The sequence below is a fragment of the Candidatus Paracaedibacteraceae bacterium genome, assembly GCA_019636055.1.
GTDB lineage: Bacteria > Pseudomonadota > Alphaproteobacteria > Paracaedibacterales > Paracaedibacteraceae > Paracaedibacter.
Genome location: JAHBYH010000003.1, coordinates 77501 through 135171, shown reverse-complemented (window position 1 = coordinate 135171; position 57671 = coordinate 77501). Strand labels below are relative to the sequence as shown.

Genomic DNA, 57671 nt, shown 5'->3' with positions numbered 1-57671 from the left:
AACCATGAATTATAACTTATTTACCGATACAGTCAGAACAACTGTTTGGGGGGACGGGACATCCTCATCCCAGCTCAATAATGGCACCGGATCAGGCACAAACCAAACATTAACCGTTTATGGAAGACTACCAGGCTCACAGACACCAACAAGCGGGACATATACAGATACAGTCACGGCAACAGTTACTTATTAGGGGGGTTAAAATGAGATGGACCATCTTAGTTTTCTTAATTAAACAGGCAACAACCTTTGCAGCAACGACGATTAGCCCTGTCCTATTAAAAATTACGCCTAATAATAAAATAACATCTTTCGAAATAAGAAATTCCAATACCACAAACATCAGCTTCCAGATTGATATTTGTGATTGGGATAATTGTCATATCGACAAAATAGGCAGTATTGATCCCAATTGGATCATATCCCCAAAAATTATAAGTATTCCACCAAATGGTAAACAAATAATCCGTTTAACTCAACGCAACATATCATCTCAGGCTACAGAACAAAAAAAGCGCCTCCTTGTGCGTGAAATTGAGACAACACCAAATCAAAAGGGCATAAAAATAAAAAGCAACTATAGCATTCCGCTATTTGCGCGCAATACAAAACCTCAGATTGATAAAAAACCTTATATAAAAGCAAATGGTGACATCCTAGTTATCACGAATGAATCGAATACATTCATTACCTTAGGAAGATTGTATAACAGAGAGAATTCACTTGTTATCGGTGGTTACGTCCCAGCTCATGAATCAAAGACTGTGAAATTACCATTCAGTATTGTGCACGGATCTTATAAACTGGATTATCAAATTGATGATACGAGCAAGACTCTTTCTTTTTAACGCCATTAATTTTATGATCAGCATTCAGGTCCATGCTGAAGAACTATTAGTAATAGCAACCATCAATAATAAACCATGCCAAGAGATTATCCCTGTAACTCGGGCAAATGACAAAATCATTCTGAATCCACATGCCATCGCAAAATGCCAGATTGAAACACCCGAACAATTCTTATCTATAGAGAAATCAAAGTATTCGCTGAACGAAAACAACCTTGATTTAAAAATAACTCTTGATGATCATCAAGTTTCCCCAACTATTTATAGTTCAGTCACAAATGTTAATACGACTGAAAAAACATACGCTTTTGGCCTTAACTATGATGCCGTTCAATCAAACTCAAACCACTACACAAACACATCAGCACTTCCCGAAGTCCTTCTTTTTACACCAAGCGGTATTTTTCGCAACTCAAACCTAATATCACAAACGAATCACACTCATAAGTCAATAAGACTTGAAACAAACTATATTACCGAGTTTCCATCCAGCGCAACGCGATTAAGAGTTGGAGATGGTATTACACGATCCAATACATGGGCAACCACCAATCGGGTTACCGGTGTACAGCTTGGGACTAATTTTAGTAATCAACAGAATTTTATCTACTACCCTATTCCATCCATCAAGGGTAATTCAGCCTTACTAACCCCCATAGATGTCTTTGTCAATTCATCTAAAGTTTATTCCAGTACAATCAATCAAGGCCCCTATGAAATTCAAAATATCCCGGTAATTACAGGAGCAGGTGACATAGCCGTTGAAACCACCGATCTTTTAGGCCAAAAAATCTATGTTGATGCCCCATATTACGTTTCACCGGATCTCTTAAAAACAGGGCTCCATGACTATACCCTCGAAGTCGGCAAAGTCAGAAATAACTATGGCATTAAAAGTAATTCGTACGGCCAAGCGGTCGGTCTTGTTACGCATAGATATGGTTTTTCGGATAATTTCACCCTAGAGAATAATGTTCAGGCCTCATCCAATACGAAAATCTATGGCATCACACCTACTGTACTTTTGGGGAATGTCGCAGTCCTTAGCGCAACCGGCGCCATAAGTCGAACGCATCAAGATACAGGCAAACTTGGTCAAATCTCCCTACAAAGAACATCTAAAACAGTAAGTTTTGGTGTGAATATATTACGGCAAACAAATAAATTCAGAGATATAGGTTCAATTAACAGCCAACATCCTTTAAAACTGAATATCCAAAGCTATGTTAGTTATACTCATGAATCTTTTGGGTCTGTTTCAGTCAGCTATACCAGTCAACATCGCTTTTATTCAAAGAAAACCCGTATTATAACAGCTTCCTATCAAAAAAACTTTGGTAATGGCTATCAAGTTTTCATTAATGGCAATGGTCAGATTGGTGGAAAAGGTAAAACAATCATGATCGGCATAACGAAATCTTTTGATCATGGATTCAGCGCACAGGCAACAACGAGCCGAACAGGGAACGAGCAGCGAGCCAGAATTAGTGCACAAAAAAATAGCACATCTATTTATGGCGCCACTTATGGTGGGAGTATTTCTCGTGAGAACAAGACAATGACAGGTGATGCAAGCCTCGCCTATCGTAGCCCATACGGAGATATATCATTACGAGGAAATAAATATAAAAACTCCCATTTAACACAAGCTGGGGCATCCGGGAGCCTAATCTGGTCATCGGGCGGAATATCACCCCACCAAAAAATCACATCAAGCATTGCTATCGTTAAAGCAGCAAACACACCAGATATTCCCATTAAACTCAATAATCAAATCATAGGCAAAACAGGGCAATCAGGCGCATACGTTTTACCTAATGTGACGACCTATTCAACAAACACGGTCAATTTAGATACTCAAGAAATCCCAATTCAGCTGACTATTCCTGAAGATCGAACAAGTTTCTTTACCGATGCGCAAGGCGCCTATCTTATCAGTTTTGGATTACAATCCCCGCAAAGCCACCTCACACAAGTAATTAAGTCCGATAGCAATGAACCACCCGAACCCGGCACACAAATTGCTTGGTCAACTGGCGACGTTACGTTAGTCGGTTTTAACGGTGAATGCGAAATACCTGATTCAGTACTTATGTCCACAGGAACCATAACATCTAACAACAAAACCTGCATTATTTCACCCATAGGAGAATATCAAAGTGGTCATATTACTACTACTGTTCTGTGTCACCCCTAGTTGGGGATTACAAGCCACCTGTTCAGCATCAACAAGTGGGATTAATTTCGGAATATATGATAATACATCTGCTTTACCAACCAATACGAGCGGAACAGTTTCTGTAACCTGTCAAGCACCAATTGCCGGACTATTGATAAGCTACAGCGTCTCATTTAGTGCTGGAAACGGCACAATCCCTCAACGAAAACTCAATAATGCGTCAAGTCAATTAAACTATAATTTATATAGAGATTCAGGATATAGCGTAATATTAGGCAATACTTCAGGACAGTTAATTACAGGGGGAATGCTGTTAACACTCCTCAATATCCCCGTGACTAACAACCATACATATTATGCACGATTACAACCCAGCCAACCTGCAATACCGGGTACTTATTCAGATACCATCACCATGACAGTCACATTTTGAAACTGGATTTTTACTATCTAATCAGATACTCTCAACAATATGTTTTCATTCCAAAAGATAATATAATACCATGACTGTCATTACTCGTTTTGCTCCCTCTCCGACTGGTTACTTGCACATAGGCGGAGCGCGTACAGCTTTATTTAACTATCTATTCGCCAAACATCATGGCGGAAAATTCATGTTACGCATCGAAGATACAGACCGAGCACGCTCAACCCCAGAAGCGGTTGACGCCATTCTTGACAGTATGAAATGGCTAGCACTTGATTGGGATGATGAAACGGTTTATCAGTTCTCACGCGCAGACCGTCATGCTGCTGTTGCAAAACAGTTACTTGCAGAAGGAAAAGCTTATTATTGCTATTGTTCACCCGAAGAACTAGAAAAAATGCGCGAACACGCCAAGGCAAATAATCTGCCGCCACGATACAACGGATTATGGCGCGATCGCGATCCATCCGAAGCCCCTGCAGGCGTTGCCCCTGTTATCCGATTCAAAGCACCACAAGACGGAGAAACCGTAATTGACGACCTGGTTCAAGGAACAGTTCGCATTCAAAATACACAGCTTGATGATATGGTTCTCTTACGTGCCGACGGCACACCAACATACATGCTATCTGTCGTCGTTGATGACCATGATATGAATATCACGCATATTATCAGGGGCGACGATCACCTAACAAATGCATTCCGCCAATATCATTTATATAAAGCCTGCGGATGGGATGTTCCAACTTTCGCTCATATTCCGTTAATTCATGGCGCGGATGGAGCGAAATTATCAAAACGTCACGGAGCACTGGGCGCAGAAAACTATCGTGATATGGGGTTTCTCCCCGAAGCCATGTGCAACTACTTACTCCGCCTTGGCTGGAGTCACGGTGATGATGAAGTTATCACACGAACCCAAGCGATTGAATGGTTTGATACAGATTCTATTGGAAAGTCCCCGGCCCGATTTGACATGGCAAAACTGACGAATCTTAACGCTCATTATATACGTGAGGCAGATAATACCAGACTTATGGATTTGTGTAAGCCTTTGATTGAAAACACGCTCCAGCTCAAGTTGGCGACCGAACAGTATGACCGCATCTTACGGGGCATGACCGGCCTTAAGCAGCGTGCAAAAACAATCCTTGAATTAGCAGAGAATTCATTGATTTATGTACGCCTAGCAGAACATGATGAAAAGGCGCTGAAATTTGTCACACCTGCATCAAAAGCGTTGGTTACAGAAGTAATCGCTGATCTAGAGAATTTTGATGATTTCACAGAACAAGGCCTAGATGCACTGATTAGAACAACGGCTGAACGCCTAGGTGAAAAGCTTGGCAACTTAGCCCAACCGTTACGCGTCGCCTTAACAGGAAGCACCGTCTCACCGAGTGTCTTTGAAGTTATGGCGGTCTTGGGCAAACATGAAAGTTTGACGAGATTAAGAGCTTTTATCAATACTGTTGCCACATGAGGGAGAGATGATGATGCGGTCTCCCCTTTTCTTTTTCGGATATGGTTATGTGGCACAATACATGGCCAAATTACTTCCTGAATTCCCTCATATGGGAACAACTCGTCAGAATTTCCCTGACTTAACGCCTGAAATTCTTGACCAATTTGATCACTTTTTGATTTCTATTCCGCCCAACGAACATGGTGATGTTGTCCTACAAACCTATAAAGACTACTTCAAATCACGCACAAAACCTATTCGATGGATTGGATACTTATCCACGACGGGGGTTTATGGTGACCATAGCGGAGGCTGGATCAATGAAACAACCCCAGCAACCCCATTAACTAACCGATCAAAATGCCGACTTTTAGCCGAACAGCAATGGCAAGGTACAGGCCTTCCTGTCAAAATATATCGTTTATCAGGGATATACGGTCCTGGACGTTCAACTCTAGATCGAATCATAACAAGTGACATACAGATTATTGAAAAACCAGGTCATTACTTTAATCGAATTCATGTTGATGATATTTGTCGGATCCTCATTGCAAGCGTCGATTCTCATCACAATTTATTTAATTTAGCAGATAACCTACCCTCTGAACTAAGTGATGTATATCGATATGCCTATCAGTTATTAAATAAAACTGCTCCCGATAGCATCCCCTTTGACCAAGCAGCACTGTCCCCCATGATGAGAGAATTCTATTCAGAAAACAAACGGATAGATAATCGTCTTATTAGGGAAATTTTAACACAAGATCTGTTATACCCAACATATAAAGAAGGGTTGCAGCAATGTCTAAATCACCAAAGAAAATCAACTTAGCCTTACAGGGAGGCGGCGCACATGGGGCTTTCACGTGGGGTGTTCTTGACCGACTTTTAGAAGAAGACGATCTTGAAATAGAAGGCATCAGTGGCACCAGTGCAGGCGCAATGAATGCCGTTGTGCTTGCCGAAGGAATGATAGATGGCGGTCGCGAGGGTGCAAAATCTGCATTACAGTCATTTTGGTGGGAAATCAGCTTATTAGGCAGCGTTTTTAATCCAATCAAAAAAACACCGAGCGAGAAAATAGAAGATCCGTGGAATTTAGACTGGTCTTTAAGCTACACCTATCACGAGTTGATGAGTCGCATCCTATCTCCGTATCAAAGCAATCCTTTAAATATAAACCCGTTAAAATGGGTCTTAGAAAAAAAACTAAACTTCAAAAAACTCTGTGATAGCCCGATCAAACTCTTTATTGCAGCAACATCTGTCACAACAGGGCGTGCCCGGATATTTAAACATGACGAAGTTACATTAGATAGTTTACTTGCATCAGCCTGCATCCCTTTTATATTTCAAGCAATAAAAATTGACGATGATTATTATTGGGACGGGGGATACATGGGAAACCCAGTGCTATGGCCATTAATTTACAAATGCTCTAGTGAAGATATCCTGCTTATCCAAATCAACCCCATAATTCGCAAAGAAATTCCCTATACATCAAACGACATTATTAATCGAATAAATGAAATAACATTTAATTCGAGTTTAATCGCCGAAATGCGCGCCATTAATTTTGTTAGCCGCCTGATTGAAAAAGGTAAACTCAGTCAAGATGAGTATAAAGACGTAAAAATACACGTTATCAAGCAAGATACCACTCATTCCGACCTCAACGCATCATCTAAGCTAAATACAAACTGGTCCTTTTTTCAACACCTTAAAAATATGGGGCGTCATACCACCGAGACTTGGCTTAATGAAAATAAAAAATTTATTTCAGAAAAATCCTCAATCAATATTTTTGATACTTTCCTTAAATAATTCTTGTCTTGAATTAAGGTCTTTTTAACTTTGACAGACCTATAATAACTTACAGCCAAAAATATCAGGAGGGGCTTATGAAAATTACGCAGATGTCGTGGGATAGTTCTGCGGGTTGGAAACATATTTATGGCGATACAACTATAACACCACAACTTATCCTCTGTTTTGGCTCACGGTCAGTCCTTACTGACGAAAGCCACTATTACTACTTGCATAAAAACTATCCCAATTGCACGATCGTATGCTCTTCAAGTGGCGGCGAAATCTTAAATGATGAAGTTCACGATAACACAATTATTGCAACATTAATTGAATTTGAAAAAACAACAATTAAAGCAATGGTTCTTGATATCATATCAACAGAAATGAGTTTTGACATAGGTCAAAAAATTGCTCAGGAGTTAAATAAACCTGACCTTGCCGGCATATTTTTAATAACCGATGGATTATCCGTTAATGGCAGTCAGATTGTTAGTGGATTAAGCTCATTATTACACAACAAAATCCCCGTGACTGGGGGAATGGCAAGTGATGGTGAAAATTTTGAAAAAACTCTCGTGGGACTAAATGCACCAGCGTCATCAAACAAAGTGGTGGCCATCGGCTTTTATGGAAAAAACGTGAAAATTGGCCATGGTAGTATGGGCGGATGGGTGCCATTCGGACCAGAAAGAGAAATAACAAAGTCAAAGGGGAATATACTTTACGAGTTATCAGGTCGCCCGGCTCTTACCTTATACAAAAAATATCTAGGCGATTCAGCCGATAAACTACCAAGTGAAGCTCTGCTTTATCCCTTATCGATAAAATCAACGATTGATTCAAATGATGAAACTGTACGTACGGTTCTAGCTGTTGATGAAGAAGCCCAATCTTTAACTTTCGCGGGTGATATCCCCGAGGGAAGTGTTGCGCAGCTAATGTATGGAAACTTTGACAATCTTATCGAAGGTGCTGAAAATGCAGCTGAACAAGCAACAATTAATACAGGATCAACAGAACAGCTGGCCATTCTCATCAGCTGTATTGGGCGCCGAATGTTAATGGGGCAGAATATTAATGATGAGCTTGAAGCTATCTATTCCTATTGGAATAAAAAAATCCCCTTAACTGGTTTTTATTCTTATGGCGAGATATCACCCCATCAAAAAACAGGTGAATGTAGTCTTCATAATCAAACAATGACAATCACAACGATCGGAGAGTCATAAAATGATTAGTTTTATTCCACAAACCAATTTATTGAAAAGACAATTATCAAAATCAACTCAACCTGATGGAAATATTAACATCCAACTTCTTCTGGAACTTGTGGATCGGGCTTACCTAGAAAACATAAAAGAACGTCGACTTGCAGAAACGAATCTAAAAATTATGTCAACAGAGCTTCTTGAATCAAATCGTGAATTGAGGATCCAAACAAACGAGTTAAAGGAAAGCAAAGATCGCCTAGTAGAAGCAACAAACCAAGCATCAAAAGCTGCGCGTGTTTCTGGAATGGCTGAGGTTGCCACAAATGTAATCCATAATATTGGGAATACACTCAATAGCGTTAATACAACAGCAAGTATATTAACAGAACGTTTTAAGACGACTAAATTCAGTAATTTTGGAAAACTCGCAGCTTTATTAAATGAACACAAAGATAATTTAAATGAATTCTTTATTAATGACCCCAAGGGAAGATTGGTACCACAATATATCCTTGAGTTATCAGAGCACTGGAAAACAGAAGTTCCCCATTTAGCAAATGATCTCTATGAACTTAATAAAAACATTGATCATATCAAAGACTGTATCGCCCTTCAGCAATCTATGGCTAAGAACGCCGGAATGCTTGAGCCGACAAATCTGTCAAAAATCATTGATTCAATTATTGAATTACAATTGAAAGAAATCAGATCAAGCGCGATACAAATAGAAACACAATATGCAACACTACCCTCGTTAATGCTAGATCGAATAAAGATTTATCAGATTTTCGTTAATCTACTGCAAAATGCACGCCAATCCATCATTATAAATAAGTCTGAAAACCGCGAAATAAAAGTCTCTATTCACTCAGATAACAGCAGTTTTGTCACTGTTTCAATCACAGACACAGGGGGTGGCATTAGTCCGGACAACTTAAAAAAAATCTTTTCTCATGGGTTTACCACGAAAAAAGATGGTCATGGTTTCGGACTTCACTACTGCGCCAATGCCGCTAATGAAATGGGCGGAAAAATTTCAGTTGATAGCCCCGGCGAAGGATTAGGAGCAACATTTACATTAACCCTCCCTTATCAGCAGGTAGATACTTATGGAGACCCAAATGCAGCCTAGTCAGAAATATAGAATTCTTATTATTGATGATAACCCTGCAATTCATGAAGATATTCGTCGTGTCCTGAAAGAAACAAAACAGAATATATCCGAAACTGAAACAGAACTCTTTGGGACCCCAAGACAACTCCCCAATGTGAATGGCCCAAAACTTGAGATTGATTCAGCCTACAATGGTGTGGATGGCTATAAAATGGTCATTGACGCATATGAAGCAAAAAATCCATACGCTCTTGCTTTTGTTGATGTTCGGATGCCCCCTGGTTGGGATGGCATAAAAACCATCAAAGAATTTTGGGATAAGGATCCGGATATTCAAGTTGTTATATGCTCAGCCTATTCCGATTATTCTTGGACTGATATTATGAATGTTCTTGGTTTATCAGACAGATTGCTTATCTTAAAGAAACCATTTGAATACAGCGAAGTAAAACAACTTGTCAGCACGCTAACCCATAAGTGGTTTATTTCAAAAGAACTTGCTAAGAATCTTAAATTTCTCGAAGATACCGTTGAAAGTCGCACATATGAATTACAGAACGCACTGTCAATTGCTACAGCGACATTAGAGTCGTCTCAAGATGGCCTACTCGTTCTTGATAAAGATGGAAAAATACTAAATTATAATCAACGATTTGTACGCATGTGGCGTGTTCCGGGATCGATAATAAAAAGGATGTGTCAATTTGCGTTAAATGATCACTTGAAATCAATAGCCCATACAAATTTTCTAGAATATGACTATCCTTTTTCTAAGGTTGGTCAAAGCATCGAAGTTACTTGGGATGAAGGAAGGACATTTAGCGTTAACTTCTTTGCCTATATGGTCAATGATACCCCTCAAGGGATTCTTATTTCAACAAAAGATGAAACGCAACGCAAACTCTTTGAAAAGGAGCTCACGTATGAAGCAACACACGATTATCTAACAGGTCTACCCAATCGATTTTTACTTGTTGATCGCCTTAAGCAAGCTCTTACATTAGCTCAACGTAATTCTCGAGGTGTTGGTGTTATCTACTTTGATCTTGACCGCTTTAAATATGTTAATGACACCTTGGGACATGCCGTTGGTGACGGATTACTACAAGGAATTGCAGCGAATGTCCGAAGTATAATGCGTGAAAGTGATACATTGTGCCGTCTGGGCGGCGATGAATTTGTCGTGGTGGTCAATGATGTTGAAAATAAAGAAGACCTAACCAATTTTGTTTATAGACTCCAGCAAAGTCTTGAGAATGTCTTTATCGTTGATGATTATGATATCAGAATCGGATGCAGTATCGGCGTATCGTGCTACCCCGAACATGGTACAGATCCGGATATTCTTTTAACCAACGCCGATTCTGCTTTGTATCATGCAAAAGAAAATGGCCGAGGTTCATTTTGTATCTATAGTGCGGGTATGAGCGATAAGAATACAGCAAGCATTGAAATTGAACGACAACTGAAATATGCCTTAGACGCAGATGAGTTTCAATTATTATATCAACCAATTTTTGATGCTGAGACTGAAAAAATCGTTGGCGTAGAAACACTTTTGCGCTGGGATAATCCTGTTTTAGGGGCAGTTTCACCATCAGAATTTATTCCGATCGCTGAAAAAAGCGGTAAAATCGTTGCTATTGGGGAATGGATTATTGAGAATGTACAAAAAGAGATTACCCGATGGAAAGAACACAATTTAGATATATACGCGGCTATTAATATTTCCGGAATACAGCTCAAATCCACGGATTTCCTAAAAATATTTCATAATCTATCTAAAAACAAACAGTTCGATCTGTCGAAATTAGAAATCGAGTTAACGGAATCAATCCTGTTAGAACAAAGTGCTAACATTCTAGATAGCCTTAACGCCCTTAGATCCATGGGGATGAAAATATCACTTGATGATTTTGGAACTGGGTATTCAAGTCTGACCTACCTAAGACGGTTCCCTGTCGACAAAATAAAAATTGAACGAGCTTTTATCACTAATATTCAGAATGAGCGAGATTCCCAAGCTATCGTTTCTGCCATTATTGCCATGGCACATAAACTCGATTTAAAAATAGTTGCAGAAGGTATTGAATACCCTGAAACAATTTCAATTCTAAAAGAAATGTCATGCAATTATCTTCAGGGCTATTTATACTGCAAACCCATCACAAGCGATGAATTATTGGAAAAATATGCAATAACAAGTTATCCTACCCTGTCGAAAAATGCTATCGAATCAAGAGAAGGATTCAAATTATAAAATTAATTTTATTTAAAATTACATTATATTTTGGCAGAATATCTGTAAGTAAAATTAATTGGAATTCCTCATGCGTCGATTTCTTATCCTTGTATATATATTGTCAAGCACTCAACTGCATGCAAAACAGACAACTGCCGGAACCATTGCTGACATTGGACAGATATTAAATCCGGCAATCGGATTCGCCTTGACTGTGATGAAAGAAGACGAACCGGGCATGTATCAGTGGCTATATTCAACAGTGACCAATGCACTTTTAACAGCGGGCATTAAAGGAGCCACGAATAAGATTCACGGCGGGCGAGACAAAATGAATAAACGCCCCAATGGAAAACCCCACAATTTCCCAAGTGGACACACCTCATCAGCCTCAGTCGGTGCAAATTTTATTGCCATGCGATATGGTTTTACTTACGCAATTGTCCCCTATATTATCCTTGGGTTCACTGCTGCCGGTCGTGTCCAAGTTGACAAACATACCGAAGCTGGCGTTGTCGCCGGTGCTATGGTTGGGCTGCTATCTGCATTTATTTTTACCAAGAAATTTGTTGAGAAAAACCAATCATTGACTATAGCACCCGTTACGAGCAAGGAGTTCACGGGGCTACATGTTGTCTGGCGGTTCTAATTGTTAAATGCAGCAATGATTTTAGATGAAATATCAGTTGCCATGGCATCGACTTTAGCATCGTTAATGCCATAAGATGTGTCATGATGGGCAAAAATCCAATCTTTGAATCTAGCCGCTAATAATTTTCGTTGAAAGTAATCAGACCAAACGAATTCATCCGTTGGCAAACCTGATACAATGCCCAACTGACCTTGGCGTCGCTCAAAAGTACGCATAGGATTAGCTTCTATAAAAGCAGTTGGATAAATCCGATTCATCCATTGGTCGCGCCATATTGTACGTTGTTCCACATCAGACATATCTTTTGCAACAACCAAACTTGTTAAGATCGTTAGCCATTCACGATCAAAAATCAAAACACCTTTTTGATATGATGAATTTAATAACTCTTGCTCAAAACTTGTAATTCGCTGCTCAACTAACTGTTTGTGTTTATTGAACACTTCACGAGCCTCGCTTAGGGATGATGTTAATTTTCCATATCCCCCTTTTTCCTGTTCATAAATCTTATTCATTTCCTGAAATGGTGCAAAAACCTGAACATATAACCCTGCATTCTTAAGTTTCTCAACAAGTTTTGTCGTCGTCGATGTTTTTCCTGCCCCCTTGGTTCCGCAAATAGCAATAATTTGAAAATCCTTAGAATCAACATGATGGATTTTCATCAAAGGTTTTTGGACTTTTGGGATATCTTGATCTTTCAGCCACGTAATATCATGCTGATTATGATGTTGAGCCATGGATCCTCCTATCAAAATAAGATACGTTAGTACTTTACGCATAAAATCTCCACTAATTAATTCCATTACCCCCTTAAATATTAACCCTTTATTAACTTTTTAGCACTATGTATTCCCTGTAAAGACCACTATTAATATTGGAGGAATATCATGAAAAAGTTACTATTAGCCGTAAGCGCAATCGCACTCATGTGCAGCGTACCATCTATGTCAGAAGCAAAACCCCATATGTCCCATGAACAAATGATGGAAAAAAAGGGAGCTAAGCATGATGCCCACATGGCAAAAATGCAAAAAAAGCATGATGCCCGCATGGACAAAATGAAAACTAAACACGATGCTCGCATGGCAAAAGAAACAGACCCTGCAAAAAAAGAAGCAATGCAAAAAAAGCATGACGCTCGCATGGAGAAAATGAAAGCTAAACATGAAAACCGTATGGAGAAAAAGAAAGCAAAGCACGATGCCCGCATGGCAAAAAAGGCCGCTAAAGCTCCTGCTGTAGGATAACGACCTCTTTCAATAAAAAAGGCACCTTCGTGGTGCTTTTTTTATTATATTAACGATACATCAAGATCTTAGCTCTATTATATGGTTAAGGAGACAAGTCATGATCTATCTATTTCTTGCGTATTTTACGGTGCTATCAGCCCAGCAGCCAGAAAATAATCCATTTAATCCTGATCTTGCATGGAAACCAAAAACAGACATACAAGAGTCATTCGATGCTGACTTTATGGTGATGATGGCAACGATGTTTCCTAAATCTTACTTAGCAGAGCACGAAATGGGTATTGGCTATAAATCATCTATAGACCGTCAAGATTTTGTCAAACGCCTTTATCTATTACTTCTTTTGAACCCACCGAAATTTCGTCAAGAAAAAGCCGAATTAAATCAGGCGCAATATGAGCATAAAACCCAAAGCGTCAGTTATTTAATGCGGGGCAGACGATGGATGATTGATTTTACAGGTATCCCTGCTGAGGATGTATTCAACTTTTTAACAGGCAACACCAACATTTCATTCAACCGAACATTTGCCTCACATGGTGCTCATATCAATAAAAATGGGTATATTATTGAAGATAAATTAACAGGGGTAAAAACCTATCAAACATTTACCCATGGACTTTTAAAGCGTCATAAAGGGGTCAATATTCCGTTAGGTGGCTATGGTAATTTTGCGATCAACAAAAGCTATCGCATCGGTGCGGATGGTAGGCCTATTGATCAAACAGGAAAGCTAATCAAAAGTAAGATCCAACATGGTCATGTTTACGCATATGTTCAGACATTCGGCAGAAAACCTGTTCCTGGTAAAGCAACTCCAGATATACGATCAGTCTTGTTAATTGGAATTGAACCTGCCGCTCCGGGATACAAATCCATGTTCAAAGTTGAACATAATGCTGCCAGCGGTTTTAAAGATTCGACGCTTGACCCATCTCTGACAAATTCTAAAAAATGGCGACATTCCGGTATTACGATTCAGCCCGCTGATTATAATGGCATGCTAACATCCATGGACATAAATGCCGTTTTACGGTGGGAACATGCCTGCAAAAAATTCTTGTCACTTCCACTCGATGTGCAACACCGTTTTATGGAAAAGTGGTTACGCCTGCCCGCAAAGCAACTAGTGGATCAACATAATGAGATTATGAAGGACATTTTCGATGCATCCCGTCAGGTGAATCACAAGCCAACATTACCCGAGAAACAACACCAATCAACTCAACAAAATACTCCTGATGATCAAAAACCAATGATACCGAGCAAACAGAATCTATGGGTTCAACCAAGCCCCCCTGAGATTCAAAAACCAATAATGCCAAACAAACAACAGCAATTGCTTCGACCACGTATCCCACGCGATGCACTACCGCTAAGGAAAAAAACAACTCAAGCTCCTGTGGCTTAGGGACGTAGGAAAACTACCGATAGCAATGGTAATTTTCCATAACACGCTGAACATAGTTACGTGTCTCGGCATAGGGAATCAATTCCACCCAATCAACCAAATCCACATCGGCTCTCCGTGGATCACCAAATTGCTCAATCCATTCATTCACAGGCTTATCCCCAGCATTATAAGCAGCTGCGGATAAGACCATAGACCCACTAAACTGCTGCATCAGATCTTTCAAATGGTGAGACCCGACCTTTACATTATGGTCTGGATTTGTCAGCTGTTTCTTCTTTATCTTATGTTTTTTTTCCGTGCGGGTTGCCGTTGCCGGCATTAACTGCATCAACCCCGTTGCTCCGGCGGAACTGACGACATCATGCTGAAAGCGACTTTCCTGACGAATAATTGCATGAATAAATGCTGACTCCACAGTTTTAGTTGGGACAGAAATTCGTGGGTAAGCAGCGTGAAGCACAGGATAATCTGTCTTCATGATTTTCTTATACACCTTAAGTCCTTGATGTTTCTGCCCTTTATCGAACATAACCTGAGTCAAAAGTGCTTGTTCATTTGGATCCTTAAGTTGCCCCCCCAACTGAAGTGCGAAAACCTCAGCCATTGATGACTCACCCGCATCGAGTAATAAACGAACATACTTATAAAGGTCACGTGACTCTAACGCTTTACGGACGCTTAAATCAGCAACGACCAATTTAGGCTTGATAGCAGGGATTTTACCGTGCAATTCCTTATGAGCTAACTGTCCATAATATGTAGCCATATGCTGTTTTGCTTTTGACCACCAAGATTGGGCTTGTTTTTTATCACCACTCACGTCATGAGCACGCCCCAACCAGTATTGAGCTCGCGCTAAACTCATTGGCGTTGAAACATTATCATGTAATTTCTCGAAATGTTCGCGGGCTTGATCCGGGTTATTCAAAAAACGCAAAGATAACCAACCTGCTAACCATTCTGCATTTGCAAAACTCTCACCTCTTGATAAGCCATGATTCTTAACAGTTTGGTATGCAAGCTCATACTGCTTAGCCTCAAGCAAGCGACGCGCGATTAGGTTCCTTTCCGGCCAGACCGCTTCTTGATCCGAAAAATCATCCAGTTCGGATAATAAATGCGAGGCCTGACGATCATTCCTATCCTTACGATACAATCGTGCTAACTCAAATCGAATAGCCGGATGCGTTGTAAAATCACTGCTAACAGCACGCCCTGTCTTAAAAATAGCCAAGCGATTCTGCAATAACCTTTTCCCCTCACCCGACACATAGGCAACGAGTATTTCCGCGGGTAGATTCTGCTTTTTATTTAAATAAGCATGAGCTTTTTGTACCAACACGTCCTCTGTCAGTAAAGCACGATATTCACGAACAATATCACTGAGTTCGCTTGGTGAAAACTCAATCTCTTGAAAGCTTTGGCGAAACTTATGGTCATCCTTTTGTCCCATTGATAATAAAGCTGATCCAAAAGCTTTCATCCCTTTAACAGAAATCGGAGGATACTTTCGAAACCATGATATAGACTGTGCTGGCGGAAGTGGATTATCATATAGATCCTTTTCTGCTTGGCGTTGAATCAGATTAATGCGTGGCCAAGCCGGATGCTTTTCTATAAATGATTTTGCTTGATGAAAGCTACCATTTTTTTGGAGTTGCAACCATATTAAAACACGATTACTAAGCGGACAGGCTGCTCGGTCGATTGTGACTAACTCGGGATTGTCACGAATAGCTTTTTTCAAAGAAGCACTACATTTTGCTGCCTCTCCTGCTTGAAGCTGTGATATAATAACGATTGACGCGCCTAGTGCTCGAAACATTTTATTGTACATAACCAAAGGATTAATGATGAAACTCTCAGGTTCTATTGTCGCTCTTATTACGCCATTTAACAATAATGAAATTGATGTTAATGCCATAAAAAAACTAGTTGAATGGCATATTGCAGAGGGAACTCAGGCAATCGTCGCTTGTGGGTCAACCGGCGAAGCAGCCCTTCTCACTCCGTCTGAACGCAAAATAGTCCTTGAAACAGTCGTTGCATCAGCAAACAAACGCATTCCGATTATTGCAGGCTGTGGTGCCCCGTCAACCCATGAAACCAAAGCCATGATGACTGAGGCTAAAGAAATCGGGTGCGACGCAGCCTTGGTTGTGACTCCCTACTACGTTAAACCCACACCCGAAGGTGTCTGGCAACACTTTAAAGCCTTAAATGATATTGGTTTACCCATCGTTGTTTATAATAATCCAGGACGTGCGGTAACAGGCCTTTCCGTTGATACAGTTGTTCGTTTAGCAGAACTTCCGATGGTTATTGCGATTAAAGACTCTTGCGAAGACTTAACCCGTGTTATTAAAATGCGTCAGCGTATCACTAAAGAATTTAGTTTTCTATCCGGTGACGATCCAATTGCCACAGCGTATATGGCCCATGGTGGTAACGGCGTTGTATCGGTCAGTGCAAACGTTATGCCTCGCCTTAATCAAGAACTGATGAACGCATGGAATATTAAAGACTACACAAAGTTTGCTGAACTCCGCGATAAATTGCTGCAAGTCCATGAATCTATGTTTGTCGAGACAAGCCCCAGCCCTGTGAAATATGCCGTCTCAAAGCTTGGATTTTGTAACCCTGACGTGCGGCTTCCCATGGTTCCCGTAACTGACGCAGGCAAAAAGGTTGTTGACCAAGCCTTGACAGGAATTGTGTTCTAATTTGCAAATTCTTTTCTCCCTCCTAACTTTATTGTTAGGAGGGCCCCATGTTACAAAAATTAATTACGTCATTTTTTCTTATCTCTGCAGTCAACGCACAAGATCTTTCGCAAGATGACCGTCTTGTCGTAAATCACGAATCGTACCTATCGTTATCCAAATATGTTGCCCCCCTAGAACCGCATGGTGAAACATTAAACAATAAAATCATTATGCGTAAGATAAAGTCCAAACAGGATATAACTGCGGAAGAACGAAATTATCTGATCAATATTAGATCATCATCGTTAATATATCCGGAATTATGGCAACCAACTTATGACTATCAGTTACTTATGTCTTGGCAAGACTACGAAAACTATAGATCCCATGGAATTAATGTATTTGATGATTTTCTGAATGGAAAAGTCTCATCAAATATACTTATCAACAACGCATTTGATAAAATGAATCAAAATAAACCATTATCAACAGAAGAGGTAGAATCCATAAAAGCAGCAGGGAACTTTGTCCAAGCCTATACCCAAGAAGCTTGTGGAACACTAGAACTCAGAGTCTGGAATATGTGGGTTAGTCGAAAAATCTGGTCGCAAGACGCATAAGCTAATCAAATATGCTCTAGTAAAAAGGTAGGACATATGTCTTACTTATTAAGCAGTGGAGACTTTGATATGACTCAGGACCAAGCTATCAACAATCTGAACAAAATCTACCATGCAGCCGAAGCTGACAGTGACTATGCCCTTGCTGTCCGCACGATTGAATTGATGTGTAGACTCGGCGGATTATTTGAGAAAAAGGACTCACCCATAAAAATAAGCGCACTGACGGATGATCAGATCCAAGATTTGATCAATCAGTTATCCTAAAAAAATCCCCCCAGTTTTCTTGGGGGGATTTTTTATTTAACTCCGACTCGAATTCACGTTACTTACTTTTCTCAGCATTGTGTTTAGCCAAAGCTTGATCGTATTCTGCTTGGAGAGCATCTCGCTCTTTTTGGTGCTTTAGATCCAATTCTCCTAGCTCTTTTCGACTATCAGCACCGGAATTTGCAAACATTCCTTTGTTTATAGTAGCTTGGGTTTCCCTTTGTTTAGCCTTAAACGCAGGGTCATTAACGGTATGTCCTGGGATTTCTAAATATGCGGCACGCCACTCTTTCCATTCCTTCATTGTCTTATTATGTGCAGCCATTGATTCTTGTGAATTTTTATTCACAACATCATTCATTTCCCGCTGATGGCGTTGGCTCATTTCAGTGGCTTTCGCTTGAAAATGCTCATGAACATCTTTATGCTCTGTTGATGCAACTGCAATAGATGTGTCAGCAGACACATCCGACAGAGCATAGGATAGCCCCAATACTAACGCAACTATTGGTAGAATTTTCATTTTAACTCGCCTTGCCTGTTACATAATCAAAGAAACTGACGTTTTGACCGAGTTTACTTCCATCCTGAGCGTACTGAATAACGGTATTCATACGGGTTTCAGGGCGGATTGACATAATGATTTCATCCAGCTTTTGTTGGATTGAATCAATTTTACAATTGGTATATTCAACTTCTTGAATTGGAATCTTCAAATCAGAAATATTAGCAAGACGAACAATTTTAACAGCCCCTACATTTGATCCAGAATTCATCACCGTTTCTAAAAGTGGTAGATACATCCCATTCGGGATAACAATCATAATATTGGAGTGCTGAACCGCTGCGGTTGAAAACAGCTGTGTCGCTGTACTTCCTTTTGTCAGACGGGCTTGCTCGGCAAACCATCCAAAAAGTTCTGTGAATCCTTCATATCCCTCGACATTAGATGTCAGGAATTTATCGATGGAAATCATCCATTCTGGTGTTGTGACACTGTTTGTGTGCTTAATGCGGGGATCAACAACCGGAATGCTGATGTTTTGATCACCGGCTAATGGTATATTACCATACTGTGTGTAATTGTGGGACATCTTGTCTTCCTCCTAAGCTATCATGCCTCTCTGGCTTTGCAATAGAGCCGTTTTAGTTAGTTACCGGACGATCACAAGAAAGATATAACGGTGAAAGTCCGGACTCTAACTCAACGGCTAGATACCTCAACCAGCCGGGGCTGGCAGTGTTGTAACCAAACGAATCGATGCGGTTAATTCTTCCATTTGTAAGTGCGGACGGATATAGACAACTGATCTATAGGATCCGGGTTTACCAGGAATATCATAAACATCAACCCGAGCTTCACGCAGTGGATAGCGTGCCTTGACGGATTGCGGCGCATCATCGTTCAACAGAACATAGTTGGCAATCCAGGTATTCAAGTACTGAGACACGTTATCAGCTGTTAAGAAGCTACCGATTTTATCACGCATGATCACTTTGATATAGTGAGCAAAGCGAGAAGCATTTAACATGTACGGCAAGCGCGCAGAAAGGGCCGCGTTTGCCGTGGCATCATCGAGGTTATAGACCTTTGGACGTTGCGTGGTTTGACCGCCAAAGAACGCCGCATAGTCTGTACCTTTACAGTGAACTAGGGAAATAAACCCAAGATCACTGAGTTCTTTTTCGCGACGGTCCGTAATCACAACTTCAGTCGGACATTTCAAAGCAATATCACCGTCGGCTGTCTTGTAGGTATAGGCAGGAAGACCCTCAACCAAACCGCCACCTTCAACACCGCGAATCGCCGCCAACCATTTGTATTTAGCAAAAGCGTCTGTTAATTTGGTTCCCATAACGTACGCTGCGTTGGTCCAGCAGAATTTCTTGGAATCTGCTCCAGCGACATCTTCTTCGAAGTTTAATCCTTCAGCGGGAAGTGTGTTTGCACCGTATGGTAAGCGCATCATCACATGAGGCAGAACAAGCGCCACATACCGTGAATCTTCACTGTCACGGAAAGATGTCCACTTAATCAATTCTAGACTTTCAAAAATTTTAGAAAGATCGCGTGGTTTGCCCATTTCTTCGAATGAATCAAAGTCAAATAACCTTGGGTGTGCACCGGAAATGAATGGGGCATGCGCCGCAGCAGCTACCTGAGATAACTTAGATAGTAATTCCATATCCATTGGGTGGCGTGTAAATTCATAGTCACCAACTAGGCAAGAGTATGGATGTCCACCATAGGTGCCATATTCTTCTTCATAAACCTTTTTAAACAAAGCACTTTGGTCAAACTCAACAGCCTTTTCCAAATCATCAAGAAGCTCTTTCTTGGTAGCTGGCATTAAGCGAAGCTTCAAGTGCGTACTTGTTTCAGAATTCATGACCAAGTAGTTCAGACCGCGCCAAGAACCTTCTAGCGCGCGAAATTCGTCGGTGTGCATAAATTCATTCAACTGAACAGCAATCAAATCATCAATCTGCTGAATCCGTTGATTGATAAAAGTAACTGAGTCATTGCTTAATGTATTGCCTTGCTCAAGAACTTGCTTAACAAATTCTTCGACCAAATCACGAGCAAAAGGCTTTTGGGTGTCGTCCTTTGCAAGTTTGCCCTTTGTCAATAATAGATCGAGGGTTACTTGTTCCGGAGCTTGGTTTTGGGTTTCGTCTGCCATAATATTTCTCCCTTATCCTTTCTTAGCTCGCTGGTTGATCAGCAGCTGGAGCATCTTCGAGACCGAGCTCAGTTTTTAGAGCAGCTTGTTGCTCTGTACTTGAGATCACTTCATGAAGCAATTCATCCAATGCGTCGTTTCCATCAAGCTTGGTCAACATATCTTTTAATTTTGTTCTTGCTTCATATAACTTGCGGAGCGGTTCAATTTGTTTAACAACATTTAATGGTTGGAAATCATCCATATTGTGGAAGAATAGTTCAGCACTCATATGACTTCCGTCATTCGCCAACTTGTTATCGACACGCAATGTCAAGCGAGGGCGAATCTTTTCCATAATATCATTAAAGTTATCGCGATCGATTTCAACGAACTTACGATATTTTAGCGCAATAGGATCGGTTTCAGGATGACCGGCTAAGTCAGCCAAAATTCCCATCACGAACGGCAATTCCTTCATGACAATCGCGTTACCAATCTCCACGTCATAGGTGATTTGAACTCGGGGAGGACGAACCCGGTCTAATTTGTGTTGAATACTTTCCATTTTACTAACCCTCCAATACTCTGGGTATAAGTGTATCTTTACCTCTAATATTGGGGGATAAGGTTTAAAAAACGCTTAACAAAACTAAAATTTTTCAGAAATTTATTGTTTTAACGTCATTTTTTCTAAGATTGAATAGGTGACCATCTCTAATTAGCAAAGTTAAAGGGGCCTCATAAAATATTTTGCTCATAGCTAAACTATGTTAAAATGGCAACAAAAACAAAGAACAAATCGCATATCTAACATGTGAGTAACGCTGTTTTGCATAGCCGTTTATAGAAAGTCGACTATATAATAATTTTCAAGTTGAGTTTGGAAGCAGCAGCAAGAAGCCACGTGTACAATGAGCACACGAGCGACGATGTGACGAACTTCTAGGATTAAATGGAATGGTTTATATATTAAGATTCGCTTTTCTTACGACCAAAACCGCCACGGGTTGATGGAGGGCGTGCTTTTTTCTGCTCGACCAACTCAACGGCTCGCTCCAAAGACACTGTAAACATATCTTCATTCTTTGGAATTGATGCAAAAATGCTACCGCATTTAACATATGGGCCAAAACGTCCCAAGCCCACAGACATAATATCGCCAGTGGCCGGATGTGCCCCCAAAACCTTTGGTAAAGATTTTAGGTTCATCGCTAAGTCAAAAGTAACAGACTCCGGTGTTACTCCAGCCGGCAAAGACACACGTTTTGGCTTAATTGCTGTTGCTTTTTTCTTACCTTTTGCAGGCGGTTCGTCAGAGACCTTAGCTTCGCCCCATTGCAAGTACGGACCATACGGCCCCTTCCGTAAGGTAATATCATCACCGGTTTCTGGATCCTTGCCAATCAGTTTATGTTCCTCTATTGCCGTTGGTGCTTCGCCACCCTCACCTGAAGAATCAACACTCAATGGTTTTGTATAAGAACAGGCAGGATAGTCCGAACACCCTAAAAATGCACCGTAACGGCTGAGTTTCAACCCAAGGCGACCTTTTTGACATTGCGGGCAAACACGCGCAGACTCATTCCCTTGGAATAAATGATGACTCATATCTTTTTCAAGATTATCAATAACTTCAGTTATTGTCAGACTTTGTGTAGCATCCGTTGTTTGTTTAAAGTTCTTCCAAAATTCAGCCAAAACATTGCGCCAGTTAAGCTGCCCGTTAGAAATGTCGTCCAACTGTTCTTCTAAATTTGCCGTAAAATCATATTCGACATATCGATTAAAGAAATGCGTTAAAAATGACGTCACTAAACGGCCACGATCTTCCGGGATGAATTGCTTTTTCTCGAGCACAACATAATCCCGATCTTGCAAGACCTGAATAATCGACGCATAAGTGGACGGACGGCCAATACCCAACTCTTCCAATTTTTTTACAAGGCTTGCTTCGGAATAACGGGGGGGTGGTTGTGTAAAATGCTGGTTTGGGGTAACCGTATTAACACGCGCCTCTTCACCTTCAATTAACGGAGGCAACAGTTTTTCGTCATCCTCATCCGCTGTTACATCATCTTTTCCTTCCAGATACAACTTCATGAAACCGTCAAACACCATGGTTGAGCCTGTTGCTCTGAGTGCTACTTGCTTGTCACCCGAAATAATATCAACACCAACTTGATCGAATAAAGCTGTTTCCATTTGTGAAGCAACCGTACGCTTCCAAATCAATTCATACAAACGGAATTGCGTATCATCTAAAAAGGCACGAACGTCTTCCGGACGACGCATAACAGATGTTGGGCGGATAGCTTCATGAGCTTCTTGGGCATTCTTACTCTTATTTTTAAAAGTCCGTGGCGAGGATGGCAAATACTTATCACCATAGGCGTCACCGATATGACCTCGGACTTCTGCCATAGCATCATTAGAAATAGCAATACTGTCCGTACGCATATAGGTAATCAAACCGGTCAAACCACCTTGGATTTCAATACCTTCATAAAGTTTTTGTGCTACTTGCATGGTACGACTTGCACTAAACCCAAGCTTACGCGCTGCTTCTTGTTGCAAAGTTGATGTGGTAAAAGGTGCAGCCGGATTCCGTTTAACTTGTTTCTTCTCAACACTCGCAATGGTAAATTGGCGATCCAAAATCGCTTGGCGTGCAGCTGCTGCTTCATTTTCGGACTTAAGATCTAATTTATCCAGTTTTTTGCCATTCAAATGGGTTAGCCGAGCCTTGTATCCCTGATTTGACGGATTCAGCATATCGGCTTCAATCGACCAATATTCTTGTGTTTTGAATGCTTCGATTTCCCGTTCACGATCAACAATCAAACGCAACGCCACAGATTGAACTCGCCCGGCTGAGCGCGCGCCCGGCAATTTACGCCATAGCACTGGCGACAGCGTAAAACCAACTAAATAGTCTAAGGCTCGACGGGCAAGATAGGCTGAGACAAGTTCATGATTAATTTCACGAGGATTTTCAATGGCGTTTTGCACTGCTCCCTTAGTAATTTCATGAAAAACAATGCGTTTTACTTCCTTACCAACTAAGGCTTTTTTCTCATCTAAAACTTGTTGAACATGCCATGAAATCGCCTCCCCTTCTCTATCCGGGTCGGTTGCGAGTAACAATTGGTCAGCGTTTTTAACAGCCTTATAAATATCATTGACTTTTGCTTTCGCACGATCCTGCATTTCCCAAACCATGGAAAAATCATGATCCGGATCAACAGATCCGTTCTTTGACGGCAGATCGCGAATGTGGCCATAACTGGCCAATACCACGTAGTCGTTTCCCAAATACCGATTAATAGTTTTAGCTTTTGCAGGAGACTCAACAACGACAACGCTTTTCATATTATAAAGACCTTTTAAGAATCTGAGCTGATTTTCTTATAACCAACATTTAATATATTAAATCCTACATTTAGACAATTCGCAAGTCGGGAAAACCTAACTTTTAGGCAGCCTGGTCTAAAATTGAGACTGTACCATTAGCATGACGAACAATCAAGCCTTCTAGCTCTAATTCTAATAATATTGTCATGATTTCCTGAACGGACAGTCCTAAATCTTGCGCTATATAATTAATATCGACAGGAACACGACTTAATCCCTGACGGATTTCTTCTTTCAAGGATGCCGGGATTATATAATCATGAATATCAATCACACAAGCTTCTTGGGCTGGTGCGCTGATCTGACTCAGATCAAACTCTGGTTTTAAGATAGCAATAATATCATCAACAGTTTGGATAAGATGCGCCCCTTGTTTTAACAACATATTACTACCGTGACACCTTGGGTCTTGGGGCGACCCCGGCACAGCAAAAACTTCCCGTGATTGATCCAGAGCATATTTTGCTGTAATCAATGATCCTGACTTAAGAGCAGCTTCGACCACAACAACCCCTCGACTGAGTCCGGAAACAATCCGATTTCGCCGAGGAAAATGATTAGGCGATGGCTTCATACCAATGGGCATTTCACTGACAATACACCCATTTATTTGTATTTGTTTATATAATTCTTCATGTTCGGGAGGATAAATAACATCAACACCCCCTGCTAAAACCGCAATTGTACCCGACTCATAACTTCCGCGATGAGCCGCATGATCGATCCCCCGAGCGAGCCCCGAAACAGTAATAAAACCGCATTTTCCAAGTTTTGTGGCTAACTCTGATGCTTGCTTTTTCCCGGCAAATGAACAATTACGCGCCCCAACAATCGCAATACAATCGCCATTTAATCGCTCAATTTGTCCTCGACAGTACAAGACAGCCGGTGAATCCCTCAGAATCTTTAATCTTTTAGGATAATCGGCATTTTCACCCGTTAAAATTGTTATTTTTTTTGTCTCGGCCTGATCGATAATTTTACTCATAGCGTCTGCAGAGGGGATAACATCAGCCTTGCCTTGTGACTGCAACCACTCCAAAGCCCCTCTAGCAGAACCAAAACGTTGTATCGCCTGCCAAAAGCTGACAGGACCAACATTTTTGGTGTACGCCAATCGCATCCATGAAATCAAATCGTATGTCATATTTCGATTGATAACAGATTTAAATAAATTTTAGCAAGTTGTTTTTATGTTGTTTTTATGTTACACAATTTAAAAAAAGGTTTCTATAATAAGTATAACTATTGCCTTTAGATTGCCCCTCAAACCATAATGGTGTTGGAATAATATTTGAAACAGTATAATGGAGCAAATTAAATGAAATTATTATCTACAGCTATCGCAGCTGCAGCATTGATCACAGCAGCAGATGCAAAAGGTTTCAACGGTTTTTATGTTGGTGGTGACCTAGGTCTATCCAACCTAAATAGCACATGGAAAACAGGTGACGGAAATGATGTTTCGATCCGTGACAACGTTCATGCACACAAGTTCACCCCAAGCCTTGGTTTGTTCTTAGGTTACAATAAAGTATTTGCAAACTGCATGTCAGCAGGCCTTGAATTTGGTGGCGACTTTAACTTCAAGAAAAAAGACGGTGTTGCACGTATTAACACACGTACATACAAAATGAAGCGCTCTGGTTTTGACTGGGATCTAGTTGCTAAGTTTGGTGCATTGATTAATCCTAAGACACTAGCATTTGTTGGCTTTGGAATTAAACATACTAAAGTTCGTTATAACTACTCTGAAGAAGATGTTACACCTGCAAGATTCACGATTAAGAATAGCAAAATTCGCCCAACATACCAAGTTGGTTTCGAAAACTTGATGGGCAACGACTCCGTAGCACTACGTCTTGTATACGCATTTACACAAGGCTCAAAGAAGTCCATGGCTTCTAACGATCCTAACCTAGCGTTTGCAACAAACACAATTTCAAGCGTAAAAAACAATGAACACCAAGTAAAATTGGGTATTTCTTACCGCTTCTAATTGCTTAATGCAATCCATAAAAAGCCATACATCTGTATGGCTTTTTTATTCTATCAATTATAACAGAACTAAATTGTTTAACAATAAACGTCCATCACATAATATCTATAAGTTTTCAAATAAGAAAAACTAAAAGAAGACATTTCTTGCTAATCTCCCCTTAAGATTTTGTATAAAAACAATGCTTCCCAGATCAATAATAATAAATTAGTCGATTTACGCATCGACTCAAAATCTAACTCACTTTAAAGCAATCAAAAATCCAGAAAAATATATTTACACGATGAGCGATAGGTATGTTCTGAGTTCTGAAGCAGAAAAAAACTGCACCACTATAGTCGTTCCAATTGAATTTCCAACACTTATTAAGTGTATGCTTTTTTCTTCAGCAAGATTCATCATTCCCGGCTAGAAACTCTCGGTTTTCTAAGAAAACCATAAGAGTTTCTTGATCTGGAATCCAGAAAACCATAAGAAAGTGTGGATCTCCAATCAATCAAAGCTAAAGCTTTCTTCGAAATCCTAGTTTTGCTAGTCGGAGATGACGATCATACACTTTAGTCAGATTTGTATTATGACTATAAATCTCTGATTTTCAATTGGAACAACTATAACATAGATTTACGGACATTAATCCTATATAGATGTTTGGAAGCAGGAACAAGAAACGAAGCGTACATTTAGTACACAATCAACGATGTGATGAATTTCCAAACCCAAGTGGAATAGCTATCCCTTCCAGTAATTAGAGTTATTCTCTTCATAATGACCGTTGCAACAAGGTAAAAAACAACATTTGAAGAACAAGTAACGCTCGACGTTAATAACTTTCCCAAGAAAACTTCCCAATTTTACACATAAAAAAACCACGCATTTGCGTGGTTTTAAAAAGATAAGATCAGTATTTACATACGTTTCCATTCTGAACCATTCCAGCGGAATTTCCTACCACCTTCACTTCTGATCGTACCAACAGGAATTGTTACTACTGTTGTAGTATCTTGAGTAAGTTGAGCTTGAGCTTTTTCCTTTTCTAGGCGGACTTTTTCAGCTTCAGCTTCTGCTTGAGCTTTTTCCTTTTCTAGGCGGACTTTTTCAGCTTCTGCTTCCGCTTGAGCTTTTTCTTGTTCTAGACGGACTTTTTCAGCTTCTGCTTCGGCTTGAGCTTTTTCTTTTTCTAGACGAACTTTTTCAGCTTCTGCTTCGGCTTGAGCTTTTTCTTTTTCTAGACGAACTTTTTCAGCTTCTGCTTCCGCTTGAGCTTTTTCTTGTTCTAGGCGAACTTTTTCAGCCTCTGCTTCTGCTTGAGCTTTTTCTTGTTCTAGGCGAACTTTTTCAGCTTCAGCTTCTGCTTGAGCTTTTTCTTGTTCTAGACGAACTTTTTCAGCTTCAGCTTCTGCTTGAGCTTTTTCTTGTTCTAGACGAACTTTTTCAGCTTCTGCTTCTGCTTGAGCTTTTTCTTGTTCTAGGCGAACTTTTTCAGCTTCAGCTTCTGCTTGAGCTTTTTCTTGTTCTAGACGAACTTTTTCAGCTTCTGCTTTTTCTAAACGATCAGCCTCTGCTTCAAGTTCACTTGCTTTCAAACGAGCAGCTTTTGCACCCTCTTTTCCCTTCATTTCATCGGCATACTTCCGTGCAAGCGTAGCTTTTTCACGAGCTTCTTGAGCCGGCGATTTTACTTCTTCTGCTTGAGGAACTTCTTCTTGCGTTCCCATGTTACCCATATCAAAATGTTGCTGTCTATCATCATCTGCAGCTAATACAGACGAAGTGGACAACAATAGACCGGCAAAAATACCTGTTAAAATTTTTTGATTCATTTTAAATTCCTCTTTATCAAAATTCCTGAATATAGAAATCACATCAGCTATAGCATAGCTGTATAGCATTGTCCAGAACCTCGATATCTCTAGTAACGTTAATTTGGATCGTTTTTTTACTTATAATTCTAATTTCAAATAGGTATGTCCAAATATAAATGACTATTCTTAAAGAAAATAATGTATAATTGTTGATGCTATCATAGCGTTTCCTCATGTCAACAATGTCTAATCATCTTCAGATGATTAGAACGGCCTCTATTGAAAAAAACAACTTAAATAGCTATAAGTCGATTTGTCATAAATTGGCTATGCAAAACAGCGTCACCCACGTACTAACTATACACTTCGTCCCCTATTTTTGTAGCCAAATTAAAATTAACTCACCATACAAAGCTAAATGCCCTAAAAAGAGGATAAAATATCGAGAGACACACATGAAAAAGCCACGCAATAGCGTGGCTTTAAGTGAACGACAAATGCTCTGTTCGACTTACATACGAACCCAGCGAGAACCATTCCAGCGTTCTTTCTTACTATTATGGATACGCACATCCCCAATTCGAGGTTGGTATACCTCATCTTGAACAAAATCTTGTTGCTGGTGGCCACCTTGTGGCGGTGGTGGTGCATCGCCCGGTTGTTGACCGCCTTGGTGTTGATCACCTGCATCCCCACCTTGTGGCGGTGGTGGTGCATCGCCCGGTTGTTGACCGCCTTGGTGTTGATCACCTGCATCCCCACCTTGTGGCGGTGGTGGTACATCGCCCGGTTGTTGACCGCCTTGGTGTTGATCACCTGCGTCCCCACCTTGTGGTGGTGGTACATCACCCGGTTGTTGACCGCCTTGGTGTTGATCACCTGTTTTTGTCAGAATGAAGTCAAATTCCTTGGCATCTGAAGGGTTCCTTTTTGTTTGACGCGCCTTTACAGTAAATTTTACATTATCTCCAACACAGTCAATCGCAAAATACTTCACAGCCCTATCATTATCAAAGTCACGAGCCTTACCTCTAACCTCATCAAACAACGCTTGGACAGCTCCAAATTGACCAAGATACCCAAGATTTGCATCAAAATTAAGATCAGTCACATTAACGGTATATTTTTCACCATTAATGGTCACATCACCAGATTTTTTAATATTCCCCATTGCAAAAGAACCATCATTCCCTGCAAACATCCCTTGCATAAATTCACTGGTACTATAAGGGCAACCACCATCAGCATAAACATTGCCAATTGCAGTCGTTAACCCAAGCGCAGCAAAAACCATTAGGCGCTGTGCTTTTAATTTTAGTACTCCAGATTTTCTTATACTCATTGAATCCTCCCTAAATAAACCACATTAATTACAGCTAGTTAATTAACTCAACCCCTGTAAATTCTATAGTTACACTATAACATCATGGATAAGTATGGCCTCCATATATAAATAAATGGTTAATTTCTATAAAGTACTATCAAATTATTTTATATATCTCTTCTAGAAAAAATAAACATAATCTGTAATTAATCTGACAACTGATAGAATAATAAAAAAGCCACGCTGTTGCGTGGCTTTAAGTGAACGGCAAATGTTCTGTCCGGCTTACATACGAACCCAGCGAGAACCATTCCAACGTTCTTTTTTAGCATTATTGATACGCACATCACCAATTTTAGGTTGTTCTTCTGCTTCCTGATTATAGGACGGTTGCTCGTACTGTGGTTTTGGTTGAGAATAACTATATGAACCATACCCTGTATTGCTTGATGAGCTACTAGACTGACGAGTTTGCTCTTCGTATCGACGTTGAGATTCCTCCTGAGCTTTACGAATTCGTTCTTGCTCTTCGTATCGACGCTTAGATTCCTCCTGAGCTTTACGGAGACGCTCTTGCTCTTCGTATCGACGCTGGGATTCTTCCTGAGCTTTACGGAAACGCTCTTGTTCTTCCCTCCAACGTCGTGCTTCTTCTTGACGAGCGTTTTCTTCGCGTGCTTCTTTTTCCTTACGAGCTTGCTCTTCTTTAGCTTTACGAACTCGTTCTTGCTGTTCTTCCCTCCAACGTCGTGCTTCTTCTTGACGAGCCTTTTCTTCACGTGCTTCTTTTTCTCTACGAACTCGTTCTTGCTCCTCTTCCCACTGACGTCGTGCTTCTTCTTGACGAGCCTTTTCTTCACGTGCTTCTTTTTCCTTACGAGCTTGTTCTTCTTGTTGTTTCTTATAAGAAGAGGAAGAACCAGAACTTGGCCAATTTCCTTCTAGAACGAAATCATAAGTGAGCTTAGGCCAACCAATTTTAAGCGCCTCTACAGCTCCCTTATCTCTTAATCTTTTTTCAAAACCAACTTGGGTAGTCGCATAAAACGGATTGAGCGTGAAATGGAGGGTCCTCTTGTTTCCTGAACCTGTACATGCAATATCAACACCCTTAAGACTGTCTTCCGACCAATTACCAAGCTTAATACCATTTAAAAATCTATCAGAAAATGCTGTTGATCTGATTTCAGAAAGATTTGGAAAGCGCCAATCACTTTTCCCTGTTGGTTTTATTGTAAACGCTACACCACTAATAGTAACTTTATTGTCTTTAATAGCTGCTTCTAATATAGTTTGATCCAAATTATCACCATAAAAACCTCTCATAACATCTGCCTTTGAGAAGGGACAGCTACCACTATCCATAGCAAATGCACTTGAGCCTAATAACGCTAATTGAGCTAGCACTGATAATTTTCTTTTAAACATACCTGTTTCTCCTTTTTAAAAGTTTTCACTGAATAGATAGGGACTCTTTCCTCAGCTTTCAATAGAAAAAATCGTAAACTACAATATTTCTATATCAATAATCCTCGTAAATACCCTATATTTTATTTATTAATTTAAGGTTAATAAAAACAAAAAAGACCATTGAATAACCAACAGTCAAACAATGGTCAAATTAAAAAAATTATATATCTTGATTAACCACGCACAACCGGAAAATGAACAATCTTATACAAGGGCATTGACGCAAATTGAGGTGTCACTCCCCCTTCAGACGGGTCGTTCTCTCCCTCGGTTGCCGCACACGCATAACCAATGACGTTTCCACCAAGTTTGCGCACCAAGTCAGCCGATGCCTTAGCCGTTGCGCCTGTGGAAATGACGTCATCTAAGACAATAGCATTCTTCCCACGTAGCAAATCGGCATGATCGAGGCGCGAATAAAGTTTTTTGGGTTTATCACTGGAAATGGATTGATAGGATATACTTTCAACATTCCCACTTTTATTGGTCCCCCGAAAAACAACCAATTCAACATTCGGGCGCGTTTTCGTTAATCGATCAACAACAATCGCCCCTAGGGCATTTGCCTTATCTCCCGGAATGACAATAACATCAACGGGCGCCTTTGCCTGGTTAATTTTTGCAACAATTGCATCAGCAGCGGCTCGAATCAGAGCCATATTGTCAACAAAATCATTAACATAGGCAATTTTAATGCCACTGCCGGATTGAGCTTCTTTGATCGGATATGATTTTTCAAAACGACCAATTTTTAAAACAAACTCATCCGTATTTGACGTTGCCCCTGCACTACTCATCATCATTCCCACAAAGATCCCCATAACCCATTGCTCCATCATGATTTGCCTCCTAAGTAATCCAAGAGTAATATACCATTATTTTAATAAAACAGGGACATTTATTTTATTAGGATCAGTCCGATACCTAAGAGTCCTAGATCCCTCAATTTCTTGTATAATTGAGAGATCGCCAAACCTTAGTGAATCTCAGTCATAATGCGGTTCAGGCGAATTCCGGGAATCCAAGCTAAAACATCATACCAACGAGCATCGGTAGAAAAAAACACCAGGCGAGCCGGCCCTAAGAAATGGTCTTCAGGAATAAACCCGAGTTCTTTCATATATCGACTATCTTGTGAGCGATGACGGTTATCCCCCATCACGAAGTAATGACCATCAGGAACCGTATACTCTGGGGTGTTATCCGCCGGATAAACACCCGCAGGATATAACATCAAGATCTCATGGGTTTTACCATTGGGCATAGTTTCCTTAAATCGGTTATAAACAGTCACAGAATCATCTCGCGGATCGCGTAACGTATAATCATCCAAACGTTCTAATTTACAAGCTTCCCCGTTAATATGGAGAATACCATCCTTAACTTGAACTTTATCCCCGGGCAGACCAACGACCCGTTTAATATAATCCATAGAATCATCGTAATAAATGGTCATACGCTTTAAAATACTCTCAGTTTTACCAATCGGAGCGCGAAAGACCGCAACTTGCCCCAAAGTGGGCTTTTCATTTTCCATGATCCTGCCATCAAATAGCGGTGGCGCAAATGGAAATGAATAGTTGCTATAACCATAGGTATACTTTGTGACAAATAAAAAGTCGCCAATCATTAATGTCGGATACATGGATCCGGATGGAATAACAAAGGGTTGAAATAGAAACGTCCGAATAAGCAAGGCAATAGCCAATGCACCGAGCGTCCCTTTGATTTCGTTAATAATACGTTCTTTCATAAGATTCTCTTTTACATATAATTTTCTGTTAAATTGCCAAACTTGGTCAAAGATCCATCGAAATAGAGTTTTAAAGTTCCAACTGGACCATGACGTTGCTTGGCAATAATAACTTCGGCTTGTTTATAAACTTTATTCATTTCTTCTTGCCATTGCAAATACTTATCTGTGCCTTCTGGTGGGCGGCGACGCTCAAGGTAGTATTCCTCACGGTATACGAACATCACAACGTCCGCATCTTGCTCAATAGATCCGGATTCACGCAAGTCTGACAGCTGCGGGCGCTTGTCCTCACGTTGTTCCACCTGACGCGACAGCTGGGACAATGCAATAACCGGAACGTCCAATTCCTTAGCGATAGATTTTAGGCCACGCGAAATATCAGAGATTTCCTGAGTTCGGTTGTCCCCGCCTCGTTTAATTCCACCAGCCTCAATCAACTGCAAATAGTCGATCACAATTAGACCTAAGCCATGCTGGCGCTTTAGGCGGCGACAGCGATTACGAATCGCATTCACCGTCACACCAGGGGTGTCGTCAATAAAGAGCGGCAGTTCCTGTAGGGTGCGTGTTACCTCAACAAATCTGGGGAAATCATCGGCCTGAATATCACCGCGACGAATTTTATCACCGGATACGGCTGCCTCGGATGCCAAAATACGTGACGCCAACTGTTCAGACGACATTTCGAGCGAGAAAAACGCAACCGGCGCCCCGTTCGGGTCATTTTCAAGAACAGCCTTAGCCGCGTTAAAGGCAATGTTCGTTGCCAACGTTGTTTTACCCATGGACGGACGACCGGCGAGGATTAATAAGTCAGACGGGTGCAACCCACCCAGGTACTTGTCCATATCAATCAAGCCTGTTGTGACGCCAACGATATGAGAATCACGCTTGAACGCCATTTCAGCTGTGTGCAACGCCTCCGTGATAGCCAGGCTAAACGGCAGCAATCCGCCACTGGTCTGACCCTTTGTTGCCAAATCAAACAGTTGCTTTTCAGCATGCTCAATCTGGTTGACGGCTGTGGTATCAAACTCATAGGTTTTGACATTTTCACAAATATCTTGGCCGATTTTTTGTAATTCACGGCGCAAATATAGATCATAAATGACTTTACCATAATCGGCCGCACTACTCATGGACATCACAGAATTGGCCAGATCAACCAGATAAGCCGCCCCACCTACAGGCTCCAAAGCCTTATCCCGATCAAAATAATCCTTTAAAGTAATGGGGTCTGCAATTTGTCCGCGTTCAATAAATCGACAAATACCTTCGAATATTTTCCCGTGAATTGCATCGGCAAAATGAAACGGTTTAAGGTAGTCCCCAACCCGTTCCATCATACTATTATCAAGCAACAAAACACCCAGAATCCCCTGCTCCGCCTCTAAGTTATACGGAGGGGCATCATCATTCTTCACAGCAAGCGCTGTGTTTTGTTGAAACGGAACAATTTCTACTGACATTTCACTCTCGAATTAACCCTATCTTAACCCAAGCATATCATACTAATAGCCAAAGAGGAAAAATTATGGATGCGTCATGTTAAGAATATTAGCTCTGCTTTTTACGCTACAATCACAATCCTTTGCAGTAACCACACTAGACATAGTCCTTGATGATCTGCAAAAAAGCTATAGCGGGGGCTATTCTTACTCGTCCTCTGGCAAATGTACAACAACAAAAGCATGCCTGGACTACATAACATTACGATCAAAGCAACTCATTGATAAGTACGCAGAAAAAAAAGGAACGGATCCACAGGCTGACGAAAAAATAACTATTGCAAGAAAAATTCCCCAATTGATCAAGGATATCTTTGACAATGCTTCGATCTACCCTCAATCCAAAATTTTTCAGTCCATGTCATCGCAAGGACAAACTAAATATCGTCAAGGTCTGAGAGTCAAACTTCCAAATTTTAATACCGGATTTGACCTATTTTCAATTGACCGCACACGATTATCAGAAACCGACAAAACAACGCTACAACAATTGGAAAAAGAATTAAAAACATTAATGATCGAAGCAAAAGTCACAGGCTATAAAATCTCCAATATTCAAGGATTAACAATTAGCTATGACGATATCCTGTCAGTCATCTTAGACAAAATTGATACCCTTGATACAACCAGCATGTCACGCGAATCACAAGCCCGTGCCTTTACTGGCATTGTTGATGAAGTTCTTACTGACCTAAGTGCAGAAGACAACAATACATCAAAATTGGCAAGTTTAAGATCAACCATCGAAGCAGAAAGTGAGAGATCCCCCTTAAGCTTTGACGCTTTAACCCAGTTTTTACAAATGAATTTCGATGATCCAATGGCTACCCCTGAAAACGACCAAGAGAAATACTGGAAATCACAAAAATCAAGCTTCCAAGCAGCAAAAGCACCAACAATTCCTTCATTCTTAGGATTTAGCAACCTTAGTTTTGATGTCCAAGTTGGCGCGCAAATACACCATCTAACCGCCAAAAATGTGACGTCACGACTTAAGGAAAAAGAGCGTGTTTACGCTCAGACATATGTATATAAAGATATGTCACCTGCAGCTCAAGCAGAATTCCGTTCAGGTGTACGCTATACGATCACCCCCAACAAATTAGCATCAAGTTTGTTCGATCCGTTACAAGACGATACTACAGATAACACGACCCGTACCAACTTAGAGAATTTGCGGACTGAGTTTAAAGAAAAAATCAAATCCGTCATGGTTGGGCAAAAAATCGCCTTGCCCCCTATTCAGTCTATAACCGGGGCTCAATTTGATTACGATCAGCTTTTAAATATAATTCTGGCAAAAATGGAAGCTGTTACCAACCGTCCTGCAGACCGACAAGGCAACCTAGCTATTGACCTAAAAATCATTGACAGCATTATTGAACAACTCGATTCTAACGATAAAGCCTCTCAGAAATTATTAAGTCTGAGACAAAAGATCGAAACAGGTCAATCATCCAATACTTATAATTCCTATGGTTATGGAAATACATCAACCTCCGATGACAATAAATCGGAAAAGGAATGGAATCAGATCAAATCGCAACTACAACATGCAAAACCTGAAAAGGCAGCTAAAATCACCAACATCAATGATATCAGAATTAATTTCACAATTATTGGCCACAAACAAAGTGTTTCCCTGCAGGATTCAGGCACATCAAATTACCTAAATCGTCGTCTTGAAGGAACAAACACAAAATTCAAACGCGAAAAACGTGCAGTTCTTGATGATTTAGTCAGTAAACTCTCTGCCCTAAGGTGTCGCAGCCGCGACGACTGCAAACGTCAATATCTGGACGAAATCAATGCAACAAAAGCAAAATTTGGCGGCAGGTCATCCTATAATAGTTCATACAATACTTACAACTCCTACAATTCAGGATATAGTCAAAGCCAAAACCCACGAGCAAGCACCCAAAAAGCCCAAGAAATGGATTTAGCCATTCAGGCAATGCTTGATAATTACAGCAAAGTCATTACTATGGCTTTTGATATGGATCGCCCCCATACAGCACTTGTTCTTTACAACCATCTATCGGCAAATGGCCAACAAAACTATGTAAATGGCATGGTCATTGGAGCCCCAAGTACGGCTAAAATCTTTACAAGTAAAGATAAAAAAGAAAACAAAAAAAGTAAAACAAACATCTGGTCGTCAATTGCCGGGTTATTTGGCGGGGCACAACCTGCAAAATCGGAACAACCCGAAAAGAAAATTGACTATACGACAATTGAAACAAAACTAAAACCCCATGCTTTTTATGATACAGATGATATCATCATCTACACGATACAATCGATGGAAAACTCAACATGTCATAGCTTTGGAGACTGCGCAAATTCTGAAACACGCGCTATTGAAACAGTTGTCCGCACCCTAAACCCGAACGATCCAAATGTGACGTTCTTGCAGTCGGTTATTGATGCAATCAAAGCAAAAGATCGATCAAATCCCCTAGACATAAAGGTAATAACTGATGCCTTTATAAACGCGGGGTTTTCTCAGAGAATTAAACTCACGTCAGCAGATGAAACACAATGGAACACCATAATTGATCAACGCTCCGGCAAACGACAACGTCCCGTACCACCACGCATTGCAAACAAAGATCGTATCTTAAAGTATGTTGAGAAAAAATTAAACGGTACCGCTAATGGTAAAGACGATCCTATGGCAGTCGTGCAACAAACGCTAACGAACGTGTTAACCCCATCAACACCTGCACCAACCACACCTAAAGCAACGACATCACCTAAAAGCTATACGTCATCAAAAACTAGTTCATACAAATATAGTTCGTCCGGCTCAACAGCTGGAAAATCTGTCCCTACACGATAGCTATCGTTCTTGCAAGGTTGATCCAATCAAATGACTATAGCTTTACAACATAGTCACGAAATACATCACCGCGATGCTCAAAATCACGATATTGATCAAAGCTTGCGCATGCCGGTGATAATAAAACAACCCCACCGCGCTTTAACGCATCCGCATAAGCCTGCCTAAGTGCCGTCTCCATATCGCCGCAATAGACATAGTCAACATGCCCGTCAAGAATTTTTGCGAAAGTTGTTGAAGACTCCCCAATCAAATAGGCTTTTTTCACATGAGACAGCAAGAGAAGTAAACTGTCGATTCCATCACTTTTAGCAACACCACCAACAATCCAATAAATTTGTTCGAAAGCTGATAGAGCATGGGATGTAGCATCAGCATTTGTTGCTTTGGAATCATTGACAAAAGTAACTCTATCGATAACCCGAACAACCTCTTGGCGGTGAGCAAGGCCCGGAAATGTCTCAATACCACGCATAATAGCATCCGGCATCAAACCATAGGCACGACAAATTCCATAAGCCATCGCTATATTCTGATAGTTGTGCTGGCCTTTTAGGCGATCTAACTTAGACAAATCCCCAACAACCAGTCGGTCATCCCCTGTTGCATCAACCAACAAGCCATCGAGAACAAAAATACCGCCCAACAAGGGACGATTAACACTCACCGGAACTAAATACCCCGGATGAACCTCATTCATTTCATCATAGACCTGTAACGAATACGCATCATCAATAGATACCATGGATTTCGGGGGATTTCCTTTACTGGCAAAGATCTTCATTTTTGCATAAACGTAATCTTCCATACTGCCATGTCGTTCAAGATGATCAGGGGTAATATTTGTCCATACCGCATAGTCCAAGGCCAAACAATTCGAGAGATCAAGCTGATACGAAGAAAGCTCTAAAACATAAACTCCTTCATCCGGCAGGGCCGGCAAAGACATGACCGGCACACCGACATTCCCTCCCACAGCCACAGGAACTTGACATTCTTTAAAAATATGTCCGATCAGGGTTGTCGTGGTCGACTTACCGTTTGTCCCCGTAATACCAATAATTGTTGTATTGGGATAAGTTTCACGAAACAAATCCACATCTCCCATTAAGCGGATGTTCATGTCGATGGCTTGCTTGGCAATCGGATGGTTTAGCGGAATTCCAGGGCTTTGGATAACAGCCGTCAGACCTGACATATCTTGATTATCCCAAATATACGCTCCCTTTTGGCATGCCTGATCTATTTTTACTGAATCAGAATCGAGAACATACACACGATGATTTGATTTTAGCAAAAAGTCAACGCACGCCATTCCTGACCGTGCTAATCCGTGAACGAGATATGTTTTCATTTAGTTTTTCTGTCCGGGAGGCTGTATATTTTCTTGATTATAGCTAATTTTACTTTCTTAATTCAACATTAACACTTACCATGCTAGAAATAATTAAGGTTAAATTTTACGCAAATTGATATGAAAATCATAAGACACCTTTTCATCTTATTGTTCTGTACATCTTTTGCTCAGGCTTTATGTGAAGCTTATATCCACCATCATGAACGCCAACATGGCATCCCTCATAATTTGCTGCGTGCTATTTCTCGGATTGAATCAGGTCGAAACATTGCAGGCCAAGGTACAGTTGCTTGGCCATGGACGATCAACGCAAACGGTAAACCGTATGTTCTCAATACAAAAGCCGAAGCCATCGCCAAAGTTCGAGAACTCCGTGCCAAAGGAATTACCAGCATTGATGTCGGTTGCATGCAAATCAACTTACGCCACCACCCGGGAGCCTTTGCATCCCTTGAAGAAGCCTTTGATCCCCAGAAGAACATCGCGTATGCAGCTCAATTTTTAAAAGAAAAAATGGAAGCGCAAGGCAATTGGCAAAATGCAGTTGCTCATTATCACTCAGCCTCAACCGCACACAACCAACCCTATAAGAACAAGGTTATGGCTGTTTGGCAAGAGTTTGGCAACAGCATCGCACCAATGGCAGCCCAACCTCTAAACACCTTATTTGCTATCAATAAACCAAAAGTTGTCAACACCCATTTTATTGGATCAAATGGTCGCAGAATGCCTGTTAACATCAAATTTAATCACTATACAGGGATTAAACACCCCGAACCAAAAGAACCGACTGTCGTTGCACGCACACCAGGAAGCTTAATTAATACAAGCATGACAACATCAGGTGGCGCAAAAATCTATCGCGCCAATACATCCCTAAATTCAAAGCGCATCATCATGCCATTAACAACAGTTCGTCGGGCGACTGTGAAACTTCCCCCAACTCTTTAGTGGATTCTTAAGATAAATCCTCTATCCTTTTATAAAAAGGAGTTTTATCATGACAAAAGTTGCATTAATTACAGGATCAACCAGTGGTATCGGCCTTGGAATCGCCAAAAAATTAGCATCAGAAGGCTGTCATATTATACTTAACGGATTAAACACCCCTGACGTTCCAGATGTTGTCAAAGATGTCGACAACCTGGGAACAGGCAAAGTTTTATTCAGTGATGCAGACATGTCTAATCCCAATCAGATCGAAAATATGATGCACATGATTGAGAATAAGTTTGGTCAAATTGATATCGTCGTGAACAATGCCGGCATTCAATTTGTCTCACCAATTGAAGAATTCCCCGTTGCTAAATGGGATAAAATCCTTGCTATCAATCTATCTTCAGCATTTCATATTATTCGACTTGCTATTCCTATGATGAAGAAAAATGGATGGGGACGCATTGTTAATATTGCATCAGCTCACGCCCTTGTTGCCTCGCCTTTTAAATCAGCCTATGTTGCAGCAAAACACGGTATCGCCGGATTAACAAAAACCGTCGCCATGGAGGTTGCAGAGAATAATATCACGTGTAATGCGATTTGTCCGGGTTATGTTCACACCCCCCTCGTAGACGGGCAAATTGATGCAACGGCAAAAGCTCGTGGCATTACGCGTGAACAAGTTATCAAGGATGTTATGCTGGGTGAACAACCAACAAAAAAATTCGTTGCCGTTGAAGAGATTGCCGATCTGGTTTTTTTCCTATGTTCGGATTCAGCATCATCAATGACAGGGACATGTTTACCCATTGATGGGGGATGGACAGCTCATTGATCGAGCAAAGCACCACGGAGCAAAAAAATATTAGAGGCTGTCACTTTAAATAGGAAAATGGCGCACCCGAGACGATTCGAACGTCCGACCTTTGCCTTCGGAGGGCAACACTCTATCCAGCTGAGCTACGGGTGCATTTCCTTCTTTATAGCCTATATTCTGAGCTGTGCCAAATGCTATTTGTTGCAACTCACTTTACAGAATGTTATTTTGTTGAAAACAATGAAAGTTAAATCCCAATGAAACATCATTCTTCTAAATATTATATGTATGGCGCCCATCCATGTACAGCAGCACTAACAAACCCTGAGCGTCAAATAGATGAGGTTATTTATATTAATGATAAGATTTTGGATAAGCTCCCTACGCTTCCCAAAACCATGAAAACCAGAAAGGCCGATAAAAACTGGTTTGATAAAACATTAGGTATCGATGCTGTCCATCAAGGAATTGCCCTGCGCATCAGTGCACGAGATTCTCTTGGTATTGATGAGCTAGCTAATGAACCCGAAGTAAACCAAATGGTTATTGTCCTTGATCAAGTAAGCGACCCCCATAATGTGGGTGCGATTATCCGAACTGCCGCCGCCTTTGGGGCAAAAGCACTGGTCATGACTGATCGCCATGCCCCCGATGAATCCGGTGTTTTAGCAAAATCAGCATCAGGAGCCCTTGAACTCGTCCCTATCATGCGCTATGCCAACCTAGCAAATGCCATCAAAGAATTAAAAGAAATTGGTTTCTGGATGTACGGTTTTGCTGAAAGTGGTGCAGAAACACTGAATGAAGCTAAATTCTCTGGGAAAATTGCTCTTATTATGGGAGCAGAAGGCTCAGGAATGCGTGATCTAACCAAGAAAAACTGCGATTTCTTAATTCGCCTAGAAACAGCAGATCAATTTTCAACATTAAATGTTTCAAATGCCGCAGCCATCGCTATGCACCAAGTTTTTTCAAGATTTAAGGGATAAGGTTTTTTGAAATAACTTGGATATGCTGTGTCAAAGATTCTCTGATAACTGTTGGCAAAGAATATTCAGACATAACATCCTCGTAACAGGGGATAGCTCAAACCCCCAAAATTATATAGAAAAACATATATTTAGCATAATAATATATATCTTAATATATATAGTCAGAACAAAATAAACCGGTTATAAATAAGTCGTTAAAAAGAGTTGTTCTAATGAAAGTCCTGTTTTACGTCTTAATTTTTTTGCTTGAGCCCATTTTTTCTCGATAGGATTGAGATCTGGGGAATAGGGTGGCAAATATAATAACTTATGCCCTGCATTTTCTAGCATTTCATATATAAGCGGACTTTTATGAAATGTGGCATTATCCATAATTACAACGCTTTTAGGTGGTAATTTTGGGATCAAATCTTGATCCACCCACGCATTAAAAACTTCTGTATTCACACTGCCGTTCAGTAAAGTGACTGTTAGCAAAACCCCTTTACACAAAGCCCCGATTACATTCGTTCTTCCTTTTGCTCCCCAATCCTGCAGACCATAACATTTCTGTCCTTTCGATGAATATCCATGTGTGCGAGGCATATCATGGGCAAACCCACTTTCATCTATGAAGACTAAAGGAAGTTCATCCTTTCTTAACTCCTCAATTGTTTGACAAAACATAGACCGCTTTTCGGGATTCGCCCTTGGGTGGTTTAGAGTTTTTTTTATAGGAAACACCTAATCGTTTAAGGGCATAGTGAATGCACATTTGACTAACCTTGAATCGTTCTGCTCGCTCATATTGGTACGAATCTGGATACTTCTCCACATCTTGTTTCAAGAGATCCATGTTAATGGCTGTGGCAGGTTTATTACGACTCAGTAAGGGGGATAGCCTTCGATGCCATCTTACTAATGTCGTTTTTCCTATCCCAAAATATTTTGCTGTTTCCTCGTAGGTAAAACCTTCTCTTGCTTTTACCTCAAATACTTTTATACGAAAATCTATTGAATACGTCATTTAGAAAATTACTCAAACCTTTTTCTAAAATTATAGCCTTTTTATTTTGTTTTGACTATAATTTACACAAAAAATTTACCCTAATTCATCATCACGGATAATCACTTCATCTTTATGCACAAAATTTAATTTTTCTTTGGCTTGTTCTTCAAGCATATCAGAATCCAGACTATCGGGACGCATCAACCGTACGTTCCGCTCTAGGCTATCTTGTTCTTGTCTAACGGTATTAAGTTTTGTTTCAGCAACACTAATCTGTTGTTGAAGGCGACGCCACGCCAAAATTCCCCTATCCCCTTGAATAATATGGTAAACAAAGTACACCAGTAAACAAACAGAAACAACTGGACCAACAACATGTTGAAATCGGGATATGACGTCTGGCTTCACAAAACTTAACCCAAAAATATAACTCTTTAATTTAAAGTGTAATATAGCCCCATGGGGTGAGTCTAGGGGCCTTAGATCCTTAAGCTGCTTTTTTATTTACGACAGGCATAACAACACTTTTAAAGATTGGGGAAGCCTTAAAGCTAATGACATTGCGCGCCGTAATCTTTGCCTCAACACCAGTTCTTGGGTTACGACCTACACGTTCATTTTTTTCACGAATATTAAAAGAACCAAAACCAGAAATCTTGACTGAATCACCTGTTGCAAGAGTCGTTGTGATAACATTAAGAACAGACTCTAACATTTTAACGGCAACGATTTTATCCAAATCAAAACGATCAACAAGATTGGCTACCAAATCCGCCCGTGTTATTGTATTGTTTGACATCTTATATTCCTCCAGTTTTTTGACTATATCTACGCTATTTGCCCAAAGAAATCAACAACAAACTATAGTTGCCTAACTCAGTTTTCTGAATAATAACACCATAAGTCAAATAGAATTTTAAAATTAAGACTATATTAATCTATGTGACCTAAAATACTTGGAAGATAGACTATATTTTCGGAGAAATATCCATGAAATATTACATAATACCCGTTGCAATCATTGCTTTATTGTCGGGATGTGCCAATCAGGGTGGTGGCATTACCAAGCAGCAAGGCGGCACAGTTATCGGTGGTGCGACCGGTGCCTTAATCGGGTCGCAGTTTGGCCATGGATCAGGACGCGTTGTCGGAGCCGGCGTTGGCGGCGTTCTCGGTGCACTTGCCGGATCTGAAATAGGTAAATCGATGGATCAACAAGATGAAGCCAATCGCCGTTACTATCGAGACGACCGTTACGATGACGACTATGACAGGCGTGGTCGAAAACGAGTTTATTACTACGAGGATTAACCTCGACATCGGTTCTTCAATTAGGTATAACTGAAGGTAAGTTAACTTCAGGATATCACACCATGATGAACCGTATTTTTTTACTTTTAACAGCAACAACAATTTTAACATCATGCGATACTTTTTCGTCAAAACCACCGCTTGAAGGGAAACGGGAAAGCATCTTCACGCAAGAATCAACTGTCAAATCAGAAAGTACAGTCGGTAAAGCATTACTTACGCTGGGAACGCCTCATAAAAACAACAGCTGGTCTGTCCCCGGTGGTTCTCTTGACCATACGCTAAGTAATTTAGCATTAAGCGCCCATCCAAAGAAAATTTGGTCGTCCTCTATCGGATCAGGGAATTCATCAAGTCAAAAACTAGTTTCAAACCTCGTTGTCGACAATGGCGTTATTTTTGGCATGGACACCCATGGCCAAGTAACCGCTTTATCCCTAAACGATGGACAAAAATTATGGTCAACAAATACCTCACCGGCAGGGTCAGAATCAGAAACACTCGGCGGGGGTATTGCGATTAACGGATCAAAAATAATAGTCACAACATCCTTTGGTGACATCCTTGCACTTGATGCTAAAACTGGCAAAGAATTGTGGAAACAATCGCCTCAGACGCCATTCCGCATTGCCCCAACAGTTACAGGCAGCACAGCAATTGCTGTAAACGTTGCCAACGAAGCACTTGCCGTTGACACATCGAATGGAAATATTAAGTGGACACATATCGGCTTGCCTGAAGCAACAGGATTATTGGGTGGTGGTGTTCCCGCTATTTCTGGGAATAAAATTGTAATCCCGTATTCAACGGGTGAACTCTATGCCCTTGATTTGTCTACAGGCCAACTTCTTTGGGTTGAGGCTTTAAATCCGGCAACCGCTTTTGATCCCCTATCAAGCATCAGTCACATTCGAGCAAGACCAGTTATCTTGAATGGCAAAGTTTATGCCATTAGCCATGGTGGCCGCATGGCAGCCTTTGATTTGAATACGGGATCCAAACTATGGCAAAAGGACATTGGCGGTGTTAGAACACCAGCAGTCTACGGCGGATACATGTTTATGGTCACCAATGAAAATGACCTTGTTTGCCTTGACAGCACAACAAGTAAAATTATTTGGGCAAAGGCTCTTACCTCTCCTGCAGGCGAAGAAAAAACCGTTTGGGCAGGCCCTATACTGGCAAATGGCAAATTAATTTTAACGAACACCAAAGGTGATATCGTCTTCTTTAACCCAACTGACGGCACTGAATCATCCAAAATCAACCACGGGGATTCGTTAGCACTCTCGCCTATTGTTGTGGATGGGAAGTTAATTGTTTTATCCGAAAATGCCACAGTTACAGCTTACAGCTAAGATAAAAAGGTTGAACTTTCAACCTTTTGCCCCCACTTAAATATAAACAAATTAAGACACTAATATTATCATGAAGATCGCAATCATCGGCCGCCCTAATGTTGGAAAATCAACACTTTTCAATCGTTTTGCAGGAAAACGCCTAGCCCTTGTTCACGACATGCCCGGCATGACTCGAGATCGCAAGGAAACAGACGGTAAGTTGTATGACCTGAAATTCAAAATTGTTGATACAGCTGGATTAGCAGACCCGGATTCTTCAGAACTCACCAAACGGATGTTTGATCAAACAAAAATAGCGATTGCTGAATCAGATCTCGTTCTCTTTGTGATTGATGCTCGTGAAGGGATCACTCCATTTGACCAAGAACTAGCAGGAATGTTGCGCCGCCAAGAAAAACCAATTATCGTGCTTGCCAATAAATGTGAAGGACGCAACGGAGAAGCAGGATACGCCGAAGCCATGGGACTAGCCCTTGGTGAGGTTATTGCGATCTCTGCAGAACATGGCGAAGGTCTTTATGATCTGTACGAAACAATGGCACCGTATTTTTCTGACTTTGATAAAACTGGAGACGACGTTGCTGCTACAGATCGTCCTATGAAATTAGCGATTGCAGGTCGCCCTAACGCCGGAAAATCAACATTAATCAACCGCTTGATTGGTGAAGACCGCCTTTTAACAGCAGACATGCCAGGCGTAACACGCGATGCAATTACAATCCAATGGTCCTATAAGGATACTCCCATCGATTTGATTGATACAGCCGGCATGCGTCGTCGCAGTAGAGTTGACCACTCATCAGAAAAACTTGCCGTTATGGATACACAACGATCGATTAATTTTGCTGAAGTTGTCGTTCTTGTTGTTGACTCAACATGTCCTTTTGAAAAACAAGACCTCACCATTGCTTACGACATTGTCAACGAAGGTCGTGCCTTAGTCTTAGCCCTTAACAAATGGGATAAAGTTGAGGATAAATCAGGACTATTAAAGTCTATTCAAGAAAAACTAGACAATCAACTGACTCAGGTACGGGGTATCCCATGTATCCCAATTTCAGCTCAACATGGCCGAGGGTTAGATAAATTAATGGAAGCAGTCATGTTGATGTATTCAAACTGGAATCGACGCATCTCTACAGGACAGCTTAATAAGTGGCTGAGCTTTGTTGTTGAAAACCACCCTGCCCCTGCTGTTAACGGTCGCCGAATCCGTCTGAAATACATGACTCAAGCAAAAACACGCCCACCAACTTTTGCTGTTTTTGCATCTCAGGCTAGTCAATTACCAGACAGTTATTCTCGTTATCTGATCAATAATTTACGAAAAGATTTTAAGTTAGATGGCGTACCAATTCGTATTTTTGTTCGCGGTGGTAAAAACCCTTATGACGACAAAAAAAAATAAACTGATTAACACAAAAAGCGAAGTGTATACTTAGTACATGAGCACCACAGTAACGCTATCGGAGAGTCAAATAGAATGAGGATAACATTCTAATTCTGGTCTCTTACTGAATAGCAAACAGAAAAAATTTAAGTTAAATGCTTGTAAGTTTATTACAAAAATATTTATAATTATATTATAAATAACAAATGAGATTATTATAATGAAACATCTACTTTCTTTAATAATCTTAGCTGCTACTCTTAGCCCTTTATCGTCCCAAGAACATCAAAATACCTATCAGCTTAATTGTACTGATATTATTCCAAGCGAGCTCTTTGTCAAAATTTTTAGCTATCTTGATAAAGGAGATCAAGTCGGACTAAAAACCGTATGCAAAACCTTTCACATCATCGCCTCTGATACGTTATTGCTCGGGCCGGTCACCCCCATATCAATCAGACCAACCAATGGCAATCTTATTATACCATCCGTTTATCAGGCTGTTCAAATTATCGGAGACACTCTTCCTCAAACTCTAGAATCATGGGGAGAATACCCAAGCATTCATAGCTTATCGATTACCACAACAAGCCAATCGTTCAATCCGTCACAAATCTTCCCCCATTTCCCTAATATAGAATATCTCTATATACAAACCCCATGGCAATTAGAGCCATCGGTTTCAATTGTTGAAAATGATATAATGGTCGAAACCACAGGATTTTCTTTTGCAAACATACTTCCTTTTCCGATTGCACGATTAACAGTATTACTCTTCCAAAACGGCCTTCAATCAACCCTATCTCGATTCCGGACAATTCCATCGGACATCTTACTAGAAACAGCATTAACCCTAGATCTCGCAGCGACTAAAGCATGGCGTCTCATCGGGCTGGGCAAAACTCACCCAAACCCAGATGATATAGACTACATCCTGATGATGGTGACGGCACCCTGTGTTGAACGCACAGACATTATGCTTAAATCACGACTCAAAATCATGAAAATGATTTTAGGAAATGATATCCTCTCCTTTAGAGAGTGGGATCTATTCGAACAAATAAAGACACTCTTGAAGTATTCAAAAAACAAGACAACTGTCAGGGATCAATTAATATCAACAATAGCAGATATAGCTCCGCATCTGCGTGTCAGTTTTATTCGCAGTCTGTCACAACTCGCCACAACTCCGGATAAATTGACTCAATTCATTCAGCTCATAAACAGCTCGTGGATGACGCCCCAATTAAAATCGTTCATTGCACTTAAAATGCAAATGACTATTCTGCAAACGCCTCATGATGAATTAGTAAGGGGAAAACGTCAATTTTACTCTACGGCTCTCAGATCATCTATACTAGGATTAAAATCTGAAGATAAAAGACGCACATTTTTATCCGATGAAATCTTAGAACAACTATAGCCATTCCAATTAGAATGGCTATAAAAAACCAATCTAGGCCATATACTGACCACCATTGGCAGATAAGGTTGTTCCAGTGATAAACCCGGATTTCTCACAGGCAAGAAAAACCACAGCATTAGCAATCTCCTCGGCCTTACCAAGACGGCGCACAGGGATCTGAGCAATAATACTTTCAAGGACATTTTCAGGAACGGCACGCACCATATCAGTATCGATATATCCCGGGGCAATAGCATTAACTGTTATTCCTTTATTGGCACATTCAAGAGCAAGCGCTTTAGTAAATCCAATAACACCCGCTTTTGCCGCTGAATAATTAACTTGGCCGATCTGCCCTTTTTGGCCATTAATGGATGAAATGCTAATGATTCGCCCAAATCCACGGTCCCGCATCCCGTTAATCACACAATGCGCCATATTATAACAGGACGTCAGGTTGGTGGCAATCACAGCATTCCACATATCAGGTGTGGACTTATGCAAAAAGCTATCACGGGTAATTCCGGCATTATTGACCAAAACATCAATGCGACCATATTTTTTTTCGATGTCTGCAATATTTTTCTGACAGACCTCATAACTCCCCACATCCCATTTCATAACGTCAATAGAGTGGTCAGCAGCAAATTTATTAGCAACATCATCGTTACCACCATAGTTTGCAACAACAGTATATCCGCTTTCTTTCAAAGCAATGGAAATTGCAGCACCAATCCCCCTAGTTCCACCTGTAACAACAGCAACTTTCATATCATACCTCTCGTTCTTATTTATAGAATACATGATTACTAAAATAATACGAAAATATTTAATAAATTCTTTTGTTTAGATTAAAAAAGTATGAATAAACGGGATTACATAAAGATAAATCTCACCCCTAATCCCAAAAGAATGAGACCACATAATCGACTAATCCAATGGGCTTGAGAGGCAAACTTTTCGCGCGTTGATTTTGCTGTAAGAACAAACGCCACGATACTAAACCACAGCACAGTTTCAACAAAAACAATTGCAATATACGATATCATAATAGGAACAGGCACATCAGAAGATATTGCCACAGCAAATAAACTGATAAAAAACATGGCACATTTTGGATTTAAGAGGTTTGTCAAAACACCGTTAGAAAACCCTTGGCGCCCCCCAATATCTTTACGGTGGCGCAAGCTTCCCAGCTCAAGTCCCTCCTTTTTAGCCATAAGCCCTTTGACTCCTAAATAAATCAAATAGGCCGCCCCTAAATATTTTATAACATCAAGAACCCAGGGGTAGTCATCAAGAACAACTCCCAGCCCCAATAACGTATAGATGACATGAATAATAGCACCAAAGGCGATGCCAACCGCTGTGAATAGCGCAGTTCGGCGAGAGTATAAAAGACTATTTTTTAGCACGACAGCAAAATCAGGCCCAGGACTGATTAAAGCAATCAGGTTGACAGTCGCTAAAGTGGCAAGACTCTGATAAAATGCAAGAAACATTTAAACTAACCCTTTTTACCCCATGCAACCATAAACACAGCAACAAATCTAGCTGTTTTTTGATGAGCTCGGTGATACAATTTGCCTCTGAGCATCACGACGCACCAAACGTGGTTCAACCAACTTACCAAAAGGATGCTGTTTAATAAAATCTGGTTTATAAGCAGCCCCCCGTTCATCTAGGGTCATTTTTGTTTGACCATTTTCCATAATAGGCTCACCATTATCATCCAATACAGCAATTAAATGCCCGGCAAAAGCACCATATCGAGCACTCAATCCTCCTGTTTTTCCAAGCTGAAGTTCACCAGGCACACGAATAAAATGCTCTGGCGTTAAATCAGGGGAAGATAATTTCTCATCAAGAAGAATGGCGATCTGTAATGCCTGCACATCGCTTTCAGGATAAATAGTTATAAATTTTCCCTGTTGCGTTACATCCTTATTTAAACGCTCTAGGAATGCGTTAGAACCAATAATTTTATGCGCAAAGTTATGTTGTGCTAATAACGGTAAAACGATAGTTGCCACTTTTAAGGCTGAATCTGATTTTGCGGAAACGTGCAACTTCCACCCTTGCTGAAGGGTTGGCTCTTTATCTGGGTCACTCTTCTTTCGAATTAAAGCAACAAAATTATCAATTGGTACACCAAAAAGCCTTTTCGTAAATTCGTCATATGACTCAGCTCCCTCAAACAAAATAGAAATTGCACTCGGATTATGATCAAGCCATACCTGTCGACATTTTTCATGATCTAAACCGTTATCCGTCATAAAAAAAGCATCAAATAGTCTATACTCATGTTCTTGGCTTAAATAGGTATATTGCGCAATTAAATTCAGAATAGTAGATATCTTTCTCTTATCTTGAGATTGATTATTGAGCTGCATAACATCAACTAAAGCAATATAGCATGCTGTTAAAGCATGAATTGTTTCATCATAGGGATACAAGTTTTCAAGATTTAATTGATCATCCCTCATTTCATCTAAGTTATGTTTTAAATCTATAGCTCTACTGATAACATCATCAACCCGAGCTTGTATCTCTGTTATTTGTTTGGAAGCAAGATTCTTTGAATCTTGTTGAATTTGTTCCCTGACCTCTGTCGGCATACGCCTATGCCCCAAAAGACGAGTAACTAAAGCATTTTTCTCAGGAATTTCGTAGTCATGATCCGCAGAAAAAGCAGTTGTGGTCAATATACATAGAATTAAGAAAAAACTGAAATAATGATTAAACATTTTTACCATCTTATTGTTTATAAACTAACATCGCACTATAGTATATAGAGATCAAAATAGATTAATACCAATACTTAAATGATATTTATTTGAGGCTATACATAGATTTGAGACAAACGATCTAAGTAAAAACCTCCATCATTCTGCTGAATAATAAAAACCCTTGAGTAAATACACCTTTTTATTTTCTAAATCTTGATTATAAGACATCAAATAATAACTATACGCCACAAGCCAATTTAAATATCTCATAGTTAAATAGCAACCAATTCCCCACTGATTTTTCTGAAGATTTGACGCCATACCGGACAAGACAAAACCAATATGATCACGAAACCTGACAAACCTTAGATATTCAGCCTCATGTTTATGATGAAACCATTTTTGTAAATATCGATAAGCACAAACTCGATAGGTAAAATCCGTGTCTAAGATACCGCATCCATATTTAATCAGAACGTCTCCATTGAGGCCCACAATTTTATCACAAGATTCCCTGACGAGTTGGGAAATTTCATCAACAGTTAGCAATGGAAAATCAGTTGCAATTCTCGCGATAAGACCAGATACAGCCGGAGCCGCCATAGATGTCCCCGAACATATACCATCCCCATCTGGTTGCAGCGATGTTGGGACATAGGATGAAATATCATCTCCAGGAGCCGTAATAAAGTATGGAGCAATCTTTTCATCTGCATACGCGGAAAATGGTGCTAAACTTGTACCATATTCACAATGCACACTATAAGCCCCGACGACAATCAGCCTACCCTTTGCTTTTTTTGCTAAGCTAATAACACTCTTTGTATAGGAATCACTCGAGTAACAGTTCCCGGTATTCCCAGAAGACAATACAATAATCTTACCAGAAGCCATCACGTCTAACATTGCTTTTTCAATGAGTTTATGGATAGGCTTCCTATGTTGCCTGCCCCCAAAACCCCATGACAAATTCACAACAGCGATATCTGAAAGACTACGTACATAATTTAAGGCATACATAAAATCCAATCGACGATCAGACTCATTGCTAACTTTTACAGGAACAATAGATCGTACAACACCCCCCTGAAATTTACCGAAATATTGAGCGGCAATTCCAGAAACATGGGTCCCATGAAAGTTAGACCGACCTGTTGATGCGATTAAAGGTTCATCTAAACGATCGGCATAGTTTTGATGACTGTCATAGGGAGCAACTGCATAGAATCCCGCACTCCGATCAATAACAGCATCTAATTTCGGGTGATTAACTGCAAAACCTGTATCAATAATCGCTATTCTTTTGAGTCTCGATGGAGCAGATTCCCCCTCATAAGAAAAAGTAATCTGAAAGAACAATACGACACAAAAAAATAAAAATTGAGACATTAATTAAAGCTAACTATAAAACCATCGTGACTATATAGATATTATTTACCACAATAAATCCTATCTATTCTATCCCCAAACAAACTAATACAGTCGAAATGTTGGCAACAAGATTGCACAGGATTGTCGATTGTGATTCTAGGCTGACTGAAAGAGAATCATCGGATGAAAGGATTCACAACATTTTACCGACAGGAATATCATGAGAATCAGATTCATATCCATCAGGATCAGCAAATGGCATTTCTGTATAACCGTTTTTAAGGTAAAGTCCTAAGCTTGTTGCTCGAGATTCGGCATGAACACTCTTAATACCAAGTTTTTTCAACCATTTCTCAATTAATATTAAAAAATGGCTCCCTATACCTTTGTTCTGATACGCCTCGTCAACAGCAATGATCCTTATGGCAGCCCGCGATTCTTGCCAAAACTGGATATGCGCATATCCTATAATCTCTGTCCCTTGATATAAGACAACATGCCCATGTTCTTCATGATTAAACGTCCACGTATAAGGATCATCTATCCCATGAGGGCCAAAGAAGTAAGTATCACGGAAATATTGAGCAGCTCCCCACTCTATCTGGTCATTACATTTTATAATCCGCAATCGATTAAAACCTGCTTTCTTTAAAACATCCCGAATAAAATCCCCTTTACGCAACGTATAGTTGGGAAAACGAGAATTCTCTCGGATAAATGATGTCTCATCTTGTAAAAGATCTTGCTTGAGACGAGCATAATCATCACGTGTTTGAGGATGGGATCGCAGATAATCCCTAAACATCAGATTTAAATCAATCTCTGCGTGGTTCTCTTCAAAAACATGCAAATTGACACTATAATCACTGCGTTTTGTAAAGCCATACTGGCACGGGATATTCCACTCTCCCTTATAAGTATAACCATGCTGTTCAAGAGGTTTGATCGATACATCACCATCTTTAACGACAGCAATAATATCAATCTTAGGTTTAGCGCTCAACGCTGGCACAGATGTTGAACCAACATGATGAACGGCCAAACAATTATCGCCCAGAACTTGTTTTAAAAGAGATGTCTCTTCTTCAAAAGCCTTAGACCAAGTGGGGTTATAAGGAACAACCTCGATTTTCTTTTTCATAAGCTTTTCCTTAAAAATAAACAGCTTGAGTTTTTGGTATAACCCTGTCTTTCAAAATCAATGATATATCCTAACTTCTCATAAAAAATTACAGCATCTTGAAAACTCATTGTTGAGACAGTTGCGCTATTACACTTCAATTTCTGCCCATAATCATGAACGGCTTTCATCAATTTTTGACCGAGTCCTTTTTTCCGAAAATCAGGATCTACCCATAATTGATCCGTGTAAATGCTGCCAAAAATCACACTCCCATTACAACCAGCAATAATTTGATTCTGATCATCCCGCATAAAGAATGCAAAACCAAAAGCATCATCAAAGTCAGGTGTTTCTTGGTTGATTTTTTCTGTTAGAAAATCAATATCTGCCATGTCTGGAGATGATGTAAATTGGACATCAAGTAAAGTTTTCATAATTTATCCCCCAAAAAACCACCAACTTGTGCATCCCACAGGTTTCTATAAAGCCCGCCATGGCCAAGAAGTTCGGTGTGAGTGCCATCTTCCACAATCTTTCCTTTATCAAAAACCAAAATACGATCCATATGTAAAAGAGTCGACAACCGGTGGGCAATGACGAGCGTCGTTTTTCCGTCCTTACCTAAAGCCTTGTTATGACTATTCATTAATTGCAATAAAGACCGCTGGATTAGATTTTCCGTAACTGAATCTAGCTGTGATGTTGCCTCATCCAGGATAAGAATGGGCGCATTTTTTAAAATAGCACGAGCAATAGCAATCCGTTGGCGTTGTCCACCCGAAAGTTTAACCCCTCGTTCTCCAACCAGTGAACCATAACCTTGCGGCAATTTTTCGATAAATTCATGGGCATGGGCTTTTTTAGCCGCGTCAATAACGTCCTCATCTGTTGCATCAATACGGCCATACCGTATGTTTTCCATCAAACTTCTATGAAATAGCGATGGGTCTTGCGGAATCATACCGATATTCTCTCTCAAACTATCTTGAGTAACATCACGAATATCCTGACCATCAATCAAAATAGCCCCATCTGTCACATCGTAAAGCCGCAGGATTAAATTGACGAATGTGGATTTCCCACCGCCTGAATAGCCAACCAGACCTACTTTTTGTCCTGCCGGGATCTCAATAGATTTGTTTTGAAAAAGCGGATCCGTTCCGGAACACGCCGAAGCCTCGTGCGAAGACGGTTTGTAATGAAATTTGACCTTATCGAAAGTAATTCTGCCCTCAGTACAAATTAAATCTCTGGCGTTTGGTTTATCCTGTATCTCCAGCGGCAGCATGAGAGACAGTAAGCTCTGTTTACACCGACCGACAGCCTGATTAAATTCATCAACTTGCGACATCGTAAACCACATCATATGGCCTGTTTCCATCGAAAGCCCTAAGATCAAGGCAAAATCACCGACTGTGATCAGCCCTTTTCCATAAAAACGAACTAAGAAGAAGGTTGAAAAACCCATCATAACGGCAATGAGACCGCCTTGAATACAGGCAAGAACCATCGAGTATAAATAAGTCTGCGTATAGGCTTGTTGCTGTCGCCCCAAAAAAGGGAGTAGTCGCACATTCTCAAAAGATTTGCGTGAAAAAATCCGAACATTATTATGGTTCGAGAGTGAATCAACCAGTTCACCGACAACGACGGATTCATTCTCAGATAGTTTATCAGACAATATGACCAGTCTTTTGGACATAAATATGCTAAACACCGCAAAAAACATAAACCAAGCAACAAGTATAAGGCAAAATATTGGATTAACAAAATAAGCAGCAATAAAGGCCATAACTAACAAAGAGGTTCCACGCAAGAAATTTGCTGAACTAAATGTTATAATTTGAGTAATCCCATCAACTAAATTGGTAATTTGCTTGGAAAGTTTACCGGACAATCGAGTTTGATAGAACTCATGAGAATGCGATAACGCATGATCCAACATTTGCGCGATAATTTTATTCTGTATGACCGGAACAAATTTTGCCCAAACATAGTTAATGCTTCGCCAAGTCACATTATCAAAAATGACAAAATTCAAAACGACTAAGCTTGTAGGGATGATTAAGATTGAAATATCCCCGTTTGTTACAGACGGAAGTAAATTAATTACTTCTTTGATAAGTATGTTATTAAATGGGCCCCAAAAACCGGCGGCTATACTACACAATACACTAATGGCAACAATAAATTTATGTGGCTTTAGAAAATGCCATATAAATGAAAAGAGTGTTTTAGGTAACGAGTAATTCATGTTTATCCCCATGATAATTATTGAAGGTTATTTTGCTAGAAACGCAAGGGGTAAAAATTATAGTACTCAAGGTATAGCCATGTTACAATCATAAAAATAATCCCTAAATCACCTAGACTCCTTTTTAAAATGGTATTCCCATATAAACTTATAGATTTAACACATACACTCAATAGTAACATCCCCACTTGGAATGGCCATTGTGGGTTTAATCATGATCTACACCTCGATTATGCCGATTGCAAAGGCGACGATAAATTTCGCGTCATGAAACTAAGTATGCACGCAGGGATTGGCACCCATATGGACGCACCGAGCCACTGTATTTCTGGCGGACTGAACATTCATGACTTTGATGTCAATGATTTAGTTTTTCCCTGTGTCATGATTGATATTTCCGATAAATGCCATGAACGTTATAGCCTGAGTATACAAGACGTGATGGATTTTGAAGGTACGTATGGATCTATTACAAAAGGTTCGTGTGTGATGATTCATACTGGATGGAGCAGATTTTGGGACGAGCCGTCAAAGTATCATAATAACTATATGTTTCCATCTATTTCTGAAGAAGCCGCAAAATTACTACTGGACCGAGGCGTCAATGCGTTAGGAATCGACACACTGTCATCCGATCGCCCAGAGGATAGTTTTAAGGTGCATCAAGCCTTTTTAGGTGCAGGGAAAATCCTGATTGAAAATGTCGCCAATTTAGACCAGGTCCCCCCAACAGGTTGTTATGTTATGGCACTTCCTATTAAAATACAAGATGGCACAGAGGCCCCCATACGGTTGGTTGGGTTAGTTGAGAAAGAGAATTACCAAAAATTTCTCAAGCAGTCTATCGAAACACTAGATGAAACTATCTATGATGATGAACACGAAATTCCCAAATTTATTGCTTTGATAGATTCATATCTAGATCTAGTCACAAAACTGAGATGGGAAAATCCAAAACATAATTTTCCTGAGTTAGGCAAAACATTGTTACCATTAAAAGCGTTTTTATATAACACTGACTACGCAAAAATAAAAGTTTCTTCTAAACATAGTGAAGATGATTCCAAGGGTATTGATGCAATAGTTTACAATACAATCTTAGATGAGGTGGGTATATCTATTCAAATTAGCTATGCTACAGAGGGTCAGCAAGAACATCTACTATACACAGCGTTAAAAGGATCAAACCAAGTTGCTATGTCAGCAATAGGCAAAATGTTTAGTGAAGAAAAACATATGAAAAAAGATTTACATAACAAACATCCTGAACTTAAAAAGACATCTCGAGAAGAAGATTTTAAGTATGCTCAGGCATTTGGACTGAGCAAAGAAGAAGCCCTTATCAACGAGTATTATAAAAAAATTAGACTACATGATGGCCGTGAAATGTATCAAGAACGAACAATAGCAAAAGATATTAAATATATAATTGACAGCATAAGCGATCTAATAGTATCGACAATTTCAAAAAAGCAAGAGAAGGAAAAAACATACAATATTCTTTTAATTGCCTTTAGTGACGGCATTATAAATAGATCTGAATCTCAATTACTATATAACGCGCTGAGATCTAAGTTAGAACATAAAAATAAAAGCGAAATCTACGTAGCAGGCATATCTAGACAGGATGTAAGCAAATGTATTTTTATTAAGATCTGATTTAAATTAACTATGTTGAGAGAGCACAAAGATACTAAGTCAGTCTACCTTAGAATAGATTCATGAAATTCGATAGTTTTTGTAAGAATTCCGAAGGTCATTCAGATAATTTAAGATCCACTGCAATAAAATTAGTATTACCAGACAATATTATTCAGGGAGCTTAAAGAAGGTGCAGACCTAAAACAGATATAGAAGTAAGGATAGGCTTAACAACATATTCTTTCCCTATTTGGTGATTTAAACTCATCCTAGGGTGATACCTGACCTATCTTATATACTTACAGGAGACTTCACAACTTGAATTGAAGCTAATAAATACTTATGAAAAAATACTTGAGAGTATCCATTAGAGATACCCCATATCATTTTAGGGTAGGTGCTGATCTTGGCAAGATTACCTCTCACTGATTCTAATAATAGTTTAACTTTCCAAATTGACTGATATCCATATATTTCTCCATTTTATGGAAGGCTTGCTTTGCAGTTTTGTCACATTTTCTTTGAAGTTGTTTAAAGATTATTGCATTTTCTTTTGCTTCTGATGAAGAAGTTGCATTAGTTAAATTTATGATAGTAGGAATATGCTTTCTTATAGCGTAAAATTCATTTTTTGCACTAGGAAAAATTAGGCTAGCTTCAACTAATAATAAGTCGATTTTCTCGTTCTCACGAAGTAAGTCAAAATAATCAACGGAAGAGAAGTTTTCTTCTTCATAAAGACTAATTCTATCATATTCCTCTGATACACTTAGTTCAGGATAATAATTACCATCACTAGATAGCTCATGAGTAAAAAATCTTAATTCAGATTGCAATTTCTGAAATAATGCCTTTCTTCTATCTAATGCTCTAAAATTTATATCTACATTAAGTACTCTAGTACTCTGCTGTTGCGCACGCGAAGCGAAAAAAATAGTTGCAATCAAAGTTGCAAATATTAATATATTTTGAATCGTCATTCCATCCATAATAATTACCCCTT

The 57671-nt window shown here is 40.1% G+C and carries 53 protein-coding genes and 1 tRNA gene (1 of these 54 cut by a window edge); 26 read left to right on the top strand and 28 right to left on the bottom strand.

What is annotated here, in order from left to right:
• The 11 genes from KF820_06270 to KF820_06220 all read left to right on the top strand — a co-directional run.
• A protein-coding gene (locus KF820_06270; protein MBX3457942.1) for a spore coat U domain-containing protein crosses the window boundary here: on the top strand, positions 1-196 show its end. Its footprint begins 272 nt before the window's first position; 196 of the gene's 468 nt are visible here — the last part of the coding sequence; its start codon lies off the left edge, out of view; it ends in the stop codon at positions 194-196.
• Positions 197-206: 10 nt separating this feature from the next.
• Positions 207-851 carry a molecular chaperone gene (locus tag KF820_06265; protein MBX3457941.1) on the top strand — a complete coding sequence of 215 codons (645 nt, stop codon included), beginning with the start codon at positions 207-209 and terminating at the stop codon, positions 849-851.
• Positions 820-3048, top strand: a complete 2229-nt coding sequence (locus tag KF820_06260) for a fimbrial biogenesis outer membrane usher protein (GenBank protein MBX3457940.1) — start codon at positions 820-822, stop codon at positions 3046-3048. Before KF820_06265 ends, KF820_06260 begins: the two co-directional genes overlap by 32 nt.
• Complete coding sequence (locus tag KF820_06255) at positions 3011-3463, top strand: spore coat protein U domain-containing protein (GenBank protein ID MBX3457939.1); 453 nt, start codon at positions 3011-3013, stop codon at positions 3461-3463. Before KF820_06260 ends, KF820_06255 begins: the two co-directional genes overlap by 38 nt.
• Positions 3464-3533: 70 nt before the next feature.
• A complete protein-coding gene (locus tag KF820_06250) occupies positions 3534-4940 on the top strand; it encodes a glutamate--tRNA ligase (protein ID MBX3457938.1) in 1407 nt (468 codons plus the stop codon).
• A 13-nt stretch (positions 4941-4953) separates the two neighbouring features.
• Positions 4954-5754, top strand: coding sequence for an SDR family oxidoreductase (locus KF820_06245; protein MBX3457937.1), 801 nt, complete (start codon positions 4954-4956; stop codon positions 5752-5754).
• Positions 5724-6746, top strand: a complete 1023-nt coding sequence (locus KF820_06240; protein MBX3457936.1) for a patatin-like phospholipase family protein — start codon at positions 5724-5726, stop codon at positions 6744-6746. Before KF820_06245 ends, KF820_06240 begins: the two co-directional genes overlap by 31 nt.
• Before the next feature lie 77 nt (positions 6747-6823).
• Positions 6824-7960: an FIST C-terminal domain-containing protein gene (locus KF820_06235; GenBank protein ID MBX3457935.1), complete on the top strand. Its 1137-nt coding sequence runs from the start codon at positions 6824-6826 to the stop codon at positions 7958-7960.
• A gap of 1 nt (position 7961) precedes the next feature.
• Positions 7962-9074, top strand: coding sequence for a HAMP domain-containing histidine kinase (locus KF820_06230; GenBank protein MBX3457934.1), 1113 nt, complete (start codon positions 7962-7964; stop codon positions 9072-9074).
• Positions 9064-11316, top strand: a complete 2253-nt coding sequence (locus tag KF820_06225) for an EAL domain-containing protein (GenBank protein MBX3457933.1) — start codon at positions 9064-9066, stop codon at positions 11314-11316. The genes KF820_06230 and KF820_06225 overlap by 11 nt, the downstream gene beginning before the upstream one ends.
• Positions 11317-11386: 70 nt before the next feature.
• Positions 11387-11947, top strand: a complete 561-nt coding sequence (locus KF820_06220) for a phosphatase PAP2 family protein (GenBank protein ID MBX3457932.1) — start codon at positions 11387-11389, stop codon at positions 11945-11947.
• Here KF820_06220 and KF820_06215 read toward each other — a convergent pair.
• Positions 11944-12732, bottom strand: coding sequence for a hypothetical protein (locus tag KF820_06215; protein MBX3457931.1), 789 nt, complete (start codon positions 12730-12732; stop codon positions 11944-11946). The genes KF820_06220 and KF820_06215 overlap by 4 nt on opposite strands.
• Before the next feature lie 108 nt (positions 12733-12840).
• Here KF820_06215 and KF820_06210 point away from each other — a divergent pair, with 108 nt between their 5' ends.
• Together KF820_06210 and KF820_06205 are read left to right on the top strand one after the other, a co-directional pair.
• Positions 12841-13200, top strand: coding sequence for a hypothetical protein (locus KF820_06210; protein ID MBX3457930.1), 360 nt, complete (start codon positions 12841-12843; stop codon positions 13198-13200).
• Positions 13201-13300: 100 nt separating this feature from the next.
• Positions 13301-14614, top strand: coding sequence for a hypothetical protein (locus tag KF820_06205; protein MBX3457929.1), 1314 nt, complete (start codon positions 13301-13303; stop codon positions 14612-14614).
• A 13-nt stretch (positions 14615-14627) separates the two neighbouring features.
• Here KF820_06205 and KF820_06200 read toward each other — a convergent pair whose 3' ends face one another.
• Positions 14628-16442, bottom strand: coding sequence for a lytic transglycosylase domain-containing protein (locus tag KF820_06200; GenBank protein ID MBX3457928.1), 1815 nt, complete (start codon positions 16440-16442; stop codon positions 14628-14630).
• Positions 16443-16470: 28 nt separating this feature from the next.
• Between KF820_06200 and dapA the strand changes: the two genes are divergently transcribed.
• Genes dapA through KF820_06185 form a run of 3 tightly spaced genes read left to right on the top strand, consistent with a single transcriptional unit; the run spans position 16471 to position 18209 of the window.
• Positions 16471-17340, top strand: coding sequence for a 4-hydroxy-tetrahydrodipicolinate synthase (gene dapA / locus KF820_06195; GenBank protein ID MBX3457927.1), 870 nt, complete (start codon positions 16471-16473; stop codon positions 17338-17340).
• A gap of 47 nt (positions 17341-17387) precedes the next feature.
• A complete protein-coding gene (locus tag KF820_06190) occupies positions 17388-17942 on the top strand; it encodes a hypothetical protein (GenBank protein MBX3457926.1) in 555 nt (184 codons plus the stop codon).
• Between the two features lie 36 nt (positions 17943-17978).
• Positions 17979-18209, top strand: coding sequence for a hypothetical protein (locus KF820_06185; GenBank protein ID MBX3457925.1), 231 nt, complete (start codon positions 17979-17981; stop codon positions 18207-18209).
• Positions 18210-18267: 58 nt separating this feature from the next.
• Here the strand turns inward: KF820_06185 and KF820_06180 are convergent, their stop codons facing one another.
• The 6 genes from KF820_06180 to dprA form a co-directional block, all read right to left on the bottom strand.
• On the bottom strand, positions 18268-18735 hold the full coding sequence (locus tag KF820_06180) for a hypothetical protein (GenBank protein MBX3457924.1): 468 nt from the start codon (positions 18733-18735) through the stop codon (positions 18268-18270).
• 1 nt (position 18736) lies between these two features.
• Entirely contained in the window at positions 18737-19306 is a 570-nt protein-coding gene (locus KF820_06175) for a hypothetical protein (protein MBX3457923.1), read from the bottom strand.
• A 126-nt stretch (positions 19307-19432) separates the two neighbouring features.
• Entirely contained in the window at positions 19433-20896 is a 1464-nt protein-coding gene (tssC, locus tag KF820_06170; GenBank protein MBX3457922.1) for a type VI secretion system contractile sheath large subunit, read from the bottom strand.
• A gap of 22 nt (positions 20897-20918) precedes the next feature.
• A complete protein-coding gene (gene tssB / locus KF820_06165) occupies positions 20919-21443 on the bottom strand; it encodes a type VI secretion system contractile sheath small subunit (GenBank protein ID MBX3457921.1) in 525 nt (174 codons plus the stop codon).
• Positions 21444-21847: 404 nt separating this feature from the next.
• On the bottom strand, positions 21848-24247 hold the full coding sequence (gene topA / locus KF820_06160; GenBank protein MBX3457920.1) for a type I DNA topoisomerase: 2400 nt from the start codon (positions 24245-24247) through the stop codon (positions 21848-21850).
• A 103-nt stretch (positions 24248-24350) separates the two neighbouring features.
• Positions 24351-25436 (bottom strand): DNA-processing protein DprA, encoded by a 1086-nt coding sequence (gene dprA / locus KF820_06155; GenBank protein ID MBX3457919.1) that lies wholly within the window; start codon positions 25434-25436, stop codon positions 24351-24353.
• Between the two features lie 174 nt (positions 25437-25610).
• On the opposite strand from dprA, the gene KF820_06150 reads away from it, so the two are divergent.
• Positions 25611-26288, top strand: coding sequence for an outer membrane beta-barrel protein (locus tag KF820_06150; GenBank protein ID MBX3457918.1), 678 nt, complete (start codon positions 25611-25613; stop codon positions 26286-26288).
• Positions 26289-27193: 905 nt separating this feature from the next.
• Here KF820_06150 and KF820_06145 read toward each other — a convergent pair.
• The 6 genes from KF820_06145 to KF820_06120 form a co-directional block, all read right to left on the bottom strand.
• On the bottom strand, positions 27194-28108 hold the full coding sequence (locus KF820_06145; GenBank protein MBX3457917.1) for a hypothetical protein: 915 nt from the start codon (positions 28106-28108) through the stop codon (positions 27194-27196).
• Between the two features lie 493 nt (positions 28109-28601).
• Complete coding sequence (locus tag KF820_06140; protein ID MBX3457916.1) at positions 28602-29432, bottom strand: hypothetical protein; 831 nt, start codon at positions 29430-29432, stop codon at positions 28602-28604.
• A 267-nt stretch (positions 29433-29699) separates the two neighbouring features.
• A complete protein-coding gene (locus tag KF820_06135; GenBank protein MBX3457915.1) occupies positions 29700-30842 on the bottom strand; it encodes a hypothetical protein in 1143 nt (380 codons plus the stop codon).
• A gap of 215 nt (positions 30843-31057) precedes the next feature.
• Complete coding sequence (locus tag KF820_06130) at positions 31058-31723, bottom strand: hypothetical protein (protein MBX3457914.1); 666 nt, start codon at positions 31721-31723, stop codon at positions 31058-31060.
• Between the two features lie 137 nt (positions 31724-31860).
• A complete protein-coding gene (gene lepB / locus KF820_06125; protein ID MBX3457913.1) occupies positions 31861-32637 on the bottom strand; it encodes a signal peptidase I in 777 nt (258 codons plus the stop codon).
• A gap of 11 nt (positions 32638-32648) precedes the next feature.
• On the bottom strand, positions 32649-34109 hold the full coding sequence (locus KF820_06120) for a replicative DNA helicase (GenBank protein MBX3457912.1): 1461 nt from the start codon (positions 34107-34109) through the stop codon (positions 32649-32651).
• Positions 34110-34185: 76 nt separating this feature from the next.
• On the opposite strand from KF820_06120, the gene KF820_06115 reads away from it, so the two are divergent.
• Positions 34186-36990: a hypothetical protein gene (locus KF820_06115; GenBank protein MBX3457911.1), complete on the top strand. Its 2805-nt coding sequence runs from the start codon at positions 34186-34188 to the stop codon at positions 36988-36990.
• A 34-nt stretch (positions 36991-37024) separates the two neighbouring features.
• Here KF820_06115 and murD read toward each other — a convergent pair whose 3' ends face one another.
• On the bottom strand, positions 37025-38344 hold the full coding sequence (murD, locus tag KF820_06110) for a UDP-N-acetylmuramoyl-L-alanine--D-glutamate ligase (protein ID MBX3457910.1): 1320 nt from the start codon (positions 38342-38344) through the stop codon (positions 37025-37027).
• Between the two features lie 120 nt (positions 38345-38464).
• Between murD and KF820_06105 the strand changes: the two genes are divergently transcribed.
• The gene (locus KF820_06105) at positions 38465-39298 is read left to right on the top strand and encodes a lytic transglycosylase domain-containing protein (protein MBX3457909.1); all 834 of its coding nucleotides are present in this window, start codon (positions 38465-38467) and stop codon (positions 39296-39298) included.
• Positions 39299-39347: 49 nt separating this feature from the next.
• Positions 39348-40121: a 3-hydroxybutyrate dehydrogenase gene (locus tag KF820_06100; protein ID MBX3457908.1), complete on the top strand. Its 774-nt coding sequence runs from the start codon at positions 39348-39350 to the stop codon at positions 40119-40121.
• 58 nt (positions 40122-40179) lie between these two features.
• On the opposite strand, the gene KF820_06095 is transcribed toward KF820_06100, so the two are convergent.
• Positions 40180-40256, bottom strand: a tRNA-Arg gene (locus KF820_06095).
• 104 nt (positions 40257-40360) lie between these two features.
• On the opposite strand from KF820_06095, the gene rlmB reads away from it, so the two are divergent.
• A complete protein-coding gene (rlmB, locus tag KF820_06090) occupies positions 40361-41092 on the top strand; it encodes a 23S rRNA (guanosine(2251)-2'-O)-methyltransferase RlmB (protein MBX3457907.1) in 732 nt (243 codons plus the stop codon).
• A gap of 183 nt (positions 41093-41275) precedes the next feature.
• On the opposite strand, the gene KF820_06085 is transcribed toward rlmB, so the two are convergent.
• From KF820_06085 to KF820_06070, 4 genes are all read right to left on the bottom strand, one after another.
• Positions 41276-41818 carry an IS630 family transposase gene (locus KF820_06085; GenBank protein ID MBX3457906.1) on the bottom strand — a complete coding sequence of 181 codons (543 nt, stop codon included), beginning with the start codon at positions 41816-41818 and terminating at the stop codon, positions 41276-41278.
• A complete protein-coding gene (locus KF820_06080; protein ID MBX3457905.1) occupies positions 41742-42101 on the bottom strand; it encodes an IS630 transposase-related protein in 360 nt (119 codons plus the stop codon). Before KF820_06080 ends, KF820_06085 begins: the two co-directional genes overlap by 77 nt.
• Before the next feature lie 75 nt (positions 42102-42176).
• Positions 42177-42491, bottom strand: coding sequence for a septum formation initiator family protein (locus KF820_06075; GenBank protein ID MBX3457904.1), 315 nt, complete (start codon positions 42489-42491; stop codon positions 42177-42179).
• A 79-nt stretch (positions 42492-42570) separates the two neighbouring features.
• Positions 42571-42882, bottom strand: coding sequence for an integration host factor subunit alpha (locus tag KF820_06070; GenBank protein MBX3457903.1), 312 nt, complete (start codon positions 42880-42882; stop codon positions 42571-42573).
• A 191-nt stretch (positions 42883-43073) separates the two neighbouring features.
• Here KF820_06070 and KF820_06065 point away from each other — a divergent pair, with 191 nt between their 5' ends.
• The 4 genes from KF820_06065 (at position 43074) to KF820_06050 (ending at position 47568) form a co-directional block, all read left to right on the top strand.
• Positions 43074-43394 carry a glycine zipper 2TM domain-containing protein gene (locus tag KF820_06065; GenBank protein MBX3457902.1) on the top strand — a complete coding sequence of 107 codons (321 nt, stop codon included), beginning with the start codon at positions 43074-43076 and terminating at the stop codon, positions 43392-43394.
• Between the two features lie 62 nt (positions 43395-43456).
• Positions 43457-44752 (top strand): PQQ-binding-like beta-propeller repeat protein, encoded by a 1296-nt coding sequence (locus KF820_06060; protein ID MBX3457901.1) that lies wholly within the window; start codon positions 43457-43459, stop codon positions 44750-44752.
• Positions 44753-44819: 67 nt separating this feature from the next.
• Positions 44820-46163, top strand: a complete 1344-nt coding sequence (der, locus tag KF820_06055; protein ID MBX3457900.1) for a ribosome biogenesis GTPase Der — start codon at positions 44820-44822, stop codon at positions 46161-46163.
• A 202-nt stretch (positions 46164-46365) separates the two neighbouring features.
• Positions 46366-47568, top strand: coding sequence for an F-box protein (locus tag KF820_06050; protein MBX3457899.1), 1203 nt, complete (start codon positions 46366-46368; stop codon positions 47566-47568).
• Between the two features lie 33 nt (positions 47569-47601).
• On the opposite strand, the gene phbB is transcribed toward KF820_06050, so the two are convergent.
• From phbB to KF820_06015, 7 genes are all read right to left on the bottom strand, one after another.
• Positions 47602-48321, bottom strand: a complete 720-nt coding sequence (phbB, locus tag KF820_06045; protein MBX3457898.1) for an acetoacetyl-CoA reductase — start codon at positions 48319-48321, stop codon at positions 47602-47604.
• 104 nt (positions 48322-48425) lie between these two features.
• On the bottom strand, positions 48426-49052 hold the full coding sequence (locus tag KF820_06040) for a LysE family transporter (GenBank protein ID MBX3457897.1): 627 nt from the start codon (positions 49050-49052) through the stop codon (positions 48426-48428).
• Between the two features lie 48 nt (positions 49053-49100).
• Positions 49101-50297: a hypothetical protein gene (locus KF820_06035; GenBank protein MBX3457896.1), complete on the bottom strand. Its 1197-nt coding sequence runs from the start codon at positions 50295-50297 to the stop codon at positions 49101-49103.
• Between the two features lie 138 nt (positions 50298-50435).
• Positions 50436-51668, bottom strand: coding sequence for a S8/S53 family peptidase (locus tag KF820_06030; protein MBX3457895.1), 1233 nt, complete (start codon positions 51666-51668; stop codon positions 50436-50438).
• Between the two features lie 175 nt (positions 51669-51843).
• Positions 51844-52791 (bottom strand): GNAT family N-acetyltransferase, encoded by a 948-nt coding sequence (locus KF820_06025; protein MBX3457894.1) that lies wholly within the window; start codon positions 52789-52791, stop codon positions 51844-51846.
• Positions 52788-53207 carry a GNAT family N-acetyltransferase gene (locus KF820_06020; protein MBX3457893.1) on the bottom strand — a complete coding sequence of 140 codons (420 nt, stop codon included), beginning with the start codon at positions 53205-53207 and terminating at the stop codon, positions 52788-52790. Before KF820_06020 ends, KF820_06025 begins: the two co-directional genes overlap by 4 nt.
• Positions 53204-55027: an ABC transporter ATP-binding protein gene (locus tag KF820_06015; protein ID MBX3457892.1), complete on the bottom strand. Its 1824-nt coding sequence runs from the start codon at positions 55025-55027 to the stop codon at positions 53204-53206. Before KF820_06015 ends, KF820_06020 begins: the two co-directional genes overlap by 4 nt.
• Before the next feature lie 129 nt (positions 55028-55156).
• Here KF820_06015 and KF820_06010 point away from each other — a divergent pair, with 129 nt between their 5' ends.
• On the top strand, positions 55157-56686 hold the full coding sequence (locus KF820_06010; protein ID MBX3457891.1) for a cyclase family protein: 1530 nt from the start codon (positions 55157-55159) through the stop codon (positions 56684-56686).
• 413 nt (positions 56687-57099) lie between these two features.
• On the opposite strand, the gene KF820_06005 is transcribed toward KF820_06010, so the two are convergent.
• Positions 57100-57657: a hypothetical protein gene (locus KF820_06005; GenBank protein ID MBX3457890.1), complete on the bottom strand. Its 558-nt coding sequence runs from the start codon at positions 57655-57657 to the stop codon at positions 57100-57102.
• Positions 57658-57671 lie beyond the last annotated feature (14 nt).

What these genes read in the sequence shown, in the direction of transcription:
- murD (MBX3457910.1), bottom strand. Translation starts at nt 38,344, where the DNA reads ATGAAAACATATCTCGTTCACGGATTAGCACGGTCAGGAATGGCGTGC.
- tssB (MBX3457921.1), bottom strand. Translation starts at nt 21,443, where the DNA reads ATGGAAAGTATTCAACACAAATTAGACCGGGTTCGTCCTCCCCGAGTT.
- KF820_06020 (MBX3457893.1), bottom strand. Translation starts at nt 53,207, where the DNA reads ATGAAAACTTTACTTGATGTCCAATTTACATCATCTCCAGACATGGCA.
- KF820_06230 (MBX3457934.1), top strand. Translation starts at nt 7,962, where the DNA reads ATGATTAGTTTTATTCCACAAACCAATTTATTGAAAAGACAATTATCA.
- KF820_06140 (MBX3457916.1), bottom strand. Translation starts at nt 29,432, where the DNA reads ATGAGTATAAGAAAATCTGGAGTACTAAAATTAAAAGCACAGCGCCTA.
- KF820_06040 (MBX3457897.1), bottom strand. Translation starts at nt 49,052, where the DNA reads ATGTTTCTTGCATTTTATCAGAGTCTTGCCACTTTAGCGACTGTCAAC.
- dapA (MBX3457927.1), top strand. Translation starts at nt 16,471, where the DNA reads ATGAAACTCTCAGGTTCTATTGTCGCTCTTATTACGCCATTTAACAAT.
- KF820_06265 (MBX3457941.1), top strand. Translation starts at nt 207, where the DNA reads ATGAGATGGACCATCTTAGTTTTCTTAATTAAACAGGCAACAACCTTT.
- KF820_06135 (MBX3457915.1), bottom strand. Translation starts at nt 30,842, where the DNA reads ATGTTTAAAAGAAAATTATCAGTGCTAGCTCAATTAGCGTTATTAGGC.
- KF820_06080 (MBX3457905.1), bottom strand. Translation starts at nt 42,101, where the DNA reads ATGACGTATTCAATAGATTTTCGTATAAAAGTATTTGAGGTAAAAGCA.
- KF820_06175 (MBX3457923.1), bottom strand. Translation starts at nt 19,306, where the DNA reads ATGTCCCACAATTACACACAGTATGGTAATATACCATTAGCCGGTGAT.
- KF820_06105 (MBX3457909.1), top strand. Translation starts at nt 38,465, where the DNA reads ATGAAAATCATAAGACACCTTTTCATCTTATTGTTCTGTACATCTTTT.
- KF820_06005 (MBX3457890.1), bottom strand. Translation starts at nt 57,657, where the DNA reads ATGGATGGAATGACGATTCAAAATATATTAATATTTGCAACTTTGATT.
- lepB (MBX3457913.1), bottom strand. Translation starts at nt 32,637, where the DNA reads ATGAAAGAACGTATTATTAACGAAATCAAAGGGACGCTCGGTGCATTG.
- KF820_06240 (MBX3457936.1), top strand. Translation starts at nt 5,724, where the DNA reads ATGTCTAAATCACCAAAGAAAATCAACTTAGCCTTACAGGGAGGCGGC.
- dprA (MBX3457919.1), bottom strand. Translation starts at nt 25,436, where the DNA reads ATGACATACGATTTGATTTCATGGATGCGATTGGCGTACACCAAAAAT.
- KF820_06215 (MBX3457931.1), bottom strand. Translation starts at nt 12,732, where the DNA reads ATGCGTAAAGTACTAACGTATCTTATTTTGATAGGAGGATCCATGGCT.
- KF820_06180 (MBX3457924.1), bottom strand. Translation starts at nt 18,735, where the DNA reads ATGAAAATTCTACCAATAGTTGCGTTAGTATTGGGGCTATCCTATGCT.
- KF820_06100 (MBX3457908.1), top strand. Translation starts at nt 39,348, where the DNA reads ATGACAAAAGTTGCATTAATTACAGGATCAACCAGTGGTATCGGCCTT.
- KF820_06205 (MBX3457929.1), top strand. Translation starts at nt 13,301, where the DNA reads ATGATCTATCTATTTCTTGCGTATTTTACGGTGCTATCAGCCCAGCAG.
- topA (MBX3457920.1), bottom strand. Translation starts at nt 24,247, where the DNA reads ATGAAAAGCGTTGTCGTTGTTGAGTCTCCTGCAAAAGCTAAAACTATT.
- KF820_06220 (MBX3457932.1), top strand. Translation starts at nt 11,387, where the DNA reads ATGCGTCGATTTCTTATCCTTGTATATATATTGTCAAGCACTCAACTG.
- KF820_06210 (MBX3457930.1), top strand. Translation starts at nt 12,841, where the DNA reads ATGAAAAAGTTACTATTAGCCGTAAGCGCAATCGCACTCATGTGCAGC.
- KF820_06145 (MBX3457917.1), bottom strand. Translation starts at nt 28,108, where the DNA reads ATGAATCAAAAAATTTTAACAGGTATTTTTGCCGGTCTATTGTTGTCC.
- KF820_06245 (MBX3457937.1), top strand. Translation starts at nt 4,954, where the DNA reads ATGCGGTCTCCCCTTTTCTTTTTCGGATATGGTTATGTGGCACAATAC.
- KF820_06065 (MBX3457902.1), top strand. Translation starts at nt 43,074, where the DNA reads ATGAAATATTACATAATACCCGTTGCAATCATTGCTTTATTGTCGGGA.
- KF820_06010 (MBX3457891.1), top strand. Translation starts at nt 55,157, where the DNA reads ATGGTATTCCCATATAAACTTATAGATTTAACACATACACTCAATAGT.
- rlmB (MBX3457907.1), top strand. Translation starts at nt 40,361, where the DNA reads ATGAAACATCATTCTTCTAAATATTATATGTATGGCGCCCATCCATGT.
- KF820_06250 (MBX3457938.1), top strand. Translation starts at nt 3,534, where the DNA reads ATGACTGTCATTACTCGTTTTGCTCCCTCTCCGACTGGTTACTTGCAC.
- KF820_06120 (MBX3457912.1), bottom strand. Translation starts at nt 34,109, where the DNA reads ATGTCAGTAGAAATTGTTCCGTTTCAACAAAACACAGCGCTTGCTGTG.
- tssC (MBX3457922.1), bottom strand. Translation starts at nt 20,896, where the DNA reads ATGGCAGACGAAACCCAAAACCAAGCTCCGGAACAAGTAACCCTCGAT.
- KF820_06115 (MBX3457911.1), top strand. Translation starts at nt 34,186, where the DNA reads ATGTTAAGAATATTAGCTCTGCTTTTTACGCTACAATCACAATCCTTT.
- KF820_06150 (MBX3457918.1), top strand. Translation starts at nt 25,611, where the DNA reads ATGAAATTATTATCTACAGCTATCGCAGCTGCAGCATTGATCACAGCA.
- KF820_06035 (MBX3457896.1), bottom strand. Translation starts at nt 50,297, where the DNA reads ATGTTTAATCATTATTTCAGTTTTTTCTTAATTCTATGTATATTGACC.
- KF820_06030 (MBX3457895.1), bottom strand. Translation starts at nt 51,668, where the DNA reads ATGTCTCAATTTTTATTTTTTTGTGTCGTATTGTTCTTTCAGATTACT.
- KF820_06190 (MBX3457926.1), top strand. Translation starts at nt 17,388, where the DNA reads ATGTTACAAAAATTAATTACGTCATTTTTTCTTATCTCTGCAGTCAAC.
- KF820_06015 (MBX3457892.1), bottom strand. Translation starts at nt 55,027, where the DNA reads ATGAATTACTCGTTACCTAAAACACTCTTTTCATTTATATGGCATTTT.
- KF820_06200 (MBX3457928.1), bottom strand. Translation starts at nt 16,442, where the DNA reads ATGTTTCGAGCACTAGGCGCGTCAATCGTTATTATATCACAGCTTCAA.
- phbB (MBX3457898.1), bottom strand. Translation starts at nt 48,321, where the DNA reads ATGAAAGTTGCTGTTGTTACAGGTGGAACTAGGGGGATTGGTGCTGCA.
- KF820_06060 (MBX3457901.1), top strand. Translation starts at nt 43,457, where the DNA reads ATGATGAACCGTATTTTTTTACTTTTAACAGCAACAACAATTTTAACA.
- KF820_06225 (MBX3457933.1), top strand. Translation starts at nt 9,064, where the DNA reads ATGCAGCCTAGTCAGAAATATAGAATTCTTATTATTGATGATAACCCT.
- KF820_06235 (MBX3457935.1), top strand. Translation starts at nt 6,824, where the DNA reads ATGAAAATTACGCAGATGTCGTGGGATAGTTCTGCGGGTTGGAAACAT.
- KF820_06050 (MBX3457899.1), top strand. Translation starts at nt 46,366, where the DNA reads ATGAAACATCTACTTTCTTTAATAATCTTAGCTGCTACTCTTAGCCCT.
- KF820_06070 (MBX3457903.1), bottom strand. Translation starts at nt 42,882, where the DNA reads ATGTCAAACAATACAATAACACGGGCGGATTTGGTAGCCAATCTTGTT.
- KF820_06130 (MBX3457914.1), bottom strand. Translation starts at nt 31,723, where the DNA reads ATGATGGAGCAATGGGTTATGGGGATCTTTGTGGGAATGATGATGAGT.
- KF820_06025 (MBX3457894.1), bottom strand. Translation starts at nt 52,791, where the DNA reads ATGAAAAAGAAAATCGAGGTTGTTCCTTATAACCCCACTTGGTCTAAG.
- KF820_06185 (MBX3457925.1), top strand. Translation starts at nt 17,979, where the DNA reads ATGTCTTACTTATTAAGCAGTGGAGACTTTGATATGACTCAGGACCAA.